Here is a 46,655-nt window from a genome sequence, read left to right as displayed (position 1 = left end):
ACGCCCTCGATGGCGGGTGGGAGGGTCTCTGGCAGGCCGATGTAGCCCTTGACGACGTCGACCTCGTTCGGCAGCGCCGCCTTCTCGGGCTTGTTGGTCAGCGCACGGACGTCCGTCGCCCCGGCCGCCAGCAGGTGGTCGACCACGAGCCGCCCGACGCTTCCGGTCGCTCCTGTCACCAGAATCGTCACTTCCGGCCATCCCCTCTCTTTTCCGTACGTATGACGAGAATGATTTAGTGTACGGCATACGAGAATGTAGGATCGCCCCTGCGACGCGACGCTGGGCTCACCGCAGTCCTGCGTACCCTGGATCGCCGGCGAACCGGCACGAGACGACGAGCAGGCGATGACGATCGAGTACAGCGGCGGCGGGACGGATCCCGACCGACTCCTTGCCCTGCTGTGGCGTCGTTCCCGAACCGGCCCGCCCGCGCCCGCGGCGGGGGTCGCGGCCGCCAACGCCGACGCGAGTGGCGAGAGCGGGAAGACCAAGCCAGCACGGGGACGGAAGCCACGGCTCACCCTCGACGCCGTCGTGACCGCCGCGATCGCCCTCGCCGATGCCGAGGGACTGCCGGCGATGTCGATGAACGCCGTGGCGGCATCGCTGGGCGTGGCGGCCATGACGCTCTACACCTACGTTCCGTCCAAGCCCGATCTCATCGACCTAATGGTCGACGAGGCCCTGTCCGAGAGGGCACTGCCCGCGCCCGGAGAGCCGCGACCGCCGGGCTGGCGCGCACAGGTCGAGCTCTATGCCGAACGCACCCGCACGATGTACCAACGACACCCGTGGCTACGCCACATCTCCACCATCAGGCCACCGATCGGTCCGGGGATGTTGGCCGAACGGGAGTACGTGCTGTCCGCCTTCCTCGACACCGGCCTGAGCCCGCAACAGATGGACGCCGCCGCGCTCGCCATCGGCACGTACGTCGAGACCACCTGCGGCCGTACCGCCGAGAGCGCGGAACTCGAACGCCTCACCGGACAGTCCAACGACGACTGGTGGCACGAACGGACGCTGCTGTGGGAGGAGTACTTCGACGGCGAACGCCATCCGACGATGACCCACATCTGGAACAGCGGCGGCTTCGACAAGGGGACGGCCGAATCGATGACGGTGGCGCACGCGTTCGGTTTCCAGCGTCTGCTCGACGGGATTCAGGCGCTCATCGAGGAGAACTGACCTGAAGGCGGTGTACGCCGCCACCGTCCGTTCCGGCGAAGAGCCACCCGCCGTCGGCCGTCATCGCCAGCGACCTGACCGACGTGTTCTGCAGGCCGGCGGAGACGTTGGCCCACGTCCTGCCGCCGTCTTTGCTCCTGAGGACTCCGCGACCGGTCTGCCAGAGGACGTCGTTGGCGAAGGGCTCGCCGTGGTGGACGTCCCCGACCTCGAAGGTGCCGCTGGCCGCGTAGATCGTGTCGGGGTCACGCGGCGACGTGATGAGGTCGTTGACCATGGTGGGCAGCGACCCGAGGTCACCGGTCCGCCAGGTCTTTCCGTTGTCCTCACTGGTGAGAACGCGGTCGCCTCCGGCGATGACCCGGCGCTCGTGGGAGTCGACCAGGACGGTGCGGAACGTTCCGGCGGCGATCCGCGTCGCGGTCTCACCTCCGTCGTCCGATCGCCAGAGCCCGTCGTCTCCGCCGATCCAGATCCGGTCCGGCCGGCGTGGATCACCTGCCAGCGCGTGGATCAGGGCGCCATCGCCTGGTGCGAGGTAGCGCTTCCAGGTGGCGCCGTTGTCCTTCGTACGCAGGAAGTAGACGCCGTCCGGCTGGCGGACCGCCACGTCGACTCGGCGCAGGTCGGCCGGGTGGACCAACAGGGCCGTGGGCGTGCCGCCGTAGACGGTGCCAGGTTTCCAGCTACCTCCGGCGTCGTCGCTGCGTTCCACCGCGAAGCCACCGACGGCGTTCGGCCGGACCTTCCACAGCGTTCGGGGGTCCTGCGGCGACACCGCCACGTGCCGGACCGCGGTCGCGAAGGTGCCCTCGGCGCCGTTCGTTCCCCACTCCAGGGTTTCGGGAACGACGGGACCGGTCGGTGCGGGTGTCCGGTGAGTCTCGCGGATGGTGCCGGCGACGAGCACGTCGCGTCCCTGGTCGTCACGGGGCATCGCCAGGTCATAGACGGTCTGGCCGGGGAATCCGAGTCGGCGGTAGCTGGCGCCGCCGTCATCGGTGACGTACACACCCGCGCCAGAAATCGAGACCACCACATCGGCATCGGCATCGGCATCGGCTTCGGCTTCGGAATCGCCGTTGCCCGACCACGGCGCGGATCCGACCTCCGCAGCGACTCCGCCGGGCACGGGGTTCTCCCACTCCGTCCAGCTGGTGCCGTGGTCCCGCCCGACGAAGAGCCGGCTGTAGCTCGCGACGTACACGACACCATCGGCGACCCACACACCGTGCACGCGCCGGGTCGGCGGCATGAAGGCCGACCGCCACGACTGCCCGCCGTCGGTGGAGACGAGAACGCCGGTGTCGAATCCCGCGGCCGCCAGAACCGTGCCGTCGGTGGCGAAGCTGCTGATCCAGCGCGGCCCGGACGCCGGCGTGAGGATGCGGTCCGCAGGTTGTGGCGTGCCGGTGATGTCGCGCACCAGCCACAGGCCGTCGTTCGTGGCGACGTACAGGTCGGCTCCGGACAGGGTCACCGATCTCACCCCCGGTGCCGGGGCGGGATAGGTCGCCCAGTGTGCGCCCTGGTCGTGGCTCACGTGGACGGCCTCTGACGAGTGGGCGACCAGAGCTCGTCCGGTGTCGTCGATGGCAAGACCCACGTGACGGTGTCCGCCGTCGGGCCAGCCCATCTCGGTCCAGGAGCGGCCGCCGTCGTCGGTGCGGAGCAGTTTGCCGTTGTAGACCGGGAAGTCGGCGTCCCCCGGCGAGACGGTGAGCCACATTCGCTTCCCGTCGGTCGGGTCCACGACGGGACGACTCACCGTGGAAACGAGGGCCGGAAACCGTCCGCGTTGGGTCCAGGTCCGTCCCCGGTCCGGCGAAACCCAGATCGAGCGGTTGCCGAGGGCGACCAGCTGGTCAGGTGCCGCCAGCGAGAAGGCCAACGGACCGGCATCGCCGTGCGGACCGACCGGCTCGAACTCGGTTCCACCGGCGTCGCGGTCGAGGACCTCGAACGCCGACGAGCCGGCGAGGGTGACGCCCCCGTGGTCAGGCGTCGTGACCGCGCTGACGTCGACGTCGTACGTGCCCGGACGTGGACCTGTCACGGCTGCCCGCCACGTACGCGCGTGGTAGGGCACCATCCCCACCTGGGTGGAGTCGCCCCCGGGGTGGTGGACGGTGACGGTCGGCGGTTCGCTCAGGTCCACCGGCGTGTACGCGAAGACCTCGCTGGGACCCTCACTCGGATCCGGTGCGACGAAGACGTGCAGGGGCGCGACCGCGAGCAGGTACGGAACACGTGAGTCCGACGAGCGGCCCGGCGCGTCGACCTCGATCCAGCCGCCGAGATCGGTGTCGGCGGCTCGCCTCTCTCCCGAGACCGTGACGGTGACGGCTGCCGATCCACCCGCTGGCAGCGTCACCCGGTTCGGTGCGACGCGTACCGACCCCGCGTCGCTTCCCGCCGGCACGCCGCGCAGTTCGAGCTGAACGGCGTTCGCCGACGTGTTCGTCACGGTGACCTGACCGGTGGACGTGACGCGGGTCCGTGACAGGTCCGCGAGGCCGAGGGAGAGGGTTGCCGGCGAGGCGAGAACCGACGACGTGGCCGCGGCCGGAAGGTCGAGAAGTCCGGCACCCTGCTCGGTCGGCGTACGGCCGGCAAGCAGTCGTGCACTTCCGACGAGCATCGAACGGATCTGGAGACCATGCCGGTCTGGATGCAGCTGCCGGAGCAGAGCGGCTCCGCCGGCGACATGAGGAGCGGCCATGCTGGTGCCACTCAACCGCGCGACGCCAGGTTCCCAGAGCGAGGTGGGATACGCCGACCGGATCTGAACACCGGGTGCGACCAGATCGGGTTTGAGGTGGTAGCGATCGTTCGGCCCGCGCGAGCTGAACGACGCCAAGGTGTCGGTGCGGTCGAGGCCCACGATTCGCACGCGGACGGTTCCCTGCGCCAACAGGGCACGCAGCTGCGCGTACTCCGTACTGTCCGCGCTCAGGGCCACCAGCCGGTCGAGCCTGCCATCGTCGCCGGAACCCACGGACAACCGCGGGAGAAGTTCGCCGTCGGTGCCTCCTGCGAGCGGCCCGGGCGTCTGGTCGCCACCGGCACCGGGGTGGAAGACCACACCCACCGCGCCCGCCGACTCGGCCAGCTTCGCGGTCTCGAACGGATCAGGCCCGGGATCCTGCGGTGGCCGCAGGTGAATGAGGGCCAGCTTGTCCCGCAGCTTCTCGGGTACGAGATCGGCAGGTTCGCCGGGTCCGAGGTCCACCACGCCGGCGGTGACCGGCTTGGCCGGAGCGTTGGCGGAGAACGCCAGTGCCCACGCCTGCAGGGTTTCTCGTTCGGGCGTGGTGAGTTCGAGGGCGGGTGTGCGGACCCCCGTCGCCGACGCGCCAACCGCGATGACGTTCGCGGCGGCGGCGGGGCTGCCGATCGTTCGGGGACCCGGCCCGTTGTTGCCGGCCGAGGCCACCACCACGACCCCAGCGTCGGTGGCGCGGTTGCTGGCCTGGCTCAGCGGATCGGTGCCGTCACCGGGTCCGCCCACGCTGAGGTTGACGACGTCCGCGCGGTGTGGACTGGCGGGATCGACGGCCGCTTCGAGCCCGGCGAGAACCTGTGACATCGCACCGGAGCCGGCGGCGTTGAGGACGCGGTAGGCAGTGAGGTGTGCGTCGGGAGCCACGCCGACGAGGGCGGGAACCTCGCCGCCGCCACCGCCGCTGCCGCTGCCGCTGCCGCTGCCGGCGATGGTGGCGGCTACATGCGTACCGTGACCGTTCTGGTCCATCGGGTCCGCGTCGTTCGCGACGAGATCGTGCCCGCCGATCACCTTGTGTCCGGGACCGAAGCCGCCGCCGAGGGCCGGATGGGTGTAGTCGATCCCCGTGTCGACGACCGCGACCGTCACACCCTTCCCGGTGACGCGGGCACCGGTGGGATCCGTACGCCGCCACAGTTCAGGAGCGCCCACGTGCGGAACGCTGACGTCGAGCGCCGCCCTCATCGTGGCGTCGTCGTGGACCACGCGGACACCCGGAAGGTCACGAAGCCGCCCCACCTGGCCGGCCGGCACGCGTGCGGCAACGCCGTTGAACAGCAGGGAGAACTCCCGGTCCTCGGTCACGTCAATGCCCGCGGACCGGGCCGCCTGGTCCAGCTTCTGGTGCTGATCCGCGAGCTCGCCACGCCGGCCCTCGAGCTGGCGCAGGGCCGCGTTCGAAAGAGTCCGCGACTGGTGGTGTTCTGCGTTCAGGATCGTCATCGCCGGTGCACCGGCCAGCTCGATGATGACCCGCCGCTGCTCCTCGGGTGCCTGCGGGCGGGTGATGGTCAGCCCTCCTCCGGCCGACGCGTCGGTGGCCGACAGCAACGGAGCGAGCAGGATGGCGGCGACGGCGAGCAGCAGGCCGCCGCGGACCTGTACAGCGGGCGTGGACACGCGGGCACCCATACGATCTCCAAGCTTGCTTGCCTGGTCTCCTGATTGGCCCCGGCCGCGGATCGAAGGCTCGGGTCGCCGGGACAGGTCAGTCGTACAACCCCGCGATCGCCCTGGTCCAGAACCTCGACTGGCGCCATGCCGCCAGTTCGCGGTTCCGCCAGCGCCACGGGCCGGCTGATCGCGGAGCGCGGTCGGTCGGGTAGTCCTGGGTCGCGAGGAGACCGGGACCCCGTGAGCCCGCCTCCGGCGCGGCGGCGGGATCATCCGTTCATGAAGACCGCCGAGAGGTACGCAGAGTTCGCCGCGCGCGAGGCACACGGCGTGTCGCCCGTCTACGAGCGCCTGTCGCTCGCCGTCTCCCGTGACGACGAGACGCTGGCCCTGCTCGACACGCTCCCGCCGGTCAAGCGGCAGCCGAACCTGCTGTTCGGCGTCGTACGGTTCCTCGGAGGTCCGGTCGAGGACCCACCCGCGTTCCACGACTACACGGTGGCGAACTGGCCGGCGATCGGGGTGGAAATGCGCACCCGCGCCACGCAGACCAACGAGGCCGGGCGGTGCGCCGTCCTGCTGCCGGTGCTCGCCGCCCTGCCACAGCCGCTCGCGCTGCTGGAGGTCGGAGCATCGGCGGGGCTGTGCCTCTACCCCGACCGGTACGCCTACCGCTACGGCGACCAGACGGTCGGCTCAGGCGAACCGGTCCTGGAGTGCGCGGCGACCGGACTGGTGCCGCCGACCCGCTCCCCCTCGGTCGTGTGGCGTGCCGGCCTGGACCTGAACCCGCTCGACGTGACCGACCCCGCGGATGTCGCCTGGCTCGACGCCCTCATCTGGCCCGAGCACGCGCACCGCCGCGCCCGGCTGCGGGCCGCGGCGGCCGTCGCCGCGGCCGACCCGCCGCTGCTCGTGCGCGGCGACCTGGTCGACGACCTGCCGGCGATGGCCGCTCGCGCGCCGGCCCGCGCGACGCTGGTGGTGTTCCACTCCTCGGTGCTGTACCAGGTGCCGGAGCCCCGAAGGGACGCGTTCGCCGAGACGGTACGCGGGCTGCCCGGGCACTGGATCGCGAACGAAGCCCCGGACGTCCTGACCTACGACGCACTACCGAAGCCGCCGGGAGTCGCGCTGCAGAACGTGCTCGCACTGGACGGGACGCCACTGGCCTGGACCAGGTCCCACGGGCAGGCGATCAGCTGGTTCCGGTAGTTCCTGGACCATCTTCTCGACCGCACGTCTCGCCTCAGGATCTCGTGCCCGACGGCGGGCACAGGGCAACGGAGCGAGGAGTCCTATCGGATGGCCTGCACCGCGGCGGCCACGACGTTCGTGAGCTCCGGCACGGTCAGGCACAGCCCCGCCATGGTGACCACGAGCAGGACCGGGAACACGATCCACGCTTCGTACCACGCGCCGGTGATGAGCGGACCGTCGTCGTAGTCGTCCCCGGGCTGACGTCCGTTGATCCACGACAGCGGACGCGGAACCGACGCGCGGGTCACGGCGTCCCCGACGATATGCGCCACGACCCCGAGGCCGAAGGCGAGCGGGAGCCACCACGGGTAGGTCGCATAGGTCACCACCGCCCATCCCGCCCCCGCCGAGACGAGCAGGTTCGCCGGCCAGAACTTCTCGTTGTCACCCGGAATCACGAACGCCAACGCCCGCAGGGCCGCACCGACCACCGCCGCGACCGCGACACCGGTCGAGATCGGATGCAGTGAGGCTGCGTACGCCAGTGCCGCGAACAGTGCCGGCGCCACCAGCCAGTCATGCGTACCCCCACGGTGGCCGCGGAACACGACGTGCACCAACCGATGAACGACGCGCGACAGCGGGCCCCACATGATCGTCACCGAGGACGAGCGGTGGTCCCAGTCAGGAATCAGTGCCGCGCCCGCGCAGGCGGCCACCCATGCAAACTGGTCCACCATGCCATCGACGGGTACGACGGTGAGCAGGAGTGCGCCCGCGGCGAGCCCTGTCGCCGCATGCGTACGCCACATCATGGGTCAGTCCGCTCGTGATCATGCACGCGGACATCATCAACGAGGGCGCCGACATTTCCTCACCGGACACGCCGAATGCTCGGGGCGACGGACCTCCACCGGACAGCGCGTGGCACGGATCACATTGGGCGTTATGAACCATTCGGTCCTGGTTCGCGTGTCCCCGATGCATCAGCGCCTGGATCAGGCTTGAGCGCGCCACAGGATATGCGGGGGCCCACACATCTGCGTGATGCGTGAGTCCGCTGTCGCGCCGACGACCTGTTTCTCAGGCATCCGACATGCGTACCGCATCAGCAACAACGGTGTGGCCGCGTGTCTCATCAGGGGATTCTCGTGAATTTCGCTGGTTCGACCAGCTGAAGAGGAGACGACAGTGGAGTTGAGAAAACAACGGCTCACGGCCAAGGCACTCGTCCTGGCATCGTTGTGTGCCGGGACGGTCATGGTGAACACAGGCGTGGCGGTAGCCGCAGATGACACCTTCGCGGTGGTCACGGCGTTCGATGGGTGCACTACGACACCCAATGCAGCGTGGAAGGGCTTCGCACAGTTCCAGGACTACGGGCCTGGCGCACCGGGCGGCGGCGACAACGACGACTACGTCATTGTCGGTGACAGTTGCGCGGACGGTCGCGGTGTCAAGGCGTGGGCCTGGGTCGATGGCGACTACAAAGGTGCTAAGTACGTCGGCACAGGTGTCGACACCTCCGCCGTCTGGGACCCGCTGGGCAACGTCCCAGGTGGCCACTCCGTCGGTCTGAAGGTGTGCTCGGTCGACGGCAACAACGACTCGACTGCACTTTGGTGTGACTCCCATACCGTCACGATCGACGGATAGCGTCAGAGACCCGCTGACGAGCTGGAAGGTCGTCTGCACCCGATGCTGACGTGAGCTGGTCGGCGGACCACTGTGGACCGCCGACCAGCTGTTCACACTGGCAACACGACCTTGCCAACTCCTCTGGTCGATCCTCAGGATCCTTGTAGCCGCACGCCGTTCGGACGTTTCGTACCACGACGAAGGAGCCCTGTGGGATGACCGACGTGGCCTTCGACGCCGACTTCACCGTCGCGCTCTGGCTGGTGGTGCCGGCTGACCGACCCGGATCCGCCGGCGGGCTGGCGACCACGTTCGACCCCACGTCCCGGACCGGATTCAACCTCGGCGTCATATCCAGTGCCGGCGGTTACAACGGACCCGGTGACGAACTGCGCGTCTCTTTCGGTATAGACGCAGGAACCGACCCGCGGTGGATCGACTGCGGACGACCATCCCCCTCCTCGAACCTGATCAGCAATTCGCTCACCGTCTTCGACGGACATCTGCACGCGGCGTCCACCGACGCACCGGCCGTTGCTGACTGGGCGCACGTGTACCGCCACCATGGTGGGAAGGAATGGGAGGACCTCGGCCAGGTCGGCAAGGGTGCGGCGCATGGCGTCGGACCGCTCATCGTCCACTGCGGAAGCCTCTACGCCGCGACGTGGAACTATGACTGGACCCGCGTGGACACCGAAGACCTCACGCCCTGCCGCGTCTACCGATACGAAGGACCAGGACGGTGGGAGGACTGCGGCCAGCCGGGTGCCTCCCGACGGCTCTACAGCCTCGCGTCCTACCGTGGCGACCTCTACGTCGCCGGTGACGACTGCTCCGTCCACGTCTATCGCGGCGACCGGACCTGGGAAAAGGTGCGTTCGTTCGCCTCCCATGCTCATCCCATGACGGTCCACGATGGCTCACTCGTCCTCGCGACGCTCAATCCGGCCACGGTCTGGACGTACGACGGCACCACCTGGACCGACCTGGGCAATCCACTGGGTGATGAGGAGCACTGCAACCAGATTCACACGCTGGACCAATTCGACGAAGCACTCCACCTCGGCTCATGGCCGCTCGGCAAGGTCGTCCGATGGGGCCCAAGAAGCACGAGGTGGAAAGACCTTGGCCGGCTGGGTGACAGCACCGAGGTGCAGGCACTCGCGTCGTACAACGGCATGCTCTACGCCGGCGCGATCCCCCGTAGCGAGGTCTTCCGGTACGACGGCGACCACAACTGGACCAGCGTCCGCCGTTTCTACGACCGGCCGCGTTGGGAACCGCTCCAGGTCTGCGAAGTCGACGACACTCCACGCGGCGAGCGGGGCCTGCGGGAGTGGAGTCGGGTCACGAGCCTTACCCAGCACGCGGGAATGCTCTTCGCGTCAACGGGAAGTTGCACGGGCGCGGCGGCCGACGCTCCCGCAGACGTCCGCGGCACCGTCCACGCCATGAGTGCCGGCGTCACCGCCACGACAGCGCACTCTCTCGAGCCCGGTCGCCACCACATCGCAGCCGTCCGCCGCGGCGGCGCGGTGTCGGTGTACGTCGATGGACGGTTGGCCGCGACCGCCCACGGTGAGGTGACGGGATCCCTCGCGACTGTCGCTGGTCTTCGGGTCGGTCCGGACGTCCCCGGGGCGTTCCGCGGTGAGGTCCAAGACTTCGGCGCCTATGACCATGCCCTCGACAGGCGAGAGATCGAGGAACTCGCCGCGCAACGCCCCGACTGATTGCGCATGCGTGTGCGGCGCCTACGACTCGCCGCTGACAAGACAGATCGCCTTCGTCGCCGTGGAACCGTGGCAAGTACGGCATGCCCGAACGACCCGCGCCGTGTCTCGAAGCCAGGTCAACCAGGCCTCGAGACACGGAAACGGCATCAACGCCTTGCCCAGCGACCACAGCCCCAGCCAACCAGGCGAGTAACCCAGCCAACCAGGCAAGCCACCCTGCCAACCAGGCAAGCCCCGCCCAACCAGGGCGCCACCCGTCGGTCTCCGCCGACCCGTCACGCTGCGAGTAGTGCCGCGAGGCTCAGGACTGTGAGGCCGGCTTGAGGAGCGGGAAGATCTGGCACTCGCGAATGCTCTTGTCCATGAAGAAAGCGAACACCCGCTCACTCATCCCGAAACCGCAGGCGGGCGGCATTCCGTATTCCAGCGCCTCGACGAAATCATCGTCCGCCATCTGTGCCTCATTGTCACCGGCGTCCCGCAACGCCTGCTGCTGGTCGAACCGCTCGGCCTGGTCGATCGGATCATTCAACTCCGAATAACCATTGCCGAGTTCGCTGCCGGCGATCAGGACGTGGAAACGCTCGACGATTCCGGGACGAGAGGCGCTGCGCTTGGCAAGCGGCGACACCTCCAACGGTTCGTTGACCAGGAACCCTGGACCGGTGAGCTGGCGGCGGCAGTGCTTCCAGAGCGAGTCCGTTGCCCGCGCGCGGTTCAGACCGGCCTTGTCGTAGGAAACGCCCAGCTCGTCAAGCCTGGCGACCATCTGGTCGACACTCGCGTCGAGGACATTGATCCCCGTCAGCCGGTGAACCGTCTCCACGTAGTCGTAGCGTTCCCATGGACGGCTCAGATCGACCTCGTAGGTGCGTTCGTTGCGGTGCAGGGTGAACTGCAGAGTGCCAAAGGTCTCCATGACGACGTAGGTCATCAACTCCTCGACCAGGGCCATTCCCCACTCGTGATTAGCGTACGCCCAGTAGAACTCCATCTGGTCGTAGTCGTTGAGATGCTCCCGGCTCTGGCTCTCGTTGCGGAACTGCCGGCCGATCTCGAACACCTTCTCCAGACCGCCGACGAGCAGGCGCTTCTGCCACAGCTCGCCCATCGAGATCCGCAGGCACACCTCGGTGTCGAGGAAGTTGTGGTGGGTGACGAACGGACGCGCGTCGGCCCCACCGCTGGTGTGTTCCAGAGCGGGCGTCTGCACCTCGACGAAGTCGCGGTCTTCGAGGAATCGCCGGATCGACCGCCAGTACCGCGCCTTGGCATAGATCATGTCCTGGACGTCGCGGTGTAACAGGATGTCGAGGTAGCGCTTGCGGAGCAGCAGATCCTCGTTGGCCAGCCCGGCGTGCTTGTCCGGCAGCGGGCGGAGCGCCTTCGCCAGCAGCGTGACCGCACGGGCACCGACCGACGGTTCGCCCGTCTTGGTCTCCATCCGTACGCCCTCGACGCTCACGAAGTCACCCAGGTCGAGGTGCCTGATCCAGAACTTGTATCCCTGACCTGGCTCGGCACCCTGGTCAAGATCCTTCTTGGACAGCACGAACTGGATGTCGCCGCTCTCGTCATGGAGCCGGCCGAACGCGATGTTGCCCATCACCCGGAAGAGCATCACCCGTCCCGCGACGGTGACGGGGGTACCGTCGGTGAGCTTCAGGGCGTCCGCCGCCGAGGTCTTGTCCACCGGACCGGAGGGGTAGGGCTCCACCCCCGCCGCCCGGAGCTTGGCGATCTTCTCGGTCCGCTGCCTGCGGATCGTCGCCACCAGATCCTCGTCGCCGCCACCATGCTGGGACACGTCGTCGTTCGTCACCGCTGCCGTCCACGCCTTTCCTGGTCCGCCCGGAGTCGTCTCCGGTGCACGTCAGGCGGCCAGTCTGGCAGACGGCAGGAACGAGCTCACGGCCTTGACGGCGCCGCCGCGCTGGACGGCTCGCTCAGGCGCCGGCACCGCTTCCGCCGTGCTCGTCCGGGTTGCGCCAGAAATACGCCTCAGGATCGTAGACGGCCGGTGTCGGATGGATCCACGGTGCGGTGAACCCGCCTTGGGCGAGATTCTCCTTCCTGGGTACGTTCCCGAGATCCCGGTGCGCGACCGTGAGCGACGGGGTGTTGGCCACCGAACCCTGGAAGAACGGCCCTTCCTCGACGTGGATCTTGGTGATCTCCCAGACGAGCTGATGGCGTTTCATCTCGTCCGGCTCGACCTTGCACTGGTCGTAGAGCTTCCACAGCCTCTCGATGGGGCCACCCGGTTCGGGCTCCATGCGGGGCGGTGTGCGGTCGTAGGGGTCCTTGTCACGTTCGGCGTTCTCGGCCGGCGTTCCCCGCACGTTGTAGAACTGGCCCTCGAGCGGTGCCCAGCGGGTCGGCTCGATCGGCACGATCCACTGGGGGAAGACGAGACAGTTCGGTCCGTCGCCGACGCCCCAGTCGCCGCGGCCCATGATCTTTCCGCTCTGCCATCCCGGATCCATCGACTCCGGCGGAATGGGATCCTCGCGTACGTCGAGTCCGATGCGTCGCCAGTCCCTGACCATGAGGTTGTTCGACTGCGACACGACGTCGTTGGGGTTGGCCGCGAACGTCAGGACGATGGTGAGCTTGTCGCCGCCCGGCATCTCGCGCTTGCCGTCACCGTCCTTGTCGACCACGCCGAGCTCGTCGAGCAGCTTCTTCGCGGCCTCGGGGTCGTAGGCGTTGTACGCGTCCCGCCAGCTTCGGTAGACGTCGGGGCCTTCCGAGCCGACGTGATACTCGACCGCCTTCGGGCTCATCGTCCCCGTCGTCGCCTCGCCCATACCGAAGTGCACGGCCTTCTGGACCTCGGCCCGGTTGAACGCGAGCGACAACGCCTGCCGGAACGCCGGCTCCCGGATCAGCTTCCGCATCTTCTCGTCGTGATAGTCGTAGTTGAAGAAGAAGCAGGCGTTTCCGGTGCCGTCGCCGTTGTCCCACAGGACGGTTTCCACGCCGCTGCGGTCGGCGGTCTCCTTGAGCCCTGCGACGTCGGCGAGGGCGAGCTGGGCGAACGGCCCGTGCACGTAGTCGTACCTGCCCTCCTGGACCTGCAGTTTGCCGACCTGCGCGTCCTGGACCACCGACATGATGAGGCGGTCGACGAACGGCAGCTGGTTTCCGTCGGGATCGACACACCAGTAGTACGGATTGCGCTCCCAGCGCAGGACCTCGCCCTCCTTGACCGAGGTGACGCGCCAACCGGTGAGTGTCGGGCACTCGGGATTGCGGACGAAGTCGGCCTTCGTGTAGAAGACGCCGTCCTTCGACGCCCAGTCGGCGGGTGCGTCCGGGTTGTACTTCGGGTGGAACTGCTCGACGTAGTGCCGCGGCAGCGTCCAGATCGGCCCGACGTCGCCGTTGCCGCCGCTCACCCAGGTGGCGAGCCGGTCGGCGGTCAGTGGAGCGGGGGCGTCGTAGGTGAGGACCAGAGTGAAGTCGTCGGGCGCGGTCATCTTCGCCAGCGTGCCCTTGCCTGACCGCATCTCGTCCGGCGGCACGGCGGAGTGGTCCTCGTCGAGGACGAGATCCTCCCACCAGAAGAGAATGTCCGCCGTGGTCCACGGCTTGCCGTCGGACCATTTGAGACCTTCGCGGAAGTGCAGGGTCCACTCCGACGCGTCGGCGTTCGACTCCCAGCTCTCGGCGATTCCCGGGCCGATGTCCATGCCGTCGTTGAGGTAGCGCAGGATCGAGTGGCCGTACATGTACTCGCGGACCTGCCCGTCGCTGACCTTCGGCGTCATCATCCGCAGTTCGCCGCCGAACTTGCCGGGCTCCAGCCAGTTGTGCGGGACGACGTAGGGCCGCGCGGGGAGCCGGTCCTTCACCGGCGGGAGGTCGCCGGCCTTCACCTGGGCCGCCAGCATCGGCGCCTCGTGGAACTCGGCCGGCGCGGAGAGCGGCTTCTTGCTCGACCCCACGCCGTCGGCCTTGCCGCCGCCGCCCTTCGTACCGTTGCCGGCCGTGTCGTCGCCGGCCGTGTCGTCGCCGGTCGAGCACGCGCCGAGCATCACGCCGGCGGCGGCCGCCGCCGAGCCGAGAAGAAACGCCCGCCTGTTGGTTCCCACCGTCGGTGTCATCCTCGACTCCTCATCTGGTTCCCTCATCCGACGTACGACGGCCGAGGCGAAGATCACCCGCACCGTGGGCCTGACCCTAGTCGTCCGTTCTGTCCGGAGTCCTGGCCAGCACCGGCGCCCGTCCCGTGGCTCGGGCTGGGCGGCACCCCGATACATCTCAGCGTTGACTTATATAAGTTTCGACTGAGATGCTTCGCGCGACGCGGCACGCTGCGCAGACAATCCGGACAGCAAGGAGAACGACCCGATGGACATCGGCGACGAGATCAACGCCATCCAGCGCGAGACCGGCCAGGGGCGCATCAAGGAGCAAGACGTACGCACGATCACCTTGCGACGCAGCTACGACGCTCCGATCGAGGACGTCTGGGACGCCATCACCGACCCGAAGCGGGTAAACCGCTGGTTCCTTCCGGTCACCGGAGACTTCCGCCTCGGCGGTACGTACCAGATCGAAAACAACGCCGGCGGCGAGATCGTCGCCTGCGAGCCGCCGGAACGCCTCAAGGTCACGTGGGTGCTCGGCGAGCCTTCCGAGGCCGACCTCAGCGAGGTCGAGGTCCGCCTGTCGCCCGGCACCGACGGCCAGACGCTCTTCGAGCTCTGCCACACCGCGGTCGTCGACCCCGGCTTCTGGTCGATGTACGGGCCGGGCGCTGTCGGCGTCGGCTGGGACCTCACGCTTCTCGGCCTGGGCCTCCACCTGGGCGGCGGCGAGATCGACAAGGCCGAACGGGAAGCATTCGAGCAGTCGCCGGAGGCGCGCGACTTCATGACCAGGAGCAGCCGGGCGTGGGGCGCGGCATACGAAGCCTCGGGCGCCGACAGCGCCGAGGTGGCCACGGTCGTCGAGAACACGACGAAGTTCTACGCCCCCGACCAGGACGCGCCGAGCCAGAGCTGACCGACCGGGACCTGTCCGAACGTGCTGAGGCCCGAAAGGGATGTCGAGCCCTTCGGACAGGTGCCACCCATCACGCTCACACCGGCCCGACGTCCGGCTCAGGCCTGCGGGTCGTGCCAGGTGGTTCCCGCTGGGAGCAGGCTGTCCGCCGCCTCCGGTCCCCACGAGCCCTGGGCGTACGGATGGACCGGCACCGCATCGTCGAGGATGGGGTCGACGATCCGCCAGGACGCCTCCACCGAGTCCTCACGGGCGAAGAACCACTGGTCGCCTGCCAGCGCGGCTCCGATCAGCCGGTCATACGGCCTCGGGTCGGAGCCCGGCTGCTGTGCGAAGGTGAGCTCCTCGACCTGCGCCTCAGGGCCGATGGCAGGTTTCTTGCCCGCCAGACTGAGCGTCACCGCGGTCTCCGGGCGTACCCGGAAACGCAGTTCGTTCATGCTCTCGAACGGCTTGATGCCGCAGATGTTGCGTTCGGGCCGGCGGAACCGCACCGAGACCTCCGTCGCGCTGACGGGGAGGCATTTGCCGGCGCGGATGTAGATCGGTACGCCCGCCCACCGCGCGGACTCCGACGCCAGCCGCACCGCGAAGTACGTCTCCACCGTCGAGTCCGGCGCGACACCCGGCACGTCGCGGTAGCCGTCGTACTGCCCGCGGACGACATCGCCCGGCGTCAACGTCCGCAGCGCCTGCACGGCCTCGGCGCGTTCGTTCCGCCAGGACCTGATGTCGTGCCGCGGCTCGTCGGCCATGATCGTCACGAGCAGTTGCATCAGGTGGTTCTGCAGGACGTCGCGGATCGCGCCGGTCCGGTCGTAGAACCGGCCCCGGTCGGCTACCCCGAACGACTCCCCCATGGTGATCTGGATGCTCTCCACGTGGTCGCGGTTGAGCAGCGGTTCGACGATGGAGTTGGCGAAGCGGACGAACTGGATGTTCTCCACCGGATCAAGACCGAGCCAGTGGTCGACGCGGAAGATCGCGTCCTCCGCGAAGACCTTGTGCATGGCGGCGTTGAGTTCCTGGGCGCTGCGCAGGTCCGTGCCGAACGGCTTCTCGACCATGACGCGCGAGTCGCGTTCGCGGCCGACACTGGCGATCCCCTGCGTGATCCGCCCGAACAGCTGCGCCGGGACCTCGAGATAGAACAACGTCCGGCGGCGGTCGCCGAGGCGATCCGAGACCTCCTGATAGGTCGCGTCGTCGGTCAGGTCGCCGTCGACATAGCCGAGCAGCCCCAGCATGCTCGCCGCCGCGCCCTTCGTCGGATCGATGTCGTGGTGCCGCAGGGACTCCGCGGCATAGTCGCGGAACTGCTCGAGTTTCCACCCACTGTTGGCCACGCCGATGATCGGTACGTCGAGCACACCGCGCTCGACCAGGCTGACCAGAGCGGGGTAGGTCTGCAGCTTCGCCAGGTCCCCGGTCGCGCCGAAGATGACCAACGCGTCGACAGTGTCACGTTCCATCTGTGTGCCCGCCTTTCCTGTTCGTCGTCGCGACGCGGCCCGACGTGGTGGCACCCGCGCCCGCACGGGCCCGGGCGGGCAACACGTAGCGCTCGACGGCGTTCGCGAAACCCTCGTCGGTGTTGGCCGTCGTGACCCGGCGGGCCGCGCGCTGCACCTCGGGGCTCGCGTTGCCCATCGCGATGGACAGGCCCGAACGCGCGAACATGAGAACGTCGTTCGGCATGTCGCCGATGGTCACGATCTGTGCCGGATCGATGCCGTACATCCTCGACAGGAACGCCACCACGCTCCCCTTGTTGGCCTCCGGGTGGGTGACGTCGAGGTAGTAGGGCTGGGACCGTGCCGCCGAGACGTGGTCGCCGAACTCGTCACGGGCTGCCGACTCCGCCGCGGCCACCGCGTCCAGGTCGTCGCTCACACCGACGATCTTCGCGACGTCACGCATCCCGGAGTAGCTCTCCACCACGGTCGGTGCGAACTTCACCGTCCACGCCTCACGGTCGACGTGCGGGCCGTTCCGGTCGTGGACGAACCACTCCGTGCCCTGGTAGAGCCAGACGTCCAGCCGGTGCGACTCCAGCAGGGAGACCATTGGCGCGACCACCTCGTCCGGGACGGTCCTCGCTTCGATCACCGACATGTCCGGATGGACGAAGAGACCGCCGTTGAACGCCGCGACCGGTGTGCTGAGGCGGAGCGGCTCGACGAGCATCGACATGCCGCGCGGCGGGCGCCCGCTGGTGACCGCGAACAGGATGCCGGCGGCACGCAGCCGGTGGACGGCCTCGACGGCGCGGTCGGTGAGAACCTTCTCGTTCGTCACCAGCGTGCCGTCGACATCGGCCAGGAACAGCCGGACCGGTGGAACGTCGCCGGCGTTCATGACCGCTCCGAGCTGGCCAGGACGCTCGCGTCCGACGCGGTGAGGAACGTGTGGATCAGCGCGAGGTAGCGATCGGCGATCGCGGTCGCCGCGTGGTCCCGCGTCACCGTGCCGGCCAGCCAAGCCCGCAGCGCGTCCTCCCACAGTGTCCGACCGACCGCGAACCCGTCGAAGCCTGGGACGCCGGCGGCGATCCGCAGCCACTGCTCCACCAGGGCCTCGTCGGCACCGCGCCCGAGAACGACACAACAGACGTCGTCGCGGCCGCCTGCCCGGGCCTGTGCCACCACCCGGGCGCAGGCGTTCGCGGTGTCGAGTCCCTCGATCTTCCAGATGTCCGGCTCCACATCCGCGTCCTGAAGCGCCTCGACGGCGCGGACGACGAGGTCCGGCCGCAACTCGCGGTCGTACCGTCCCTGGTCCCCACCGCAGCGTGTCCACTGGTCATCGGTCGACGGGACGAGCAGCTCGAAGAGGAACCTGCGTTCCGTGTCGTGCAGCCACGCGCTGAGCTGGGCGAGCCGCTGTGTCTGGCGGGCGTTCAGGTCCTGGTCACCGTCGGGGTTGTAGCGGACCAGAACCTTCGCGAACGTCGGACCGAACCGCTCGATGTGTGCCGCGAAATCCTCGCCGTAGGCGAACTCGAACTCCTCCTGCCCGGACTTCTCCACCGGCATCGCGAGCACGTGCCCGGCCGCACTCGCCGCGCGCGCCACCTGCGTACCGAACTCCTCGTCGACGAGGACACCCGCCGCGTCCCGCGGCGCGCCACGCTCGAGGGCCTGGACGAAGCCTTCGTAGATGAGGTTCTTGGCGTCGATGATGCCGGCGCGGACCGTATCGCTCGGCCCCCCGGCGGGTTTCGCCCGACTGTCGCCCGCTCTCGCCTGCGGCACGGACGGACCTTTCCCGCCGAACAGGTCGTGCTCGAACGATCCCCGATGGTCGAAGGCCATCAGGTAGAGCGGCGCGCGATATCCGAGAGCCATCGCGATCCCTCCGTTGCGGCATGCGGTGCGGCGCTGCCGAGGTGTGTGCGGGCGGCCGGCGGGGAGACTGTGTGCACGTGAGCGAGCGAAGCGAGGGAACCAATGAGCACAGCACGCGGGAACGCGTGAGCGCCGAGCAGAATCTGTCCGAGCCGAGCCAGGCCGGGCACGACAGGGTCGAACGGGAGAAGCGGATCGCTGCCGAGGCCGCCGCTGCACTCGTGCAGGACGGAATGACCGTCGGCCTCGGTACGGGCAGCACCGTGGCCTACCTGCTGCCGGCACTCGCCCGGCGGAACCTGTCTCTTCGCTGCGTAGCGTCGTCGCCCCACACCCACCACGCCGCTCTCGGCCTCGGCCTCACGGTCCAGGAGTTCGACACGCTCGACCACCTCGACATCACCATCGACGGCGCCGACCAGGTGGCCCCCGACGGCTGGCTGGTCAAGGGCGGAGGCGCCGCGCACACCCGGGAGAAGATCGTGGCGGCGGCCGCCGACCAGTTCATCGTCATCGTGGACTCGTGCAAACTGGTCGCCGCACTGCACGCCCCGGTTCCGGTCGAACTGCTCGAGTTCGGGCTGCCGGCGACGCTGCGGCGCCTGGCGTCGGCGACGGTGCGGGGTGTGCCGCGCAGTCCGGACGGTGGCGTCATCGCCGACTACCACGGCGAGGTGGGCGACCCAGCACGCCTCGCGGCCGACCTCTCGGGTACACCCGGTGTCGTGGAGCATGGCCTCTTCCCGCCCAGCCTCGTGGCGACCGTCCTCGTCGGGCGCGACGACACTGTCGAACGACGCGACCTGCCGCCGCCGGGCCGCTGAACCCGCTTCCATCGGTAGGGCCGTCATCGGCGGGGCCTTCATCTGGCGGGTACTCATCGCCCGGCCGCCGACCGGTCGGCGAGGACGAGTGAGGCGCGCGCCTCGACCTGGCCCGCCGGGATGGACTCGTCGCCGGCGAGGAGCTTCGCCAGGGGCAGGTGTTTGTCCTCACCGGTGACCAGCCAGAGCAACTGGTCCGCCCGCGCCAGCGCCGGATAGGTGAGGGTCATGCGCCGATGCTCCTGGTAGGGACCGGTGATCGCGACCAGGTGGTCGGTCACCTTCAGCACCGGGTCATCCGGGACCAGCGAGGCAGTGTGTCCGTCCGGTCCCAGACCCAGGTGGACCAGGTCGAACCGGTCCGGCAGCAGCGCCGCATAGCCGTCCGCAGCCGCCTCGAGGCCGGCGACGTCGGTGTGCACGGCGTCGTTCACCGGCATCGGTACGACGTCCGCATCGGCCGAACCGAGGCTCTCGCGCAGGTGGGTGAGATTGCGGTCCGGATCGCCGGCCGGCGCGACGCGCTCGTCGACCTGGAAGATCACGACGTGGTTCCACGCGATGTCGCGTCGGGCGAGCTCGGCAAACATCGCCCACGGCGTGTGCCCGCCGCTCACCGCGCACGTGAACCGTCCGTGGTCCGCGATCGCCTCCCGGCTACGGCGTACGACGTGATCGGCCGCGGCCGCTGCCACCGCCGCCGGATCGCCGAAAACCTCGAGGTCGTGGTGCATGCTGGTCAGTTCCCCTTCTCCGCATGGCCCCCGAACTCGCTCCGCATCGCCGACATGGCGGCGTCGGCGAAGTGTCCGAGCCCGCGCGACTCGAAGCGTTCGTTCAGGGCGGCGGTGATGGCGGCTGCCGGCACGCTCTCCTCGATCGCCGCGATCACCGTCCAGCGACCTTCGCCCGAGTCGGAGACCCGGCCCTTGAAACTCTCCAGCTGGGGCGAGGCGGCGAGTGCGTCGGCGATCAGGTCGACGAGCCACGACTCGATGACCGAGCCCCGCCGCCAGACCTCCGCGACCTCGCCGACGTCGATGTCGTACTGATAGGCCTCCGGGTCACGCAGCGGCGAGGTCTCCGCGTCGACCGGGCGGTCCTTCTTGCCGATGTTGGCGTGCCGCAGAATGGACAGGCCCTCGGCGATCGACGCCATCATCCCGTACTCGATGCCGTTGTGGACCATCTTCACGAAGTGCCCGGCCCCGTTGGGCCCGCAGTGCAGATATCCCTGCGGTGCGGTGCCGTTCAGGGTGCGGTGCGGCGTGGGCGCGGCGCTCCCGGCTCCGGGCGCGATGGTGGCGAAGATCGGGTCCACCCGGCTGACCGCACGGCTCTCGCCACCGATCATCAGGCAGTAGCCGCGTTCCAGACCCCAGACCCCACCGGAGGTGCCGCAGTCGACGTAGTGGATCTGCCGCTCGGCCAGCTGCTTCGCACGGGTGATGTCGTCGCGGTAGTAGGAGTTGCCACCGTCGATCACGACGTCGTCCGGGTCGAGCAGTCCCACCAGCTGGTCGAGGGTGGACTGGACGACACCCGCTGGCACCATCAGCCAGATCGCCCGTGGCTTGTCCAGGGCCGCCACGAACTCCTCGAGGGTCGTTGCCCCGGTGGCACCTTCGCCCGCCAGCTCCTGCACGGCTGTCGCATTGACGTCGTACGCCACACACTGGTGGCCGTCCCGCATCAACCTCCGGACGAGGTTGGAGCCCATCCGGCCGAGCCCGATCATGCCGAGCTGCATGGGTGTGTCGGTGGCCATCGTTCGTCCCCCCTGAGAGTTCTTCGGTAGTCAGGCCGCGCGCGTCCATCCCTGCTGCCGCTCACCGCCGCAGCGTGCGGTAGCGACGGATCAGCGCGTTGGTCGACGAGTCGTAGCGCAGGTCGGGTTCGGTGTCGCTGGTGAGATCAGGGATGATTCGCTTCGCGAGCACCTTGCCCAGCTCGACGCCCCACTGGTCGAAGGAGTCGATGCCCCACACCGTGCCCTGGGTGAAGACGCTGTGCTCGTAGAGCGCCACCAGCGAGCCCAACAACCGGGGCGTCAGCACCTCGGCGAGCAGGACGTTGGTGGGGCGGTTGCCCGGCATCACCTTGTGGGGTACGACGTCCTCCGGTGTCCCCTCGGCTCCCACCTCGTCCTCGGTTTTCCCGAACGCCAACGCCTGCGCCTGGGCGAAGACGTTGGAGGTGAGGATGTCGTGGTGCTCACCCAGCGGGTTGAGCCCCTTGCCGAACCCGATCAGGTCGACCGGGATGAGGCGGGTGCCCTGGTGCAGCAGTTGGTAGAAGCTGTGCTGGCCGTTGGTGCCCGGCTCGCCCCAGTAGGCGGGACCGGTGTCATAGTCGACGGCCTTGCCGTCGAGCGTCACGTGCTTGCCGTTGGACTCCATCGTGAGCTGCTGCAGATAGGCCGGGAACCGCTTCAGGTACTGGTCGTACGGCATCACGCCGATCGTCTGCACGCCGAAGAAGTTGACGTACCAGCAGGCGAGCAACCCCATCAGGGCGGGAAGGTTCTCGGCCAGCGGTGCGGTGCGGAAGTGCTCGTCCATCGCGTGGAAGCCCGCGAGCATCTCGGCGAACTGCTCCGGGCCGATCGCGACCATCGTCGACAGGCCGATCGCGGAGTCCATCGAGTAACGGCCACCCACCCAGTCCCAGAAGCCGAACATGTTCTGGGTGTCGATCCCGAACGCCGCGACCTTCTCCGCGTTCGTGGAGACCGCGACGAAGTGCTTCGCGACCGCGTCCTCGCTGCCGACCTCGCGCACGACCCAGTCGCGGGCCGAATGCGCGTTGGTGAGCGTCTCCTGCGTACCAAAGGTCTTCGAGGAGATGATGAACAGCGTCTCCTCGGCCGACAGGTCCCGGGTCGCCTCCACGAAGTCGGTGGCATCGACGTTGGAAACGTACCGGAACGTCAACTCACGCTTGCTGTAGTGCCGTAACGCTTCGTGGGCCATCACCGGGCCGAGGTCCGAGCCGCCGATGCCGACGTTGACGATGGTGCGGATCGGCTTGCCGGTGTGGCCCTTCCACTCCCCCGAACGGATCTTCTGGGCGAACGCCGCCATCTTGTCCAGCACGGCGTGCACCTCCGAGACGACGTCCACGCCGTCGACGACGAGCGACGCCTCCCTCGGCATCCGCAGGGCGACGTGCAGCACCGAACGGTGCTCGGAGGTGTTGATCGGCTCGCCGGCGAACATCATGTCCCGCCGGCGTTCGAGCTCACACTCCTCCGCGAGCCGCACGAGCAGGCGCATGGTCTCGTCGGTGACGCGGTTCTTGGAGTAGTCGAGGTAGATGCCGGTCCCGGCGGCCTCGGCGCACAGGCGTTCGCCGCGTCCAGGGTCCTCGCCGAACAGGTCGCGCAGGTGTCGCTGCCCGATCTCGGCGCGGTGCTCCTCGAGCGCTTTCCACGCCGGTCGGTCGCGGAGCGGGATCCTCGGCATCGTCGTTCCTCCCGATCAGGTCCTGATCAGCTTCGATGTGGTGGCGTCAGGTCGTGAGCGCGGCGCGCTGGGCGGAGATCCGACCCAGCAGGTCCTTCCACGACGTCACGAACGCCTGCGCACCGTCGCGTTGGAGCTTGTCCGCAAGGGCTCTGACGTCCACGCCGGCGTCGGCGAACCGGCTCAGCATCTCGTCACATGCTCCGCCGTCGGCGGGCATCGGATCGCCCACCTCGCCGTGGTCGTGGAACGCCTCCAACGTGGCGTCCGGCATCGTGTTGACGGTGAACGGCGCCGCCAGCCCGTGGACGTAGAGCGTGTCCGAGGCGGCCGGGTCCTTCGTCCGCGTACTCGCCCACAGCAGGCGTTGCGGCCGCGCACCGGCGTTCTCCAGCCGCTGCATGGCGTCGGAGTCCAGGAAACGTCGGTACGCACGGTAGGTGTCCAGCCCCACCGCGAGGGCCAACTGGTCCTTCAGCTGCTCCGGAACCTGGTCGGCGACGGCCACATCCCAACGGGACATGAACACCGACGCGACCGAGCCGACCGCGGGATCGCGATCCGCCTCGACCCGACGCTGGACGCCGTCGCGGTAGGCGCGCGCGGCCGCGCGGTAGTGGTCGGCGGAGAAGAGCAAGGTGACGTTGACAGGGACGCCGGACGCGATGCACTCGGTGATCGCCGGCAGCCCCTCCTTCGTACCCGGGATCTTGATCAGCAGGTTCGGTCGACCCGCCCTTGCGTGCAAGGCCTTCGCCGCCCTGATCGTCGCGTCGGTGTCGTAGGCCAGCAACGGCGAAACCTCGAGGGAGACCCAGCCGTCCACGCCGTCGGTCCGTTCATGGATCGCCAGGAAGAGGTCGGCCGCGCGCCGCAGGTCCTGGATCGCCAGCTCGAAGAACAGGTCCTCGTCCGTGCGACCTCGCGTCGCCGCGGCGCGGATCGCGTCGTCGTAGTAGCCGGTCTCGATCGCCTGGTCGAAGATCGACGGGTTCGAGGTGAGCCCGGTGATCGAGTACGCCTCGATGTAGTGCTGGATCTGCCCGGTGTCGAGCATCCTGCGGGTGATGTTGTCCAGCCACAGACTCTGCCCGCGCTGGTGCAACTCCTGCGTGGCGGTCACGGCCTGTCCTCTCCCTGAGCTTCGGTCTCGCTGCGGGCACGCGCCTGTCTCACCACGGCGCGGGCAGCCTCGGTCACCCTGTCGGGGGTGAACCCGAACTTGTGCAGCAGTTGCTTCAGCGGTGCCGACGCGCCGAACGTGTGCATGCCGATCACGGCACCCGCGGGGCCGACATAGCGGTCCCATCCCAGGGTCGACGCCTGTTCGATCCCGACCCGGGCCGTCACCTCCGGTGGGAGGACGGAGTCGCGGTAGTCGGCGGGCTGCCGGTCGAACAGCTCCCAGCACGGCATGCTCACCACCTGCGCCCCGATTCCCTCCCCGGCGAGCTCGTCCCGCGCCGACAGGGCCAGTGCCACCTCGGAGCCAGTGGCGAGCAACAGCACGTCCGGTTGACCACCGTCGGGAGGATCGGCGAGGACGTACGCGCCACGGGCGACACCTTCGGCACCGTGCAGATGCTGCCGGTCGAACGTCGGCAACGCCTGCCGGGACAACACGAGAACGGCCGGCTCGCGCCGGAACCCACCCACCACCCGCCAGGTCTCGACCACCTCGCTCGCGTCTGCCGGGCGGAAGACCAGCAGCCCGGGCATCGCCCGCAGGGACGCCAGCTGCTCCACCGGCTGGTGGGTCGGCCCGTCCTGCCCGACGCCGATCGAGTCGTGGGTGAAGATGTGGATGACCGGCACCTCCATCAGCGCAGACAGCCGGATGGCGCCCCGGGCGTAGTCGGAGAAGATCAGGAAACCCGACCAGAACGGCCGGAGCTTCGACAGCGCCATGCCGTTCGCGATCGCGGCCGTGGCGTGCTCGCGGACGCCGAAGTGGAAGTTGCGCGCCGACCGGTCGTCCGGCTCGAACGCGGTCCCACCATCGACCTGCAGCCAGGTCTTGGTCGAGGGCTCGAGGTCGGCCGATCCACCGAGCAGCCACGGCACGTGCCGGGCGACGGCGTTGAGCACCTCAGCCGACGAGGCCCGGGTGGCGAGACCCTTCGGATCTGCCGGAAACGTCGGGAGGTCGGCGTCCCACTCGGGCGGAGCTTCGCGGCGCTGCATGCGCTCTACCTGGTCTGCGAGCTCGGGATAGGCGTTGGCGTACTCCTTGAAGTTCGCCTCCCACGCCGTCCGCGCCGCCTGACCGCGGGTGCCGATCCCCTGCTCGAACCAGTGATAGATGCCGTCCGGGATGTAGAAGTCCACGTCGTCCGGCATCCCCAGCACCCGCTTGGTGGCCTTCACCGCCTCGACGCCGAGTGGTGAACCGTGTGCCTTCGGTGAGTCCTCCCACGGCGAGCCGTACCCGATGTGGCTGTGGACGAGAATGAGCGTCGGCCGCTCGTGCTCGGCCTTGAACGAATGGAACGCCCGGGCGACCATCTCGAGATTGTTCGCGTCTGCGACCGTCGTGACATTCCAGCCGTAGGAAAGGAACCGGGCGGCCACGTCCTCGGTGAAGGTGATGTCGGTGTGGCCCTCGATCGTGACGTGGTTCGAGTCATAGATCCAACACAGGTTGGACAGCTTCTGGTGGCCGGCGAATGACGCCGCCTCCGACGAGATGCCTTCCATCATGCAGCCGTCGCCGGCGAGTGCGTACACGTCGAAGTCGAAGAGCGGACTGAGCTTGCCCGGGGGACGACCCCCGGACCCCCGCGACACACCGTCGCGGTTGTACCGCGCGGCGAGCCACTGGCTCGAGATCGCCATCCCCACCGACATCGCGACACCCTGGCCGAGCGGTCCGGTCGTCGCCTCCACGCCACTGGTCAACCGATACTCCGGGTGCCCCGGGCAATGCGAGCCGAGCTCCCGGAAGGTCTTGAGATCGTTCAGGGTGACCGCGGGGGTTCCGAGAACCTCGTAGTCGGGATCGACCGAACGTACGCCGCTCAAATGCAGAAGCGACCACAGCAGCGCGGACGCGTGCCCTTCGGAGAGGACGAACCGGTCCCGGTTGGGCCAGATCGGATCGCCCGGATCGAATCGCAGGAATTTCTGCCAGAGCGTGTAGGCGACAGGCGCGATTCCCATCGGCGTACCCGGATGACCGGACTCGGCTTTCTGCACGGCGTCCATGCACAAACCGCGGATCGTGTTGACCGACAGGAGGTCGAGCCTGGAGGGGAAGTCGTGATTGGATCCGGATTCGAAGTCCGCCATGGCCCACCCGCTCCCCACTCGGTCGTCTCACCCGTGCCTCGGGCCCCCACGTGGCCCACATGGTCAGACTGGTCCGCAAGATCGGATCTGGCACGGGCCGCGCGGCCGTGGTCACGAGGGCCCAACGGGGGACCTCCGACCTCACAAGCGAGACGGAGCTACTCCGTGAGCGAGCTGCCGCGACGGCGCACGAGTGCGAGTCCGCCGGCCGCGGCCATGACCCCGACGCCGAGGACGACGGCCGCCACCCCGATCCAGCGACTCGCGCCGGTCCAGCCCGCCCGCGTCAGACCGGAGATCACGCCACTCTCCGAGTCGCCGGCAGTACTGGCCTCGCCCGCTACCGCCGGAACCGCGCGGAGGGTGAGCGCCGGGGCGGGGTGCGCGGATTGTCCCTCCGCGCTCGCGCGCGCCGCCGACCGTTCCACCGAGCCGTCGTCATAGGTCTGGACGGTCGGGAACGTGAGGCGTTCCACCAGCGGCAGTGGCCCCACGAAGACCTCGAACTCGTCGAACTCGCCCGGATTGATGCGGGCGCTTTCCTCCGCCGTCCAGGTGATCGACGTCACGGCGGGCGTCATCGCGCAGTCGCAGGTGTCGCCTGGCCCGCGGACCTTCGTCTCGATCACGTCGGCGGTCCAGCCCGGCTGGCGCTTGACCCGTACCGACGCCAACGGCGGCTTGGTCGGGAACGCCACCTTGACCTTCACCGTGCTGGCGCTCTCGGACTCGTTCGGGACGACGAAGGTCAGCGTGGTGTAGTCGCCCTGGCTGGCCGTCGAAGGACTGACGATGACATCGGCGGCGACATCGGCCGCGGCGGCCGCCGGCGCAAGAGTCAACGCGAGCGACGCGGCGACCGACACCGCAGTGACGACCAACCGGCGAGAGGACGTACGCACGACGACATGGTGACCGATCTCGCGGCCCTTGGCTATCCGAAGGTCCGGCCCCGGCCCGGTGGGTTCGGCTCGTCTTCGAGGCCGCCGCGCCGGAATTTGTCTGCGTACGAAATAATCCCGCGACAGACAATCTTGCTAGGATTGCGTCATGCCTGCCCAGACACCGACTGACCTTGCCGCCGACCTGCTGTTCCTGCTGAACCAGGCGAGCTTCGCCCTGGCGACCCAGATGGCCTCCGGGCTGGCCGACCTCGGGATCTCGCCGCGGGACTACTGCGTACTCATGAGTGCGAGCAGCGGGCGCTGGACGCAGAGCCAGCTTGCCGAGATGTCCCACCTCGACAAGACGACCATGGTCGTGACGATCGACAAGCTCGAAAGGCTCGGTCTCGCCGAGCGCCAGGCCTCGCACACGGATCGCCGCGCACGGGTGATCGCGGTCACTCCGGCGGGAGAGAAGACGGTGGCTGCCGCCCGGAAGATCGTCGCCGAACTCTACGACGATGTCCTCGGCGACCTGCCCGCCGGCAAGCGGAAGGTCTTCCTCGACGGCCTCGTCCGTCTGGTCAGCGGCCAGCTGGCCACCCCGTCCCACGTCGACCAGCCGATCCGCCGCCGCGCACCGCAGGTTCCGCAGACAGCAAGTTCGTCCCGAACTAGATAGTCCCGAACAAAACTATCTGCTACGGTCACTCCTGGAACTCATATCAGGAGGCGACCACTCATGCTCCGACACTCACCGAGCGCGGCCCGGACCCGCCAGCTCGCCCTTCTCGTCCTCTGCGCCGGGTCGTTGATGGTCATCCTCGACCAGACGATCGTCAACGTGGCCCTGCCGTCGATCCAGGCCGACCTCGGCTTCTCCCAGTCGGAGCTCGCCTGGGTCGTCAACGCGTACCTCATCGCGTTCGGCGGGTTGCTCCTGCTGGCCGGGCGACTCGGCGACCTGATCGGCCGCAAGCGCGTCTTCCTCGCCGGGCTGGCCGTCTTCACCGGGGCGTCCCTGTGGTGCGGTCTCTCCACCAGCCAGGAGATGCTCATCGTCGCGCGGTTCGTCCAAGGGGCCGGCGCGGCCATCAGCTCCGCAGTGATCCTGGGCATGATCGTGACGATGTTCGCCGAGCCGGGGGCGCGGGCGAAGGCGATCGGCATCTACAGCTTCGTCGGTGCCGGTGGCGCCTCGATCGGCCTGCTCGCCGGCGGCGTCCTCACCCAGATCCTCACCTGGCACTGGATCTTCCTCGTCAACCTGCCGATCGGCATCGCCGTCGCCCTGCTGGGCGTCCGGCTCCTTCGTACCGACCGCGGGATCGGACTTCGCCAGGGCGCCGACGGCGTCGGCGCGATGCTCGTCACCGCGGCCCTGATGCTGGGCGTCTACACGATTCTCCGGTCGGCGGACGGCGACTGGGACTCGACGCGAACGCTCGTCCTCGGCGCGGCGACCCTCGTCCTGCTCGCCGGGTTCGTCCTGCGCCAGGTCACCGCGAAGAAGCCGCTCCTGTCGCTCCGCATCTTCCGCTCACGTCAGCTCACGGGCGGCAACGTCGTGCTCGCCCTCATGCTGGCGGGGATGTTCGGGCAGTTCTTCCTCGGCTGCCTGTATCTGCAGCATGTGCTCCACTACGACCCTCTCGAGATCGGGCTCGCCTACCTCCCGGTCGCGGCGATGATCGGCACGCTGTCGGTCGGTCTCTCGCCCCGACTCAACTCCCGCTACGGCGAACGCACCGTGCTGCTGGCGAGCCTGCTGTCCGTTGTCGCCGGACTCACGCTGCTGGCCCGTGCGCCGGTGGACGGGGTGTACGCGGTGGACGTCCTCCCGGCATTTCTGCTGCTCGGCGCGGGCGGCGGCCTGGGCTTTCCCGCCCTGGTCACGCTCGCCATGTCCGGCGCCACGCCCAGCGACTCCGGGCTCGCATCCGGTGTCGTCAACACGACCCAGCAGGTAGGCGGCGCTCTCGGACTGGCCGTCCTCGCGGCCCTGGCGACCGTGCGTACGGACCTTCTGCTCGCCGAAGGGCACTCGTCGGTCGCGGCGCTGAACGGGGGTTACCACCTCGGATTCGGCGTGGCCGCCGGCATCGTCGCCATCGGCGCCGTCGTGGCCGCGGTGGTCCTGCGCCCGCGCCAGGTTCGGGGGTCGACGCCCGCGCGGTCTTCCGATGTCATCCGGTCCGAAACTGGGACCTGATCAGGACGTCGGGGTCCGGCGGCGAGCGAGCCGACGCCACCAGGGGGTGCGCTGCGCTGGGACGCCAGCCTCCGGTGCCACTTCGGCCGCGGCGTTCCGGGCAGCGGCCCGCTTGGCCGCCGCCTCCTCGCGGTCCGCCCGCCACTGGCCCACCACGGCGTCCGCCTTGACTGGTACGACCGGCACGCGCGGACCCGACGGGGCCCGCAGCCAACGGGTGATCCGATGGTTGAGCTCGTCGACGACCGCACGTACGTCCTGCTCCGAACGCAACTCGCGGACCGTGTCCGGCAGGCGCTCGATCTCCTTGCGCAACTGGAGCGGTGTCGGCAGCAGGTCCTCGGTCGACACGCCCTCCTTGCGCAGGTGGCGGAGCACCCACACCTCGTCGTAGGGCTTGTCGAGGTCGGCGATGGGCTTGCCCGCCCCAGGCAGGTTGTCGAACTCGCCACGCGCAACGGCGTCGTTGATCTGCTTGTCGACCCATGACTCGAAGCTGATGCCGGGCGGTTTGCGTTCGGTCATGGTGCCATTCTCCCGCATATCGCCAACGCCCTTCCAGGTCACTTCCGCCGCCCGGCCGAACGTGGCGAAGGTGAGCGTCACTGGCGCCGGCGTACGGTGAACGTGACCGCCACCAGGCCGAGGACCCAGGCGATCAACAACGCACCCCACAAGGGCATGGTCACCTCAGGGACGAGCAGGCGAATGCGCACGGTGGCGGTGTTCTGGAAGATGAAGATCAGCGCGAGTGCGGCAATCACGGCAAAACCGACGATCCGACGAACCATTGGGCGGGACAGGAATCCCGGCTTGCGTTGAGTGTCCGACCCTGCCATGGAGTCCCCCGATCTCCCTGCGCTCCGACGAGCGTTCCATCCCACGATGCCTCGCAGACCGCGGCCGGGTGGACCCTTTCCCGATCAGGACGTCTCCCTCTCAGGATGAGAAGTCAGGATGAGAAGACCAGGCAGTAGTCGTTGGTGAGCCACGCCGGCGGTTCGTCCCAGTCGATCACGACCTCCTGCTCGTAGGTCAGGACGGTCGAGACCACCTGACCGATGTCCCACGCCAGTCGGGTCGAATGCAGCCGGAGGTTGGCGGCGTTGATCACCACCGTCGCCCCGGGCACGAGGCGGGTCGCCACCCTGCGATAGATCGCGGCCAGCTCGTCGAGATAGGTCCGGTAGTCGCCGTCGAGCGTCTGGTATCCGGTCAACGGGTTCTGCGGGTGATCCTCCCTCGACATGTACGGCGGCGAGGTGATGCTGAAGTCGATCGGCGGGAGGTCGAGCCGATCGAGGTTCCTCGTGTCGGCACACAGGATCGCCGACGGGTCCTCGAGCTTCGCCCGCACGACCTCCACCCGGTCGGCCATGATCTCGATGCCGAGCGGACGGCGGCCCATCCGTTCGGCGACGACAAGGGTGGTGCCGAAGCCGGCGAAAGGATCGAAGACGACGTCACCTGGCTTGGTGTACTCGTCCAGGAACGCCTCGACGAGCTCCGGCGTGAACGTGTCGCCGCCCGCCCTCAGCGAAAGGACCCCCTTCACTCCCTCCCGCCCGTCGCCGTTGGCATGAAGCGGCGGAGCCGGAGGCTGTTGCTCACCACGAAGACCGAGCTGAACGCCATGGCCGCTCCCGCGAGCATCGGGTTGAGCAGCCCGGCGGCGGCGAGCGGCAGCGCCGCGAGGTTGTAGGCGAACGCCCAGAACAGGTTCCACCGGATCGTCCGCAACGTCTGCCTGGCGAGGCGGATCGCGTCGGCCGCGACCCGCAGGTCACCGCGGACCAACGTGAGGTCGCTGGCCTCGATCGCCACGTCCGTGCCGGTTCCCATCGCCAGCCCCAGGTCTGCCCTGGCGAGCGCGGCCGCGTCGTTGACACCGTCGCCGACCATCGCGACGACCCTGCCCTCGCTCTGCAGCCGGGCCACGACGTCGGCCTTGTCCTGGGGCAGGACACCCGCGATCACGTGCTCGCGGTCGATGCCGACCTCGTGGGCGACCGCGCGAGCGACCGTGTCGTTGTCGCCGGTGAGCAGCCGCGGCGAGAGTCCCAGGGCACGCAGGTCCTTCACCGCTTCGGCACTGGTCGGCTTCACCGAATCGGCGACGACGAGGAGCCCGCGCGTGGCGCCGTCCCACGCGACCGCGACCACGGTCCGGCCAGCGGCCTCGGCGTCACGTCGTACGTCCTCCAGAGCGGACGGAAGCGGCAGCCCGCGTTCGGCCAGCAGACTCACCCGACCTGCGACCACCGATCGCTGGTCGACGACACCTTCGACGCCGAGGCCTTCGAGGTTGGCGAAGTCCGACACGGAGGGCAGGTCACCGACGCGTTGGGCGGCACCGGAGGCGACGGCCCGGGCGACGGGATGTTCCGACGCATGTTCCAGCGCCCCGGCGAGCCGCAGCACCTCCTCGACATCCTCGCCCTCGGCCGCGACCGCCTGGGTCAGCGTCATCTGACCGGTGGTCAGCGTGCCGGTCTTGTCGAGCACGATCGTGTCGATCCGGCGGGTCGACTCGAGTACCTCGGGTCCCTTGATCAGGATGCCGAGCTGGGCTCCCCGTCCGGTGCCGACCAGCAGCGCCGTCGGTGTCGCGAGGCCGAGCGCACACGGGCAGGCGATGATCAGCACCGCGACTGCCGCCGTGAACGCGATACCCGCCGAGCCGGTGCCACCGATCCAGAAGCCGAGCGTCGCGACCGCCAGGGCGATGACGATCGGGACGAACACCCCGGAGATCCGGTCGGCCAGCCGCTGCACCTCGGCCTTGCCCGACTGGGCTTCCTCGACGAGCCTCGCGATCTGGGCGAGCTGGGTGTCGGCACCGACCCTGGTCGCCTTGACGACGAGCCGACCACCGGCGTTGACGGTCGCGCCGACCACGGGACTTCCCACCCGGACGTCGACGGGTACGGACTCACCGGTGAGCATGCTCTGGTCGACTGCCGAGCTGCCTTCCACGACGTCGCCGTCGGTGGCGATCCGTTCACCCGGTCGTACGACGAAGAGGTCGCCGACCTGCAACTGCTCCACCGGAACCCGTTGCTCGTGACCGTCGCGCAGCACGGCGACGTCCTTGGCGCCCAACCCGAGCAGGGCACGGAGCGCGGCGCCCGCCCGGCGCTTGGCCCGCTCCTCGAAGTACCGCCCCGCGAGGATGAACGTCGTCACGCCCGCCGCGACCTCGAGGTAGATGGTCATGGCACCGTCACCGCTGCTCGCGGTCAGGCTGAACGGGTGCCTCAGCCCCGGCTCGCCCGCCGAACCGAGGAAGAGCGCGTAGAGCGACCACCCGAAGGCCGCGATGGTGCCCATCGAGATCAGCGTGTCCATCGTGGCGTTGCCGTGCCGGAGGTTGACCCAGGCCGCGCGGTGGAACGGAAGCCCGCCCCAAACCACGACCGGAGCCGCCAGCACGAGTGACAGCCACTGCCAGTACGTGAACTGCAGCGCGGGCACCATCGCCAGCAGGACGACGGGAGCCGAGAGCACGGCGCTGACCACCGCACGGGTGCGGGCGTCTCGCAGGCGGGTTGTCGCCTCCCGGTCCGCACCTTCGGTGCCGGTGGGTGTGGAGCCGCCTTCCGCGGGCGGCTCCCCCTGCGGCGGCCGCTCGGTGCGCAGCCGCTCGGCCGTGTAGCCGGTCTCCTCGACCGCCGCTATCAGGTCCGTGACCTGCAGCGAGGCGGGATAGGCGATGGTGGCCTTCTCGGTCGCAATGTTGACCGTGGCCGTCACGCCGTCGATCTGGTTGAGCCGCTTCTCCACCCGGTTGGCACACGAGGCGCAGGTCATGCCGCCAACTGCCAGCTCGACCCGTTCCCGCTCCCCGTCCAGGACCAGGGTGGACGACGTCGCCGACGCCACCGGGGCCGCGTCGGCGAGCACAGTCAGCTCGGTCCGGTCGCCGCGATCAATGGCCATGACCGTCGTCCTCCTCGCTGGTCGATGGGGTCGGCGCCTCGCCGCCCGGTGGGACCCGCACGGTGAACTCAGCCGTGCGTACGGCGTCGTCGTGGCGGAAGTCCAGGAAGAGCCGATAGGCGCCGGGCGACGGTACCTCCACCACGAACGTGATGTCGGGTCCCGGCCGCGCGCCAGGGTCGTCCGCCTCTTCGACTGGATGGACGTGCAGATAGGCGAGGTCACCGTCGCGCAGAGCCACGAGATGGCCGTACGCACCGAGATAGGGCTGCAGGTCGGTCACCGGCCGGCCGTCGGCGCTGACCGTCAACGTGACCCGGCTGGCCTTGCCGGCCGTCGGCGTACCTTTCCAGGTCACGGTGTAGCCGTCGACCGTCGCCGACCGCGCGGGCTCGGGCAACGGACGAGGTGTGAAGCCACCGGGCACGAACACGTCGATGCCGAGCGTCAACGCCTCCTGCGCCCCGGCGGGGTCGAAGTCGGCGAACATCCGGTAGGTCCCGGAGTCAGGGAACGTGAACGGAACGGTCCAGTTCCCGTCCTCGTCGAGGGTCGGATGGACATGTTGGAACCCGGACATGTCACGGCGTACGACGATCAGGTGCAGGTCGGCCTCGTGGGCTCGGGTGAACTCGGTCACCGCATTGCCGTCGGGCCCGAGGACTCGAAACGCGAGCTCGCCGCGGGCGCGCGACCTGGCGGGCTGGTCGAGAAGTTCGAGGGAGTAGCCGTCCTGGGAGACCTGGAGGCCGTCCGGGATGCTCTGCTCGCCCGACTTCGAGCTGCCCGGGTCAGTCTCCTCTGGGCTGTCCGCGTGGCTCTCTTCTGGGCTGTCCGCGGCCATGTCGGCGTGGCCGTTCTGGGGCGTCGCGCCGGCGCCCGCGCCGGCTGGGTCCGCCGCCAGGTCGATCTCCGGGTCGACAAGACGTCCGGCACCGAACGCCACGCCGAACGTCGCGCCGAGTGCGATCGCGAACGCCGCCAGGGTGACTGGTGCTTTTCGCACGGGATTTCGTCCTCTCGGGATTGGCGTCGCAGATCAGGACCGGACCAGCCGGGCGATCGCCTGCTGTGCCTCACGGACCTTCTCGTCCGCCTCGACGCCACCTGCCCGCGCGGCGTCGACGACACAGTGCGCGAGATGCTCGTCGAGGAGTTCGAGCGAGAACGACTGCAGGGCTCTGGTCGCGGCGGTGACCTGGGTGAGGATGTCGATGCAGTACTGGTCGTTCTCGACCATCCGCTGCAGTCCTCTGATCTGGCCCTCGATCCGGCGAAGGCGCTTCAGGTGGTCATCCTTGCCGTTGGTGTAGCCGGCCATGAGGCTTCTCCCGTCCGTTCGGTGCGTACGACGCCACACTATACCCCCCTAGGGTAAGTGCGCGACGCACTGCTCGTACGAACGAACCAGACGTGGCTTCCACCTGGCGGCCGGATGGACGTGAACGCTCAGGCGCGCGACCCGCGGGGCGTTCGTGACTTTCGTGACTTTTGGGACCGCCGGTCGATCATCGCCTCCAGGCCGTCAAGGAGCGGGCCCAGACCGAACTCCAGCGCCTCCTCCCCGCCGATGGAGAACGCGTCTTCTGGCAGCTTCGCGATCTGCGGGTAGGCACCGCTCCCCATCGCCTCGGTCAGCACCGGCTCCTGGGCCGCCCAGAAGTCCTCGTCGCTGATGTCGGACTGCTGGCAGACCTCCTGCTGGAGGATGTAGGTGCGGGCCGCGCCGGTGACGTAGTGGTCGACCGCGAGGATCATGGCCACCTTCTCCCGGCCGGTGAGGCCCAGGTCCTCCATGCTGGCGAGCGTGAGGTCGAAGGCGCCGAGGGCGTTGGGACCGAGGATCGGGCGGGCCTGGTTGACCTGCAGCAACCACGGATGGGCGAGGTAGAGCCGCCAGGTGCTGCGGGCCGTCAGCGTCAGCACGCTGCGCCAGTCCTTGCCGCGAAGCTCCGCATGCGACTCCGGCGGACCGATGACGTGATCGAGCATGAGGTCGAGCAACTCACCCTTGCCCGGGACATGCCGGTAGAGCGACATGGTGCCGGCGCCGATCTCGGCTGCGACCCTGCGCATCGACAAGGCGCCCAGACCCTCCCGGTCGGCCAGCTCCACAGCGGCACTCACGATGCGCTCGAGGTCCAGGCTCGGCTTGGGGCCACGGCCGCCCGGGTCCTTGCGGTGCCAGAGCAGCTCGAGGCTCCGACGGGGATCCCCGATACCGCTGTATGCCGTCGTCATGATGGCCGCCATCCTAGGTCCGTCTCGGCTGCCGACCCATATCTGGGTACACCGTACGCTACGATTGCGTACGGTGTACCCAGTTGTGATCGTCAACGCAGGAAGGCGGCGACAGATGTCCGCTGAGTTCTCCGTCGTGGCCGAGGGTCTGCAGAAGAGGTACGGCGACAAGCAGGCGCTCGACGGCCTGGACCTCGCCGTCCGTCGCGGCACGGTCTTCGGCCTGCTCGGACCCAACGGCGCCGGCAAGACCACCTCGGTCCGGATCCTCTCCACGTTGATCCGCATGGACGGCGGGCACGCCCGGGTCGGTGGGTTCGACGTCGCGAAGGAGCCCCGCCAGGTACGCCGCCGGATCGGTCTCACCGGCCAGAACGCTGCCGTCGACGAGATCCTCACCGCCCGACAGAACCTCATGATGTTCGCCCGGCTGTTCCACCTCGATTCCCGCCACGCCAGGCGACGCACCGACGAGCTGCTGCGGCAGTTCAGCCTCGACGATGCCGCCGACAAGCAGGCCAAGACGTTCTCCGGCGGGATGCGCCGCAGACTCGACCTGGCGTCCAGCATGATCCTGGCGCCCGAGGTCATGTTCCTCGACGAGCCGACCACCGGCCTCGACCCGCGCGGACGTAGCGAGGTGTGGGACGCGATCCGCCAGCTCGCCGCGGGCGGTACGACGGTGCTTCTCACGACCCACTACCTCGACGAGGCGGACAAGCTGTCCCACCGGATCGCCGTGGTCGACCACGGACGCAACCTCACCGAGGACACCCCGGCCGGACTCAAGCGGGCCATCGGTGGCGACCGGATCGAGGTCGTGGTGCAAGACGCCGGCGACATCCTCGCCGTCGTCAAACTCGTCGCCGAGGTCTCCGGCGGGTCCGAGCCGCAGATCGACTCCGAGGAGCTGCGGGTGCACGCTCCGGTCAACGATCGGATCCACGCCATCGCCGAGGTGGCCCGCAGGCTCCAGGAAGCGGACCTCGACGTCCAGGACATCGGCCTGCGCCGGCCCACCCTCGACGAGGTCTTCCTCCGCCTCACCGGACACCCGGCCGCCGCACCCAGGTCCGACGACACGCAGACCAGCCCCTCGACGTCCACCAGCGAGGAAGGTGCCACCGCATGACCACCACGCCGATGACAACGCCGCCCGCAACGTCAGGGCTCGACCAGCGCGAACGCCGTGCGTACTGGGCGGTGGTCGACAGCTGGACCATCGTCCGCCGCGACCTCACCCACCTGGTCAAGCAACCGTCGTTGATCGCCTGGCAGCTGGGGTTCCCGATCGTGTCGGTGCTGCTGTTCGTCTACGTGTTCGGCAGCGCCATGGACGTCGGCGGCGGCACGGACTACAAGTCCTACGCCATGCCCGGCATGTTCGCCATGACGATGGCGTTCGGGTTCATGAACACCGCGATGGCCGTCGTCGTCGACAAGGAGCGCGGCGTCACCGACCGGTTCCGTTCCATGCCGATGGCATCCTCTGCCGTGGTGACCGGTCGGGGTGTCTCCGACGTCCTCCACGCCGCTCTGGATCTCGCCGTCCTCGCCGGCATCGCGCTGGTGATCGGTTGGCGTTCGGACGGCGGGTTTGCCGCAACGCTGGCAGCGTTCGGACTCCTGCTCCTGCTGCGCTTCGCGCTGATCTGGATCGGCGTCTATCTCGGCCTGGTCGCCAAGAGTCAGGAGAGCGCCGGGAACCTCTTCGCGGTCGCGTTCCCGTTCGGCATGGTCTCGAGCGTCTTCACTCCGCCCCACCTCATGCCGGACTGGCTCGGGGCGATCGCGATGTGGAACCCCGTCTCCTCCACGGCCAACGCCATCCGCGAACTCTTCGGCAACCCCGTGCCGACCGGTGGGAGCTGGATCGAGCAGAACGCCGCCCTGATGGCCGTCGCCTGGCCCGTCCTCATCACCGTGATCTTCCTCCCGCTCGCCGTCGGAAAGTTCCGGAACCTCAGCCGATGAGCAGGGATCGCACCTGTTGACACGGCTGGTGTTCCGTGCCGAAAATACAGTCGCTGCTGTAGGGCGCATCGGCAATAGCCGAAAGGGCAATGCCCACCCACCGACGATCACACCGGTAGAGCGCCCCATGCCCAATGTCGAGAACCTGAAAAAGCAGGCCAAGCAGCTGGTCCGTTGGCATCGCGAGCGGAACCATTCCGTCGCCGCCAGGATCCGTGCCGTCCTCCCGCGCTATCGCGGCCTGAGCGACGCGGACATCCTCGCGCGCCCTTTCGCACTCGGTGAGGCTCAACTGCTGCTGGCCCGTGAAGCCGGGTTCGAGACCTGGGCCGGACTCACGTCAGGAGCCGCAGCCATGTCCGACACCGCCGAATCCCTTACCGCACAGCCGATCCTCACCGGCGCCGAACCTCAGCTCTTCGTGGCCGACATCAAGGCGTCCTGCGCCTTCTTCGAGCACACACTGGGGTTCTCGACCGTCTTCACCCACGGAGAGCCGCCCTTCTACGGCCAGGTCATGCGCGACCAGGCGCGACTGAACCTCCGCTTCGTCTGCGAACCGGTCTTCGTCGCAGAGGTGCGTGAGCGGGAACAGCTGCTCGCCGCGGCTATCACGGTCGCCGACGTCAAAGCGCTGTACGCCGAGTTCTCCGCGGGTGGAGCTGATTTCCAGCAGCCGCTCAAACGTCAACCCTGGGGCGCGCATCAGTTCGTCGTCCGCGACCCCGACGGCAATCTGATCCTGTTCAGCGGGCAGTGACGGTCGGCTCTACCCGACCGGGCGGGTGCCCCAGACGAGGCGGTAGCCACCGGCCCGAAGGGTGCTGCGGAACCAGGCGTACGACATGAACATGCCCACCGCGGCAACCGGCAGGGAGGCGGCGGTCGCCACCGGCACCGACCACGTGGTGGGGGTGGTGAGCAGTAGGCCGAGAGTCACGCTGGCATTGATCAGCAGGACCGACGCCCAGAGCAGCGAAAGCCGCTGGAAGAAACGGCGTAGCGGTGCCGAGCTCACCACCTCCGGCGGCAGCGGGCAGAAGTCGTGAGCCAGTCGCTGGATGAGCGGACGATCAAGCGGGACGGTGATGAGCAGCGCCACCGCGAACAGATAGGTCGCGGCGGTTGGCTGCAGGAGGAACACGACGGGCGATCCCGCCGCGGTGGTCAGCCCCGCCTGGAGCGTGGCCAAGGCGGCGGTGGCCAGCAACAGTGCCGGGGGGCGACCGCCCTGGACCAGCCGGACCGCAACCGCGAGATACGCCCACGAAAGGGCACCGATCAGGGCGTACTGCAAACCGACGCTGACGAGAATGCCGTAGAACAGCGCCAGTGGAATGATCATCGACTCACCGACATGGCCGGCGACGTCCCGCAGCAGGCGCATCCGGTCAGGCATGGCGATGATTCGGGCGTGTGAATGGCTATGCACGCGGCGACTCCTTGAGCGAAGGGTCCAGAGTACGAAACGCCGCTGCGTAGAGCGAGACCGGCCAGCACGATGTCCGCCTTGTGTCACCGGGTTCTGCGAGCCCCTTTCGGCACAAGTACGGCCTTGTCGCATGCGTTCCTGGTCGAGGCGTACGCGCAAAAAATCCAGGTGTGCCGCCGAGCTTGCCGCAGCACACTACGAGGATGGATGCAGACGAGATTCGACATCGGTTCGAGGAGACCGGCGTCATCCGGATGGACGCGGCATTCACACCCGACGAAGCCGCCGCGATGCGCGATGTCATCTGGAGGTATGCCCACCACAAGGCGGGTGTGCGATTCGACGACCCCTCCACCTGGCCGGAGGGCGCCTACCCGGGGGTCAGTTGGAAGGGCCTCAAGCGGAATCGCGCCTTCGTTCCGCTGATCGAGAACGCCGCGCTCCTCACCGCCCTCGAAGCGATCTTCGGAGTGGGCGGCTGGACCCCACCGAAGCCCGGCGCCCAGGTCCTCTGCACCCTTCCGCAGCCCGGACCGTGGGTGCTTCCGGACGCCTGGCACATGGACTGCGGCTTTGAGAAAGCGACCTGGCCGGTGTTCGCCGTCAAGCTGTTCGCGTTCTTCGGCGAGGTCGGCCCCGAAGGCGGCGGCACCATGATCCTGCCCGGCAGCCATCGCCTCGTCGACCGATACCGTACGAAGCTTCCTCCAGGCACCGGTGGCGGCAAGACCAACTGGCGCCCGTTCATGAAACACGATCCGTGGCTCGCCCAGTTGCTCGAGGGGAAGAAGATGCCGGACGGCGGCCGCTCGCTCGTCGGTCAGACCCGCGAGATCGACGGCATACCGGTGGAGGTCACGGAGCTCACCGGACGGCCAGGAGACGTCGTGCTCACCCATCTGCACATCTTCCACACCGCCTCTCCCAACACTGGACCACAGCCTCGGCAGATGCTCGGCAAGGCGATCAGCGCACAGGAGACACCCGCACAGGTCTGATGGCGTCGTGGTCGGCGCGCGTCAGGTCGGTTGGCCGAAACGGCCTCATCGTTACGCCGTAAGGAAGGGCCTCACGAGAATGGCTTGAAGCGGTCGAAGGCAGGTTCGAACCCTGGATCGGGCAACCGGAACGCCTGCGTACGATGGCGTCCCGTCCCATCGCGCACCGAGCCGCCGTCGAACGCGTGTGGTATCGCCTGCCATCCCATGTTGGTTTCGTAGTAGCGCTCGGCGGTATGGACCGAGGGCCACCAGTGATCGTCGAGAATGACGATTCCTCCGGGGCGCACGATCTTGCGGAGGAAATAGAGATCGACGAACACCTCATGGAAGCGATGACTCCCGTCGACAAATGCCGCATCGGCGGTGAACTTCTCCGAGATCAGGTGCGGGAGTGCCATCGAGGAAGGTTCGAGAATGAGGGTTGTAGTCCCGTCCAGACCGGCAGACCTGATCATTTCCCACCCCACGTAGGACCACTCCGTGGCCTGGAAGGGATCGATCACGACGTGGCTCGGCGTTTCCGCCTTGCCGGACAGCAATGCTTCGCCGATCGCGAGGGCCGAGCTTGCATAGGCAAGCCCGACCTCGACGATGCTCCCCACGCCTTCGGCGATCAACAGATCGCGCACGAGGTCGCAGTCGTGCTGGGGAACCGTGACGGTTTCGAAGTCACCTTCGTGCGCGCGGGTCCATGGCGGGCCGTCCTGCCCCAACTGTCGGCGCACTTCGCGGACCCGTTCGACCTGTCGTTCTCTGCTAATGACGCCTTCTCCCACAGCCCATCCCATTCTTTGCATCAGTTCGAAATTGCGACCATCACGCCCCCACAGTGTTCGGGTCCAGGCGGACCATATTCAAGTCTTGTTCTTGCGACCTGGCTGTGATTGATTGGGGGAAGAGGTTGATGCGCAGCCGGGCCCAAGTCGCCGACAGCACGTGTTCGTCGTCGTCGCGATGGCCATGGACCATCTGGGGCATCAGCATGACCGCGACAAGACTCCTCACCACACCCTTCAACGCCCAGTCGACTGCTGCCGAGGTCGTGGCGGGTATCGATCTGGGCGGCCGCCGCGCCATCGTCACCGGCGGCTCGTCCGGCATCGGGATCGAAACGGCGCGCGCACTCGCGAGCGCCGACGCCGAAGTCACTCTGGCGGTCCGCAACCAGGAAGCCGGCGAGCGCGCGGCGGAGGACATCATCGGCGCGACCGGCAACAGGCAGGTTGTCGTTGCTCCGCTGGACCTGGCCGATCCGTTGTCCGTCGCCGAGTTCGTCGCCGCCTGGAGCGGTCCTCTGCACGTTCTGGTGAACAATGCCGGTGTCATGGCGACGCCTCTGATGCGTACGCCTGCAGGGTGGGAACTCCAGTTCGCCACCAACCATCTCGGCCACTTCGCGCTCGCCAACGGCCTCGAACGTGCGCTGTCGGCTGCCGACGATGCCCGTGTCGTGTCCGTGAGCTCCAGCGCACACCTGCAGTCGCCCGTCGTCTTCGACGACATCCACTTCCGCTGCCGAGCCTACGATCCGTGGCTGGCGTACGGGCAGTCCAAGACTGCCAACGTGCTCTTCGCCGTCGAGGCGACGAAACGTTGGTGCGGCGACGGAGTCACCGTGAACGCGCTGATGCCAGGAGCCATTCCCACCGCCCTGCAACGTTACGTCACCGACGAGGAGCTCGATCGGCTGCGGGCCGAGCTCGGAGCCGCGGATTATGCCTGGAAGTCGCCTCAGCAGGGCGCCGCGACGTCAGTGCTCCTCGCGACCTCACCCCTGCTTGCGGGCGTGGGCGGGCGATACTTCGAGGACTGCAACGAAGCCGGACCTCACCAGCCAGGCACGATGACGGGCGTCGCGGCGTACGCACTCGACCCCGAGGCCGCGGCGCGGCTCTGGCAAGTGTCCGTTGACACCCTCGCCTCGCGACCCAAGCGATCATGACCTCAACCGGGCTTCCCCCAAAACCACCTGCCGCCGGAACCGAGTTTCCCCTTACGCCATGAGCAAAACCACGTGAGCCGGGCGCTACGCATCCAGCTCTTCGTGGACCGCCAATGCCGTCTCGTACGCCCTGCGGCCGAAGAGGATCAGCCGCGCCGCGACAAGATCATCCGGCTCCGCGGGTACGAGCACACTCAGCGCCTGGCGCGCCGCATCTTCGACCGGCCAACCGTAGAGTCCGGCGGAGATCAGCGGAAACGCGACAGTCGCCGCGTGCAACCCGTCCGCGACGAGCAGCGCGCTCCGGTAGCACGCGCGGAGCAGATCACTCCGATCTGTTGATGCGCTCCAGACCGGTCCGGCCGTATGCACGACCCACCGCGCGGGAAGCTCGCCAGCCGTGGTCGCAACGGCCTCGCCGATCGGGAGTCCCCGTGGGTACTGGGACGTACGAAGCGCCTGGCACTCGGCGATGATCGCCGGTCCGCCACGCCGGTGGATGGCCCCGTCGACGCCCGCTCCGCCGAGGAGCGACGGGTTCGCGGCATTGACGATCACGTCCACGGGCTGCTCGGTGATGTCGCCGTCCAGCAGTTCGACCCGCATCTCGCTACCTCCTCCGCCTCCGACCAGGTAAGGGCGCCGGTTGCCTCGTCGTCGTACCGGCGACTCCCCGCCACACGACTCCGGCCTCATCCGGCCAGTACAACGGATCGACCACACGCGGAACGCGCCTGTGCTGCCCTTTGATCATGCAACTGCTCGAGGCGGGGATGGGACTGCGGTCAGCGGTCATCGAGTTACGCAGGCCGGGAACCCCTCTTCGGTTCGTCCTGTTTCCCATGGTCCACCTCGGTGAGCCATCGTTCTACACGTCTGTCATGGACCGCCTACGCGACTGCGATCTGATCGTCGCGGAAGGGCTCCGAGGCAGATCCCGGAGCGGTTCCCTGCTGACATTGTCCTACCGCCTAGTGCGCCGAGGCAGGCTCGGACTGATGAAGCAGCATCTCGACCTCGGGTCGCTCGGACGTCCGGTGCTCCGACCGGACATGACCGGCCAGGAGTTCGACGAGGGCTGGCGGACGGTTCCACTCCTGACCCGGCTGCTCCTCATGCTCACTCTCCCGGTCTTCATCCTGTACGTCTACGTCTTCGGCTCCCGTGCCAGGCTCGCTCAGCAACTCGCCCTGGAAGACGATCATGGCCTGGGCGGTTGGGAAGGCGACGAGGACATCGACGCGATCCTTGGCGACGCACGGGACCGGCTCCTGATCGACGCACTTGCGAAGATCCACGATGACCGCGGGACCGAGCCGATCACGGTCGCGGTGGTCTACGGCGCGCAGCACATGATTCCTGTCGTCCAGGTCATGTCGGCCCGGTTCGGCTACGTGCCCTGTGCTGGCGAATGGCTGATCGTCTTCCAGACCTGACCTGCTGAAGCGCCGGATACCGCGCGTCGCCTGCCGCCCGGCCGAATCCGGACGGCCTCGTCTCTCCATGCTGCATTCAGTGCAAGGGACGCATCGTTCGCGTTCTCGATGGCCGGCCGGGATGTTCCTAGGGTGGAAGCCGACGTTGCGATGCGGGAGGCCAGGATGACGACGGCGGCAGCGAGCTTCGACAAGGGAATCGTGGGCGACACCGACGTTCTGTACCGTACGCCAGGAGTGGCTGAGCCACTCGACGATCTCCAGGCGGTGAGCAGCGCGGCCATCGAGCACTACCGGGCCGAGGGCTTCCTCGCCATCCGGAGCGGCGTCACGCCAAGCGCCGTCGCCGACCTGATGGCCGGCCTCGCCTCCTTGGCCCGTCCTGACTCACCTGCCGACATCCAGTACGAAAAGTGGGCGGAGGATCGCTTCGACCAACTCTCGCCGGACGAGCGGCTCGATGCGACCCGGAAGTACATGTCCTTCGCCCGGCATGACGCCCGGCTGGAGGCGGTCGCGCACGACCCGGGGATCATGAGGGTCGTCACCATGCTGCTCGGCGGCGAACCACGGCTGTTCCAGGAGATGGCGCTGATCAAACCGCCCGGTGGCGGGCGGGAGAAACCGTGGCACCAGGACAACGCGTACTTCCATCTGGTGCCCGGCACGCCGATCGTCGGGGTGTGGATCGCGCTCGACGAGGCCACCCTCGACAACGGGTGCATGCGGGTGATCCCGGGTTCGCACCGCGAAGGGCCCGTGCGGCATGCGTTCCTGCGCGATCTGCAGATCTGCGACGGTGAGGTGCCGATCGACCGAGGCGTCGCCGTGCCGCTCCCGCCGGGCGGTCTCCTGCTCTTCGACGGGCTGCTCCAGCATGGAACGCCGACCAACTTCACGCGTACGAGACGCCGGGCGCTGCAGTTCCACTACACCGTGGACTCCGCGGTGTCGACGTCGGACGACGAGCACCGTGCGACGTTCGGGTGGGTCGACGGAGCCGAGTGCTGAGTCCGGCTGCCCGTTCTACCAACGCCACAAGCACAACCACAGCCACGGGGCGCAGGCGAGAGGAGCGGCGAATGAGGTGGATGGGCCCAACGGCTGGGCGGAACGAGCGCATGAGTCGCCGCGACCTCTTGCGTACGACGGGATCTGCCTTGCTCGTGACCGCCTCGCTGAGCGGCTGCGACCTGCTCGCCACCGATCCCAAGGGATCCGCTGGGGACAGCCGCGGATCGGCGCGTACGAAGGACAAGGAGGCACCCGACCTGGCCGCACAGGTCAAGGCCGGGAAGCTCCCCTCGCTCGCCGAGCGCCTCCCGGTGCTGCCAGGCGGGAGGCGGATCTCCTTCGACGTCGAGGTGGCCTCACCCGCGCTGGTGCCGTACTGGACCGACGCCATGCAACTCGTCCGCACCTACTGGGCGAAGGTCGGTGTCGAGATGCGGGTCAAGGCAGAGGACCGCGCGCTCTTCTACGAACGCAAGGAGGCGAACAAGCCCCACGCCACCGTCTGGACAGGTGCCGGTGGCCGGGAGTTCGACGTCATGCTCGACCCGCGCTGGTTCTTCCCGTTCAGCGTCGAGTCCAACTTCGCGATTCCGTGGGCCACCTGGTTCACCAGCAACGGCGAGAGTGGCCTGCGACCACCGGCCACGACCCGCCGGCAGATGGAGCTGTACCGCGAACTGCGCCAGACGCCCGACGAAGGTGGCCGCGCCGAGCTGATGAGGCAGATCCTCACGATGGCACGCGAGGAGTTCTATGTCATCGGCACGATCCTCGAGGAGGAGGGGTACGGCATCATGTCGGATCGCATGCACAACGTCCCGAAGTCCATGCCGGAGTCGCACCTGTACAACACGCCGGGCCCGACCAACCCCGAGCAGTACTACATCGAAGGCTGATCCGGGACTCACCGCGACGAGGCGCCCGCCACCGCCCAGGACCGGCCGGATCGCCGCCGGCGCCCCTACACTCTCCGGCTATGGGCGATCGGCTGGACTACCGCGGCCGGGACGTCTGGACCGAGCTCGCCGCCTCCCTTGGTCGTACGTACGTTCCCGAGCCCAGTCGGCACTCCGGCCACGTCAGGTGTGGGCCGGAGTGGTCGTGGCGTTTCTCCTTGCAGGACTTCGATCTCTGGCTGGTCTGCAAGGGCCGCGGAAGGGGTGCGATCGGCGACCAGCCGGTCACGGTCTCGCCCGGGACGCTGCTCGTCCTGCGGCCGGGCGACACGGGTTGGATGGCGCAGGATTCCGACGATCGGCTGACGGTGACCTTCGCCCACTTCGCCCTGGTCGCGCCGGCCACCGGCCTCCCCGTCGATCTCCCCGCCGACCGGCTGCCCTCCCGGCACCTGCGGCTCACCGACTTCCGAGCCGTCCACGAACCCCTGTTGACCGTCGTACGCCTGATGGAACGCGCCGGGCCGCTCGCCTTGCTCGAGGCGCGGCTCGTCTTCGCCCACCTGCTGCTCACCATCGTCTGTCAAGACGCGGTTGCGGCCGGGCTCGCGCCGGAGATCGTCGATCCGCGGGTGCAGACGGTGATGCGGTTCGTCCGGGAACGACCCGCGGAGCGACCGACCATCCAGGCGGCCGCGGCGGTGGCGCGAGTGTCCCCCACCCACCTTCGCCGGCTGTTCGCCCGGGAGGTCGGTATGAGCTTTCGTTCGTACGTCCTGCGGTCGCGGATGGAGCAGGCACGCTCGATGCTGTGCGAGTCGGCGATGTCGGTCAGTGAGATCGCGCGGGCGCTCGGCTATGTCGACGTCGCATTGTTCAGCCGGCAGGTCCGTGCGTACTTCGGGATGTCTCCGAGCGACCTTCGCCAGGCCAGGTAGATCGTTGTGCGTTGCTAGGTTGGGATCACGGGGTCGGTGGGCGAGGACTCTCGGCCGTGGCCCGCCAGGCTCGTCGCCGCAACTGTGAACGTGTACGCCTGACCAGACGTGAGCCCCGGGACAACGACCTCGGTGGTGTCGACGCCGACATTGACCGCGTCGAGCGGCGTGCCGTCCTCGTACGGCGTCACGACGTATCCGGTGATCGGCGCTCCCCCGTCGAATGCGGGCGGATCCCACGACACCGTGGCGCTTTCCTTCCCCGCGCGCGCGGAAACCGCGGTGGGCATGTCCGGCGGCGACGGCAGAGCGTAGACCTCGAGTTCGGAAAGCCCGGTGTTAGGTCCGGTCCCGCCTTCGACCTGGAACCTCACCGACGTGAACGTCTTCGTGCCGAAGGTCACCGTCTTCGCCCCACCCGCTGGCGGAACGTCGGTCACATCGACCGTGCTGCCATCGCTGAAGCTCAGCGTGCCACCCCGGACATCGTCGATGCCGGCACGGTCGTAGATCACGATCCGATCGGCCTCGATCGGCGTCTCCCACTCCAGCTGGATCCAGGGGTTCTGCTCGCCCGCCGAGGCCCAGTCGCCGTTGTCGGGTTGCCCGATGACGCCGTCCCTGACGTTCTCCGGTCCATAACTGC

At 68.4% G+C, this 46,655-nt stretch carries 42 protein-coding genes (1 of these 42 only partly in view); 17 read left to right on the top strand and 25 right to left on the bottom strand.

Annotated features, from left to right (window positions below; translation table 11 throughout):
- Nucleotides 1-191, bottom strand: a 191-nt coding sequence (locus ABN028_RS26610; RefSeq protein ID WP_349698513.1) for an SDR family oxidoreductase, incomplete at its 3' end; no start/stop codon positions are given.
- 157 nt (nt 192-348) lie between these two features.
- On the opposite strand from ABN028_RS26610, the gene ABN028_RS26605 reads away from it, so the two are divergent.
- The gene (locus ABN028_RS26605; protein ID WP_349698512.1) at nt 349-1,191 is read left to right on the top strand and encodes a TetR/AcrR family transcriptional regulator; all 843 of its coding nucleotides are present in this window, start codon (nt 349-351) and stop codon (nt 1,189-1,191) included.
- On the opposite strand, the gene ABN028_RS26600 is transcribed toward ABN028_RS26605, so the two are convergent.
- Nucleotides 1,175-5,596, bottom strand: a complete 4,422-nt coding sequence (locus tag ABN028_RS26600; RefSeq protein ID WP_349698511.1) for a S8 family serine peptidase — start codon at nt 5,594-5,596, stop codon at nt 1,175-1,177. The genes ABN028_RS26605 and ABN028_RS26600 overlap by 17 nt on opposite strands.
- Before the next feature lie 273 nt (nt 5,597-5,869).
- On the opposite strand from ABN028_RS26600, the gene ABN028_RS26595 reads away from it, so the two are divergent.
- Entirely contained in the window at nt 5,870-6,805 is a 936-nt protein-coding gene (locus tag ABN028_RS26595) for a DUF2332 domain-containing protein (RefSeq protein WP_349698510.1), read from the top strand.
- A gap of 83 nt (nt 6,806-6,888) precedes the next feature.
- Here the strand turns inward: ABN028_RS26595 and ABN028_RS26590 are convergent, their stop codons facing one another.
- Nucleotides 6,889-7,605: a metal-dependent hydrolase gene (locus ABN028_RS26590; protein WP_349330548.1), complete on the bottom strand. Its 717-nt coding sequence runs from the start codon at nt 7,603-7,605 to the stop codon at nt 6,889-6,891.
- Between the two features lie 376 nt (nt 7,606-7,981).
- Between ABN028_RS26590 and ABN028_RS26585 the strand changes: the two genes are divergently transcribed.
- Both ABN028_RS26585 and ABN028_RS26580 read left to right on the top strand, forming a co-directional pair.
- Nucleotides 7,982-8,446, top strand: coding sequence for a hypothetical protein (locus tag ABN028_RS26585; protein WP_349330547.1), 465 nt, complete (start codon nt 7,982-7,984; stop codon nt 8,444-8,446).
- Nucleotides 8,447-8,643: 197 nt separating this feature from the next.
- Nucleotides 8,644-10,161, top strand: coding sequence for a LamG-like jellyroll fold domain-containing protein (locus tag ABN028_RS26580; RefSeq protein WP_349698509.1), 1,518 nt, complete (start codon nt 8,644-8,646; stop codon nt 10,159-10,161).
- A gap of 304 nt (nt 10,162-10,465) precedes the next feature.
- On the opposite strand, the gene ABN028_RS26575 is transcribed toward ABN028_RS26580, so the two are convergent.
- Nucleotides 10,466-11,986: a lysine--tRNA ligase gene (locus ABN028_RS26575; protein ID WP_349698508.1), complete on the bottom strand. Its 1,521-nt coding sequence runs from the start codon at nt 11,984-11,986 to the stop codon at nt 10,466-10,468.
- A 124-nt stretch (nt 11,987-12,110) separates the two neighbouring features.
- Nucleotides 12,111-14,273, bottom strand: coding sequence for an ABC transporter substrate-binding protein (locus ABN028_RS26570; protein WP_349698507.1), 2,163 nt, complete (start codon nt 14,271-14,273; stop codon nt 12,111-12,113).
- Between the two features lie 247 nt (nt 14,274-14,520).
- Here ABN028_RS26570 and ABN028_RS26565 point away from each other — a divergent pair, with 247 nt between their 5' ends.
- The gene (locus ABN028_RS26565; protein ID WP_349330543.1) at nt 14,521-15,177 is read left to right on the top strand and encodes an SRPBCC family protein; all 657 of its coding nucleotides are present in this window, start codon (nt 14,521-14,523) and stop codon (nt 15,175-15,177) included.
- Nucleotides 15,178-15,275: 98 nt separating this feature from the next.
- Here ABN028_RS26565 and zwf read toward each other — a convergent pair whose 3' ends face one another.
- Genes zwf through ABN028_RS26550 form a run of 3 tightly spaced genes read right to left on the bottom strand, consistent with a single transcriptional unit; the run spans nt 15,276 to nt 18,524 of the window.
- Nucleotides 15,276-16,649, bottom strand: a complete 1,374-nt coding sequence (zwf, locus tag ABN028_RS26560) for a glucose-6-phosphate dehydrogenase (protein ID WP_349698506.1) — start codon at nt 16,647-16,649, stop codon at nt 15,276-15,278.
- Entirely contained in the window at nt 16,639-17,535 is an 897-nt protein-coding gene (locus ABN028_RS26555) for a Cof-type HAD-IIB family hydrolase (protein ID WP_349698505.1), read from the bottom strand. The genes zwf and ABN028_RS26555 overlap by 11 nt, the downstream gene beginning before the upstream one ends.
- Complete coding sequence (locus ABN028_RS26550) at nt 17,532-18,524, bottom strand: 2-deoxy-5-keto-D-gluconate 6-phosphate aldolase domain-containing protein (RefSeq protein WP_349698504.1); 993 nt, start codon at nt 18,522-18,524, stop codon at nt 17,532-17,534. The genes ABN028_RS26555 and ABN028_RS26550 overlap by 4 nt, the downstream gene beginning before the upstream one ends.
- A 77-nt stretch (nt 18,525-18,601) precedes the next feature.
- On the opposite strand from ABN028_RS26550, the gene rpiA reads away from it, so the two are divergent.
- Complete coding sequence (gene rpiA / locus ABN028_RS26545; protein ID WP_349698503.1) at nt 18,602-19,348, top strand: ribose-5-phosphate isomerase RpiA; 747 nt, start codon at nt 18,602-18,604, stop codon at nt 19,346-19,348.
- Between the two features lie 53 nt (nt 19,349-19,401).
- Here the strand turns inward: rpiA and pgl are convergent, their stop codons facing one another.
- The 6 genes from pgl to ABN028_RS26515 form a co-directional block, all read right to left on the bottom strand.
- Nucleotides 19,402-20,082, bottom strand: a complete 681-nt coding sequence (gene pgl / locus ABN028_RS26540; RefSeq protein ID WP_349698502.1) for a 6-phosphogluconolactonase — start codon at nt 20,080-20,082, stop codon at nt 19,402-19,404.
- 5 nt (nt 20,083-20,087) lie between these two features.
- A complete protein-coding gene (gene gnd / locus ABN028_RS26535; protein ID WP_349698501.1) occupies nt 20,088-21,116 on the bottom strand; it encodes a phosphogluconate dehydrogenase (NAD(+)-dependent, decarboxylating) in 1,029 nt (342 codons plus the stop codon).
- A gap of 61 nt (nt 21,117-21,177) precedes the next feature.
- Nucleotides 21,178-22,812, bottom strand: a complete 1,635-nt coding sequence (gene pgi, locus ABN028_RS26530; protein WP_349698500.1) for a glucose-6-phosphate isomerase — start codon at nt 22,810-22,812, stop codon at nt 21,178-21,180.
- A gap of 46 nt (nt 22,813-22,858) precedes the next feature.
- On the bottom strand, nt 22,859-23,935 hold the full coding sequence (tal, locus tag ABN028_RS26525) for a transaldolase (RefSeq protein WP_349698499.1): 1,077 nt from the start codon (nt 23,933-23,935) through the stop codon (nt 22,859-22,861).
- Nucleotides 23,932-26,100, bottom strand: a complete 2,169-nt coding sequence (gene tkt, locus ABN028_RS26520; protein WP_349698498.1) for a transketolase — start codon at nt 26,098-26,100, stop codon at nt 23,932-23,934. Before tkt ends, tal begins: the two co-directional genes overlap by 4 nt.
- 158 nt (nt 26,101-26,258) lie before the next feature.
- Entirely contained in the window at nt 26,259-27,002 is a 744-nt protein-coding gene (locus tag ABN028_RS26515; RefSeq protein WP_349698497.1) for a YcnI family protein, read from the bottom strand.
- Nucleotides 27,003-27,150: 148 nt separating this feature from the next.
- Between ABN028_RS26515 and ABN028_RS26510 the strand changes: the two genes are divergently transcribed.
- Together ABN028_RS26510 and ABN028_RS26505 are read left to right on the top strand one after the other, a co-directional pair.
- Nucleotides 27,151-27,666, top strand: coding sequence for a MarR family winged helix-turn-helix transcriptional regulator (locus ABN028_RS26510; protein WP_349330532.1), 516 nt, complete (start codon nt 27,151-27,153; stop codon nt 27,664-27,666).
- Nucleotides 27,667-27,726: 60 nt separating this feature from the next.
- Nucleotides 27,727-29,196 (top strand): DHA2 family efflux MFS transporter permease subunit, encoded by a 1,470-nt coding sequence (locus ABN028_RS26505; protein ID WP_349698496.1) that lies wholly within the window; start codon nt 27,727-27,729, stop codon nt 29,194-29,196.
- Here the strand turns inward: ABN028_RS26505 and ABN028_RS26500 are convergent, their stop codons facing one another.
- From ABN028_RS26500 to ABN028_RS26470, 7 genes are all read right to left on the bottom strand, one after another.
- Nucleotides 29,197-29,802, bottom strand: a complete 606-nt coding sequence (locus ABN028_RS26500; RefSeq protein ID WP_349698495.1) for a DnaJ family domain-containing protein — start codon at nt 29,800-29,802, stop codon at nt 29,197-29,199. It lies immediately after the preceding gene.
- Complete coding sequence (locus ABN028_RS26495) at nt 29,799-30,035, bottom strand: LapA family protein (RefSeq protein WP_349330529.1); 237 nt, start codon at nt 30,033-30,035, stop codon at nt 29,799-29,801. The genes ABN028_RS26500 and ABN028_RS26495 overlap by 4 nt, the downstream gene beginning before the upstream one ends.
- A 113-nt stretch (nt 30,036-30,148) precedes the next feature.
- Nucleotides 30,149-30,751: a DNA methyltransferase gene (locus ABN028_RS26490; protein WP_349330528.1), complete on the bottom strand. Its 603-nt coding sequence runs from the start codon at nt 30,749-30,751 to the stop codon at nt 30,149-30,151.
- Nucleotides 30,748-33,135 carry a heavy metal translocating P-type ATPase gene (locus ABN028_RS26485; protein ID WP_349698494.1) on the bottom strand — a complete coding sequence of 796 codons (2,388 nt, stop codon included), beginning with the start codon at nt 33,133-33,135 and terminating at the stop codon, nt 30,748-30,750. The genes ABN028_RS26490 and ABN028_RS26485 overlap by 4 nt, the downstream gene beginning before the upstream one ends.
- Nucleotides 33,125-34,141, bottom strand: coding sequence for a DUF8832 domain-containing protein (locus ABN028_RS26480; protein ID WP_349698493.1), 1,017 nt, complete (start codon nt 34,139-34,141; stop codon nt 33,125-33,127). The genes ABN028_RS26485 and ABN028_RS26480 overlap by 11 nt, the downstream gene beginning before the upstream one ends.
- 33 nt (nt 34,142-34,174) lie before the next feature.
- Complete coding sequence (locus ABN028_RS26475) at nt 34,175-34,456, bottom strand: metal-sensitive transcriptional regulator (protein ID WP_349330525.1); 282 nt, start codon at nt 34,454-34,456, stop codon at nt 34,175-34,177.
- A gap of 128 nt (nt 34,457-34,584) precedes the next feature.
- Entirely contained in the window at nt 34,585-35,376 is a 792-nt protein-coding gene (locus ABN028_RS26470) for a TetR/AcrR family transcriptional regulator (protein WP_349698492.1), read from the bottom strand.
- Nucleotides 35,377-35,491: 115 nt separating this feature from the next.
- On the opposite strand from ABN028_RS26470, the gene ABN028_RS26465 reads away from it, so the two are divergent.
- The 3 genes from ABN028_RS26465 to ABN028_RS26455 all read left to right on the top strand — a co-directional run bounded on the left by ABN028_RS26465 (nt 35,492) and on the right by ABN028_RS26455 (nt 38,110).
- Nucleotides 35,492-36,508 (top strand): ATP-binding cassette domain-containing protein, encoded by a 1,017-nt coding sequence (locus tag ABN028_RS26465; protein ID WP_349698491.1) that lies wholly within the window; start codon nt 35,492-35,494, stop codon nt 36,506-36,508.
- Nucleotides 36,505-37,350: an ABC transporter permease gene (locus tag ABN028_RS26460; RefSeq protein WP_349698490.1), complete on the top strand. Its 846-nt coding sequence runs from the start codon at nt 36,505-36,507 to the stop codon at nt 37,348-37,350. The genes ABN028_RS26465 and ABN028_RS26460 overlap by 4 nt, the downstream gene beginning before the upstream one ends.
- A gap of 127 nt (nt 37,351-37,477) precedes the next feature.
- Nucleotides 37,478-38,110, top strand: a complete 633-nt coding sequence (locus ABN028_RS26455; RefSeq protein ID WP_349330522.1) for a bleomycin resistance protein — start codon at nt 37,478-37,480, stop codon at nt 38,108-38,110.
- A 9-nt stretch (nt 38,111-38,119) separates the two neighbouring features.
- Here the strand turns inward: ABN028_RS26455 and ABN028_RS26450 are convergent, their stop codons facing one another.
- Nucleotides 38,120-38,782 carry a VC0807 family protein gene (locus ABN028_RS26450; protein ID WP_349330521.1) on the bottom strand — a complete coding sequence of 221 codons (663 nt, stop codon included), beginning with the start codon at nt 38,780-38,782 and terminating at the stop codon, nt 38,120-38,122.
- Nucleotides 38,783-38,985: 203 nt separating this feature from the next.
- Between ABN028_RS26450 and ABN028_RS26445 the strand changes: the two genes are divergently transcribed.
- Entirely contained in the window at nt 38,986-39,780 is a 795-nt protein-coding gene (locus ABN028_RS26445; protein WP_349698489.1) for a phytanoyl-CoA dioxygenase family protein, read from the top strand.
- 71 nt (nt 39,781-39,851) lie between these two features.
- Here ABN028_RS26445 and ABN028_RS26440 read toward each other — a convergent pair whose 3' ends face one another.
- Complete coding sequence (locus ABN028_RS26440; RefSeq protein WP_349698488.1) at nt 39,852-40,559, bottom strand: class I SAM-dependent methyltransferase; 708 nt, start codon at nt 40,557-40,559, stop codon at nt 39,852-39,854.
- A gap of 206 nt (nt 40,560-40,765) precedes the next feature.
- On the opposite strand from ABN028_RS26440, the gene ABN028_RS26435 reads away from it, so the two are divergent.
- Complete coding sequence (locus tag ABN028_RS26435; RefSeq protein ID WP_349698487.1) at nt 40,766-41,725, top strand: SDR family NAD(P)-dependent oxidoreductase; 960 nt, start codon at nt 40,766-40,768, stop codon at nt 41,723-41,725.
- An 84-nt stretch (nt 41,726-41,809) separates the two neighbouring features.
- On the opposite strand, the gene ABN028_RS26430 is transcribed toward ABN028_RS26435, so the two are convergent.
- Nucleotides 41,810-42,331 carry an O-acetyl-ADP-ribose deacetylase gene (locus ABN028_RS26430; RefSeq protein ID WP_349698486.1) on the bottom strand — a complete coding sequence of 174 codons (522 nt, stop codon included), beginning with the start codon at nt 42,329-42,331 and terminating at the stop codon, nt 41,810-41,812.
- A gap of 392 nt (nt 42,332-42,723) precedes the next feature.
- On the opposite strand from ABN028_RS26430, the gene ABN028_RS26425 reads away from it, so the two are divergent.
- The 4 genes from ABN028_RS26425 to ABN028_RS26410 all read left to right on the top strand — a co-directional run bounded on the left by ABN028_RS26425 (nt 42,724) and on the right by ABN028_RS26410 (nt 46,009).
- The gene (locus tag ABN028_RS26425) at nt 42,724-43,161 is read left to right on the top strand and encodes a hypothetical protein (protein ID WP_349698485.1); all 438 of its coding nucleotides are present in this window, start codon (nt 42,724-42,726) and stop codon (nt 43,159-43,161) included.
- A gap of 165 nt (nt 43,162-43,326) precedes the next feature.
- A complete protein-coding gene (locus ABN028_RS26420; RefSeq protein WP_349330515.1) occupies nt 43,327-44,172 on the top strand; it encodes a phytanoyl-CoA dioxygenase family protein in 846 nt (281 codons plus the stop codon).
- A 110-nt stretch (nt 44,173-44,282) separates the two neighbouring features.
- Nucleotides 44,283-45,071, top strand: coding sequence for a periplasmic substrate-binding domain-containing protein (locus tag ABN028_RS26415; protein WP_349698484.1), 789 nt, complete (start codon nt 44,283-44,285; stop codon nt 45,069-45,071).
- An 80-nt stretch (nt 45,072-45,151) separates the two neighbouring features.
- A complete protein-coding gene (locus ABN028_RS26410) occupies nt 45,152-46,009 on the top strand; it encodes an AraC family transcriptional regulator (protein WP_349698483.1) in 858 nt (285 codons plus the stop codon).
- A 14-nt stretch (nt 46,010-46,023) separates the two neighbouring features.
- Here ABN028_RS26410 and ABN028_RS26405 read toward each other — a convergent pair whose 3' ends face one another.
- On the bottom strand, nt 46,024-46,655 hold the final stretch of the coding sequence (locus ABN028_RS26405) for a DUF7402 domain-containing protein (protein WP_349698482.1). The gene runs 1,063 nt beyond the window's last position; only the last 632 of its 1,695 coding nucleotides appear in the window; its start codon lies off the right edge, out of view — the gene reads right to left on this strand; its stop codon occupies nt 46,024-46,026.

Source organism: Actinopolymorpha sp. B17G11 (assembly GCF_040196095.1).
Taxonomy (GTDB): Bacteria; Actinomycetota; Actinomycetes; order Propionibacteriales; family Actinopolymorphaceae; genus Thermasporomyces.
The sequence above is the reverse complement of the archived record's forward strand: the minus strand, read 5'-3'. Positions and strand labels throughout refer to the sequence as shown.

Coding starts and splice junctions, on each gene's coding strand:
- ABN028_RS26605 (WP_349698512.1), top strand. CDS start 349: ATGACGATCGAGTACAGCGGCGGCGGGACGGATCCCGACCGACTCCTT.
- ABN028_RS26595 (WP_349698510.1), top strand. CDS start 5,870: ATGAAGACCGCCGAGAGGTACGCAGAGTTCGCCGCGCGCGAGGCACAC.
- ABN028_RS26590 (WP_349330548.1), bottom strand. CDS start 7,605: ATGATGTGGCGTACGCATGCGGCGACAGGGCTCGCCGCGGGCGCACTC.
- ABN028_RS26580 (WP_349698509.1), top strand. CDS start 8,644: ATGACCGACGTGGCCTTCGACGCCGACTTCACCGTCGCGCTCTGGCTG.
- ABN028_RS26570 (WP_349698507.1), bottom strand. CDS start 14,273: ATGACACCGACGGTGGGAACCAACAGGCGGGCGTTTCTTCTCGGCTCG.
- ABN028_RS26565 (WP_349330543.1), top strand. CDS start 14,521: ATGGACATCGGCGACGAGATCAACGCCATCCAGCGCGAGACCGGCCAG.
- zwf (WP_349698506.1), bottom strand. CDS start 16,649: ATGGAACGTGACACTGTCGACGCGTTGGTCATCTTCGGCGCGACCGGG.
- ABN028_RS26555 (WP_349698505.1), bottom strand. CDS start 17,535: ATGAACGCCGGCGACGTTCCACCGGTCCGGCTGTTCCTGGCCGATGTC.
- ABN028_RS26550 (WP_349698504.1), bottom strand. CDS start 18,524: ATGGCTCTCGGATATCGCGCGCCGCTCTACCTGATGGCCTTCGACCAT.
- pgl (WP_349698502.1), bottom strand. CDS start 20,082: ATGCACCACGACCTCGAGGTTTTCGGCGATCCGGCGGCGGTGGCAGCG.
- gnd (WP_349698501.1), bottom strand. CDS start 21,116: ATGGCCACCGACACACCCATGCAGCTCGGCATGATCGGGCTCGGCCGG.
- pgi (WP_349698500.1), bottom strand. CDS start 22,812: ATGCCGAGGATCCCGCTCCGCGACCGACCGGCGTGGAAAGCGCTCGAG.
- tkt (WP_349698498.1), bottom strand. CDS start 26,100: ATGGCGGACTTCGAATCCGGATCCAATCACGACTTCCCCTCCAGGCTC.
- ABN028_RS26510 (WP_349330532.1), top strand. CDS start 27,151: ATGCCTGCCCAGACACCGACTGACCTTGCCGCCGACCTGCTGTTCCTG.
- ABN028_RS26505 (WP_349698496.1), top strand. CDS start 27,727: ATGCTCCGACACTCACCGAGCGCGGCCCGGACCCGCCAGCTCGCCCTT.
- ABN028_RS26495 (WP_349330529.1), bottom strand. CDS start 30,035: ATGGCAGGGTCGGACACTCAACGCAAGCCGGGATTCCTGTCCCGCCCA.
- ABN028_RS26485 (WP_349698494.1), bottom strand. CDS start 33,135: ATGGCCATTGATCGCGGCGACCGGACCGAGCTGACTGTGCTCGCCGAC.
- ABN028_RS26475 (WP_349330525.1), bottom strand. CDS start 34,456: ATGGCCGGCTACACCAACGGCAAGGATGACCACCTGAAGCGCCTTCGC.
- ABN028_RS26470 (WP_349698492.1), bottom strand. CDS start 35,376: ATGACGACGGCATACAGCGGTATCGGGGATCCCCGTCGGAGCCTCGAG.
- ABN028_RS26465 (WP_349698491.1), top strand. CDS start 35,492: ATGTCCGCTGAGTTCTCCGTCGTGGCCGAGGGTCTGCAGAAGAGGTAC.
- ABN028_RS26460 (WP_349698490.1), top strand. CDS start 36,505: ATGACCACCACGCCGATGACAACGCCGCCCGCAACGTCAGGGCTCGAC.
- ABN028_RS26455 (WP_349330522.1), top strand. CDS start 37,478: ATGCCCAATGTCGAGAACCTGAAAAAGCAGGCCAAGCAGCTGGTCCGT.
- ABN028_RS26445 (WP_349698489.1), top strand. CDS start 38,986: ATGGATGCAGACGAGATTCGACATCGGTTCGAGGAGACCGGCGTCATC.
- ABN028_RS26435 (WP_349698487.1), top strand. CDS start 40,766: ATGACCGCGACAAGACTCCTCACCACACCCTTCAACGCCCAGTCGACT.
- ABN028_RS26430 (WP_349698486.1), bottom strand. CDS start 42,331: ATGCGGGTCGAACTGCTGGACGGCGACATCACCGAGCAGCCCGTGGAC.
- ABN028_RS26425 (WP_349698485.1), top strand. CDS start 42,724: ATGAAGCAGCATCTCGACCTCGGGTCGCTCGGACGTCCGGTGCTCCGA.
- ABN028_RS26420 (WP_349330515.1), top strand. CDS start 43,327: ATGACGACGGCGGCAGCGAGCTTCGACAAGGGAATCGTGGGCGACACC.
- ABN028_RS26415 (WP_349698484.1), top strand. CDS start 44,283: ATGAGTCGCCGCGACCTCTTGCGTACGACGGGATCTGCCTTGCTCGTG.
- ABN028_RS26410 (WP_349698483.1), top strand. CDS start 45,152: ATGGGCGATCGGCTGGACTACCGCGGCCGGGACGTCTGGACCGAGCTC.